We start from the raw sequence: 57,022 nt of genomic DNA, 5'->3' as shown, positions 1-57,022 counted from the left end.
GTCCCGATGCTGCGAAGGACCCTGATGAGGTCGGATTGACGAAACTGGATTCGATTTATCGGTCGGAGTGGCAAGCGAATGGTTTTCCACGTTCGCGGACGGAGCTAGAGGAGCTTGAAAAATAACAGCAATTAGCTATTAGGTATTTAAACGGCTTGAGTCCAGGATTTGAACGGGCTCTAGCCGTTTTAATTGTAGTTGCAATAACATAGCTGTATATTTAGAAAAAGTTTTTTAGAATATGAAAGTTTTTTTAATAAGTTAGTAGCTCTTTAAACAAAGAAAATCAATTCATCTAACTTCTCTTGTAAGGATTTTGGGGTATACATCGGATCATTAGACATCAAGCGGAATGTGCCATATACGTCTTCCGAAATAAGAACTGTAACACATTCCCTTTCGCTGTTCTCAGTCATAAAAAATCTACCATCTGTTATAAGGGCTTCACCACTCGGAATCTCTAAATTATCGCCTACCGAAAATAAAGTGATATCTCCCATGCGTTCAGTGATTATATTGATTAAGAAAAAACATTTTTTAAATTTTTGAATGCTATCAACGTCTATTTTAGCGAATTTATAGCTATCTCCTTCACCTAGCCAGTGGATAGATAAATTCTGATCTTGGCAGTATTCTGTGACATTTTCCTCGATAAAATAATGAAATCTCATGTAGAAATACAACATATTGATTTGCATTTTTTTCGAAATGAACCGTAGCGATGTTTCATCCATGTTTCCTAAAAGATCCGCGTAATAATCTTCAGGAAAAGAACTATTAGATTTAATCGGTATGTATTGATTGGTTTCGATATCATTTAATGTTTGCAACTTAATTTTCATTCATTTCTCCTTGCGTATATTTAGTTGAAATGGTGATGTGTTATATCAGGTTGAGGCTTTTTTGTTCGAAAATAATAAAGCTTACGTATAGAAACTATAATGTATAGTATGGAAAAGGAAATAATCATGCTGATCCGTGAGGTGGATATGTGAATAAAGGACTATTAATACGATGTTATATTGCTTGTTTTATACTGTTTATCACGACAATGCTAATTGGTCGCTATGAACTCAACACAAATATTTTTATGATTTTAACATTTGGAGTTATTCTGCTCGTACTTAATTTACCTATCCGGGAGTTGGATCGGTATAACAGACAATCGTTATCATACTGGGCATTTGTTTTCAAAATGATAACAGGTGCTATTTTAGCGGCTGTTGTATGTTTTTCCGTTATGGTGATGATTACTCCGTAAATCATTTTACGTATCTATCCATTACAATGATGTTTGAAAAGCTAATCATGTACTGTACATATTGAATTCGTTCTTTACTCGAAACATTCATCTCAATAGCGTTAAAATGACCTGATTGCTACATCAGGTCATTTTAACGCTATTGTTTTACTCTAATAAAAGCCCGGAGATGAGTACAGTCGCACATACTAGGAAAGACCAGATTAATATGTTTCTAAGTCGATTAGTTGCGAGGTCATAGGTTACAAATAATATCATATAGATACTAATCGAGAGTGTTTTTACAAACGTGCCATATGTGGCACTATCTTTAAGTATAAAAAGCACAATACTTACTATAACAATAGATAGATTGACACCAATTACTAGGACTCGAAAATTTGGTTGCTCTACTTTTTTTGTAAAGAAAAGAAGGATCGTGAGACCTGCAATAGCAAGATTGGTATACATTAATATTTCGCTCATACTGCCTCCCTTAGTTAGATTTCATTGATATTAATAAAATGGAGTGTTAGAGAACATTTTAGGTACAACGATATAAGATGCAGTCTTTAATTAATATATCATTTTCATCCCGTGGACATCTAAGGATTCTAGTTTATTGAACGACACATTAGAAGTGTGTCATTTAATAGACGTACAAAGGAAGAGTCTTGACCACGATTTAAAAGAGAACTATCTTACTATAAATATTAAAAAAAGTGAAAAACAGCACTTAAAATCTCTTTTCCTAAAGCATGGTCTGGTAAGATGTGGATTGTATCAATCATGATTCAAGGAAAAACATTGTTTTCGAAAGGAGATTCATTGAATGAAAACCTTTTTAAACATCAACATAGCTAGCTTTTTATATGCCATCGCTTTATTCGTTCCATTACAATTCATGCTAAATATCAATCGAATCATAAGACTTACTGATATATCTTCAAGTATGTTTTGGACTCTGAATATCATGATCGGATGCCTCACTCTAATCAGTATTCCTTTTTTAATTAGACGGATCACCTTCACGTCCACTCTACATAAGTCGTTTGAACGAATCATCTGTCTTTCCTGGTTCGTCTACTTTGTTTTATTCACATATCTCATAAGTAGGATTATTCCAGTCACGAATGAAGGAGACATGCCAAGCCCTGGTTTAGGCTTCATTTTAATCACCATTGTATTAACGTACCCACTTTTTGTAATGGTTTCTAAATTTCTTATCGTGGATCAAAAGTCGATGAAAGATTGAAAAAGTAGCAATTTGAAAGAAATGAATGATGTTATGAGGAATCTACTGCTCCCGAACATTTTTTACAGATCTTAATAGAGGGATGTAAGATACATAAAATTTCATAGCATTAAGGAGAGGGTATTTTGAAAAAACGATATTTATATTTCTATTCGACAGTCATTGAATTAATCGGGGGAAGCTTGTATTCGTATCAAGCAGGATATATCCCTTATACAACACCTTATATAGATAAAGAGCATGAGGAGTTGATGGATGCTAAGACCGTCAATTCAGTCAATCGAAAAGACTACATCGATAGATCGATGCGAGATATGGCTAACTTTGCACCTTATTCGACGGGTGACTCCATTACAAAGAATGTGACCATGAATGAACTAAGGTCGAAGATTGATACGATGTACCACATCGAAAAATCTTTCCAATTCAAGTCGAATGATCCAGAATCAAAATCCTTACAAAAAGTAGAGAAGAACTATACTGCTTATATTGAGGCGCTTGAATATGTTGCGAGCAATATGCACGGTAAGGAATCGATGAACGTCGATCAAGCAAACTATCTGAAGAGTGCTTGGAATGAGGTCGTTACACCTGCACAATATATAAAAGATGAGGTCGATCGTTCTCAAGAAGGAGAGGCCGTCATGTTTGAAAAAGAAATTACTTCAGTTTGGAACTAATATGGATGGGGTTTAGGATGGATAAATTTGAACGTTTCGAATGACACAGTTAGATTACGACCTTATAAAGCTAGAATCTATAATATGGATTAAATGATATATAATCTAAACAGCCCTGAATCCTAATGATCCAGGGCTGTTTTCATGTGTTTTAATATGTAAGCGATCCTGCAATGATCAAACCGATCGAAATCGATAAGAAAAGGAGCAGCAAGCCGACTGCTTCGTTGTTCGCATCAATCTCTTTCGTCATGCTCAAGCGTGGGATTAGTAAATCCGCGAGATAGAATAAGACGATTTGTAAGACGATCGCGAGTGCGCCCCATAACACCATATCGAGAATGCTGACAGAGTTCGAGATACTCGAATAGAGGACGATGGCGAGACCAAGAATACGTCCACCGAAGGCGTAGACGGCTGCTTTCTTCCCGTTACGGATTAGTTCGAGCTCCTTTGATTTCGTCGTCACCTCGAACAGGACGACACCGATTGCAAGGAGTACGGTCGCGACACCGATATACGAGAGCGTTGAAAGGAATAGATCACTGAATGTCATGCTGGTACCTCCATCATGATTTTTTATTTTTTTTGCGTTGTTCGTATGCAACATACAATTCAAGCAGTGCTCCGACGAGAATACCTGCTGATACATACAAATAGAAGTTGTCACCAATGAATCCGAACAAGAGACCTAAAATGAGGCCGATCAGGATATAGGGACCTTTTGCTAACTTCATGCCAATCACCTACCTCTTCTTTAAAGGTAGCGGATTTCAGAGGTGGCGTCCATCGTTATTCTTGAAAGCTGACGGCAGATTCTGCATTAGGAGAAAACAGGACGACTTGATTCCGTCCTTGTTGCTTTGCCTGATAGAGGGCAGCATCCGCATCCAGTAGAAGATCGTCGATTTGCAGTGTCGTCTCATCGTACGCGGATAAACCAAACGATGCCGTGAGCGATAGCTCTGTCGTCGCTAGTCGGAACGGACTAGAAGCGATCCGTTCACGTAATTGTTCTGCTAAAGGCAGGACTTCAGCAAGCGGAACACCCTCGAACAGGACCGAAAATTCCTCGCCGCCGTTACGGGATAAATATCCGCTTTCTGCCACTCCATCGCGCAGTCGATTGGCGAACTGCCGTAGCACCTCGTCGCCCGCCTCATGTCCATACGTATCGTTGACCTGTTTAAAATGATCAATATCGATCGTCAACAACACGACCGACTGTTTGTTTAGGATCAATCGCTGTTTGACATCCGTATAGTATTCGTTGAAGGCGCGTGAATTATTTAATCCTGTCAAAAAGTCGAGTTGCGCTTTTTGCCGAAGCATCCGTAATGATTGTTTGGTCAACCGAATATCGCGAATGATCAGTAGGGCGAGCCAGCTACTGACGAACGATGCAGGAATGACGACTGCCATCACTTCAAGTAGAAGAATCTGTTTCGGTAAGACAATCCATAAGACAAGAGCGTGTAAAGCCGTCGCGTAGAGCGTCACGAGTGTGAATGTTCGTTTTGCATAAGGTGGCATTTCGCGAACGATTAAGCTCGTTCCTAAAGCAATGGCGACAATGAAGCCGAATGCGGTGAAGGCTGCTAGATTCGTTCCTAAACTGAAACGATAGATGATGATCGCGATCGTCACGATCGTTGTCGGGATGGCGCCACCAAAGTAGGCAGCGACGACGACCGGAATATGACGCAAATCAACCATGACGCCAGGTGCTGCTTCAATCGTCATCTGCATGAGTAGTAACGAGATGACACTTAGAGCAAGACCGTACAATACGCGTGTCAGCCATGGGGATTCACGGGTGATCGGGAGCGGTGATAATTTTCCGAGCAGATAGAAACCAGCCATTAATAGCGTCACGTTATGCAAGACGTCAAAAAGGATGCTTTTCATGAAATGTCCATCCCTTCAAATAAAGTACGTTACTTAAAAGACATACGCCATAAAAGGACTAACTCCTGTTCCTTGAAAAAATAATCTATCTGATGCAATTGTGTCTATAATGTGAACTTATGATTTCTATAAGCTGTACTTATAGTTTGACGGAATTTAATTGACCTCTTCGACACTACGTTGTTAAATGATGAAGAAGCGATATGAAAGCGCTTACTAAAATCGAAGGAGATCTACTTATGGAACTTGTCATCATTCTTCTTGCCTTATCCTTATTGATGTTCGTTGCCTATCGTGGTTTTTCGGTCATCCTATTTGCGCCAATCTGTGCCTTGTTCGCCGTCTTACTGACGAACCCGGATTGGGTGTTACCCTTCTTCTCGAATATCTTCATGGAAAAGATGGTCGGTTTCATCAAGGCGTACTTCCCGGTCTTCCTCCTCGGAGCGATTTTCGGAAAAGTCGTTGAGATGTCTGGTATCGCGGAGTCGATCGCGAAGACGATCATCCGCATGATCGGTGCGAAACGCGCCATTCTTGCCATCGTCTTACTCGGCGCCATTCTTACATATAGCGGTGTCAGCCTGTTCGTCGTCGTCTTCGCTGTTTATCCGTTCGCAGCGAACTTGTTCCGCGAAGCAAACATCCCGAAACGACTCATTCCGGGAACGATTGCACTTGGTGCATTCACGTTCACGATGGATGCCTTACCAGGAACACCACAGATTCAAAACGTCATCCCAACGACGTTCTTCAAAACGGATATCTATGCTGCACCAATCATGGGAACAGTCGGTGGATTGTTCATCCTAGTCGTCGGCATGTGGTATCTCGAGTCACGCAAGAAAAAAGCCCATCAAGCAGGGGAGGGCTACGCTGGATTTGAAGCAACGGCGGCAAGTGCCGCACCGCAGATGGAGTTGAAGAATGAACCGGAAATGGCACTCGAGACGGATCGTCAACCAGTCTATCGTCAAGTCCTTGCCTTCGTTCCACTCGTCCTCGTTGCCGTCATGAACAAAGTCTTCACACTCTCGATTCCGAAATGGTATCCGGAAGGATTTGATTTTTCAGCAATTGGTCTAGAAGCATTCGGAAAGATCGAGACACCGGCCGTTCTTGCGATCTGGTCCGTCCAAATGGCGTTATTGATCGGAATTCTCGCAGCGATGCTGTATGACTTCCCGAAGATCAAGACGAATTTCCAAGCTGGTCTGAACGTCAGTATCGGTGGCGCGCTCCTAGCGGTCATGAATACAGGTGCTGAGTATGGTTTCGGAGGCGTCATCGCGGCACTCCCAGGATTCAAGTCCGTCTCAAGCGGAATCTCAGAGACCTTTACGAATCCGCTCGTCAACGGAGCCGTCACGACGACGACACTTGCCGGCGTCACCGGTTCCGCATCTGGTGGAATGGGGATTGCGTTAAGTGCGATGTCGGATAAATATACGCAAGCCATCACATCAGGCGGCGTTCCACCGGAAGTCATGCACCGCGTCATCTCGATGGCGTCCGGCGGGATGGATACGTTACCGCATAACGGTGCCGTCATCACGTTACTTGCCGTTACGGGGCTGACGCATCGTCAGTCGTATAAGGACATCTTCATGATTACGATTCTCAAGACAGTGACGGTCTTCTTGATGATCGGATTGTATAGCTTGACTGGTTTGTATTAAGAGTTTAGAAGGGGGCATCATCAGATGAAACAGGGGAAAGTATACGGATCATTCGCGGAAGCAACAGCAGACATCTTTGACGGGGCGACGCTAGTCGTAGGGGGCTTCGGACTCTGCGGAATCCCGGAAAAATCAATTACCGCGTTGCAAGAGAAGGGCGTCAAGGATTTGACGGTCGTCAGTAATAACTGTGGCGTCGATGACTTCGGACTCGGTCTCCTCTTGCAGACGCGACAAATCAAGAAGATGATTTCGTCGTATGTCGGGGAAAACAAGACGTTCGAGCAACAATACCTCAGTGGCGAGATTGAAGTCGATCTCGTCCCACAAGGTACGCTTGCCGAACGTATCCGTGCCGGTGGAGCTGGCATTCCCGGTTTCTATACACCAACAGGCGTCGGGACACCGATTGCTGAAGGGAAGGAACAAAAAGAGTTCGATGGAAAAACGTATCTGCTGGAAGAAGGAATCGTCGGCGATTTTGCGATCGTCAAGGCATGGAAAGCAGATCGACTCGGAAATCTCATCTTCCGAAAGACATCACGCAACTTTAACCCGATCGTCGCAACAGCCGGAAAAGTAACGATCGTTGAAGTCGAAGAACTCGTCGAAGTCGGTGAACTCGACCCGAATGAGATTCATACACCTGCTGTCTACGTCCAGCGCATCGTCGTCGGAACGGATTATGAAAAACGCATCGAACGCCGGACTGTCCGGGAAGCTTGAGGAGGAGACGGATATGAAAACGACACGAGAGATCATCATTGAACGCGCACTTCAGGAAGTTGAAGATGGGATGTACGTCAACCTCGGGATCGGAATTCCGACATTGATCGCCAATGCGATTCCGGACGATATGCATGTCATGCTGCAATCCGAAAATGGACTGCTTGGCATCGGACCGTATCCGCTTGATCATGAAGTCGATGCCGATGAAATCAATGCCGGCAAAGAAACGGTCACGGCACAATCCGGAGCTTCTTACTTCGACAGTGCCGAATCGTTCGCGATGATTCGCGGTGGGCACATCGACCTCGCGATCCTCGGTGGGATGGAGGTCGATCAAAACGGTGACCTCGCGAACTGGATGATTCCGGGCAAAATGGTCAAAGGCATGGGTGGGGCGATGGACCTCGTCAACGGAGCGAAACGCGTCGTCATCATCATGGAGCATGTCAACAAACACGGCGAATCGAAAGTCAAACAGGCGTGTACCTTGCCGTTGACAGGACGCGCCGTCGTCAACCGTTTGATTACGGACCGGGCCGTCTTTGATTTCACACCGCACGGAATGGTCTTGATCGAGACGCTGAATGGTCATACGGTCGAAGATGTCAAACAAGTCACGGAAGCACGATTCACGGTCAGTCCGGAACTCGAGCGCGTGACGGTAGGGGAGTGAAGCAGATGGTTCAAGGAGATATCGTACTCGTCACAGGTGCAGGAAGCGGAATTGGTCTTGAAATCTCAAAGGCGTTCGCTGTGGCAGGAGCGAAGGTCGTCGTAACGGACGTTCGCGCGGAAGCAGCAGAAGAGGCGGCGGCGGCGATTCGGGCAGACGGTCATGAAGCGGTCGGCATGTCGCTCAACGTCACCGATGAAGCACAGGTCGAAGCCGTCTTGAAGCAGACGGTCGAACAATTTGGTCGACTCGACGTCTTGATCAATAACGCGGGTCTTCAACACGTCTCACCAATTGAAGAGTTTCCGACTGAGAAATTCGAATTGATGATCAAGATCATGTTGACGGCGCCGTTCATCGCTATCAAACATGCCTTTCCGATCATGAAGGAACAAGGCTACGGACGGATTCTTAACATGGCATCGATCAATGGTTTGATCGGTTTTGCCGGGAAAGCGGCATACAACTCGGCGAAGCATGGGTTGCTCGGCTTGACGAAAGTCGCAGCCCTTGAAGGAGCGGAACACGGAATCACCGTCAACGCGATTTGCCCGGGGTACGTCGATACCCCTCTTGTCCGCAATCAGATGGAAGACTTAGCAAAGACGCGTCACGTCGAGCTTGAGAAGGTACTCGAGGAAGTCATCTATCCGCTCGTTCCACAAAAACGGTTGCTCGCCGTCGAGGAGATTGCGGATTATGCATTGTTCCTCGCGAGCCGCAAAGCAAAAGGCATCACCGGACAAGCGAACGTACTCGATGGAGGATATACGATTCAATAAGGAGATGGAGCAGATGAGTGAAGCAGTCGTCATCGTCAGTGCGACGCGCACGGCGATCGGGAATTTCAATGGGAGTTTGAAGGACGTCAAAGCAACCGAACTTGGAGCGACAGTCATCCGTGCAGCACTTGATAAAGCAGGTGTCGCTGGGAATCACGTCGATGAAGTCTTTTTCGGTAACGTCCTCTCAGCAGGACTTGGTCAAAATCCAGCACGGCAAGCGGCACTCGCTGCCGGATTACCGGAGACATGTCCAGCGATGACCGTTAACAAGGTCTGCGGATCCGGTCTCTCAGCCGTCCATCTCGCGTATCAGGCGATCAAGTCGGGTGAAGCCGATGTCATCGTTGCCGGTGGGATGGAGAACATGAGCCAAGCGCCGTATGTCCTATCGGGCGCGCGGTCTGGGCTGAAGATGGGTGACCAACCGCTCGTCGATACGATCATCCATGATGGACTTGAGTGCGCGTTTAATGACTATCACATGGGAATCACGGCAGAGAATTTAGCCGACATCTACGAACTCTCCCGCGAAGCCCAGGACCAGTTCGCGGCGACGAGTCAGCAAAAAGCGCAGACGGCATTAGCAGAAGAACGGTTCGTCTCGGAAATCACGCCAGTGTTGATTCCACAACGAAAAGGCGACCCGATCCGTTTTGATCAAGATGAGTTTCCACGTGCCGGAACATCTGTCGAAACACTCAGTCGTTTGCGCCCGGCATTCAAGAAGGACGGAACGGTCACGGCAGGCAATGCATCTGGCATCAATGACGGAGCTGCAGCGCTCGTCATCATGTCCGTGACAAAGGCACAAGAACTCGGCGTGACACCACTCGTTGAGATCGTCGCGAACGGAACGTCCGGTGTCGACCCGAGCATCATGGGAATCGGTCCCGTCCAAGCGGTCCAAAAGGCACTCGATAAAGCGGGACTGACGCTTGAGGAGATCGATGTCATCGAAGCGAACGAAGCGTTCGCGGCACAATCTCTCGCGGTCGATGCGGAGCTACAGTTCCCGCATGAGAAGCTCAACCGAAATGGCGGTGCAATCGCGCTCGGTCATCCGATCGGTGCGAGTGGGGCGCGGATTCTCGTTACGTTGATCCATGAACTCGAGCGGACGGGTGAGACACATGGTCTTGCGACGTTATGCGTCGGGGGCGGTCAAGGGGTAGCGACGATCGTCAAAAAATACGAAGGTTAACTAATAAAGCACGAGACGAAGGAGATGTTTGCTCCCGTTGTCTCGTGCTTTATTGATTTTAGCGAATCGTTAACATGTCTTTGTAACTGCTTTTTTCGAGAATTTGCACGGAGGACATCCGTGACCATTCCTTCAAGGAAATCTCGGGATGTTGCTTCACGAAGTCGGAGACGATCATGTAACCGAGTCTGTATTTTACGAACGATGGAATTTGTTTTTCGTAATTTCCTAAGAACAGATCATCCGTCGTCAATCGTTCCGCATTCAGCTCCGAAATCACATGCTCTAAAGTATGGTCAAGTAGAGTGGCGATCGCTTCCGATGATTCCACAGGATAAAGCTTGTGGGCAAAGAATTCCGCTTTTCCTTCGAGGATGATGTAATCGAGCATCGTCGCACGATTCGGTTCATCGAGGGCTACGGTATGATGGTACTCATGCGCCGTCGTGTTGCGTAATGATGTTTCCGAAAAATCCTTCAAGAAGAACAGACTCATTGAATTGTTTCCTTGCGCGACACCGCTGACACCACCATAACGTTTGGCATCATCATGCTCGATTGGTGTCGTCGGGGAGACGAAGACGACGAGCTTCTCATCCCGTGGAAGTTGTTTCATCGAAGTCAGGAGACTGGACTTGATCTGTTTCATGATGCGCTGATGGTGTTTTTTCAAATATGTATTCATCTGCTTTAAGTCCTTGATGTTTTCCGATGGCTGTTCGTAAAGGCTAGGAACGGGCATCGCTTGGAGCTGTTCTTTTTTGATGACGCTATTTTTAGCGCCCAATACATATTTTTTAAATAGTGCCTCATTGTCCTCTGGATGTTTCGAAGCCGCTTGAATGTAATCGTCATACGCCTTGTACAAAGGAACGATTTGAATCTCTTGTTTCTCATGCGTAAATGAGATGTCATACGTCTTCGGTTTTTCGGCAGCGGGGGAACAACTGGCAAGTAAAAGGGTGGCGCTAAGAAGATAGATCGATTTCATAGAAAAACCTCCTGTTTGATTATCCATATATTTACTTTCTTCATGAAGCCTTTTAATCCTACTACGTCATATGAACTTATGAATCCGGTTTCATGCTTCGACGCACAGACGTAACAAATTCTATAGACCATAGCTCCACCAAACTTTCTGCGCAATTTTCAGAATATTCTCCAGATAAACTCCTAGCACGAGCTCTTAAACGTATGGTATCCTTTCGAACGAAGTACTTCATCTGCTTAGGGAGCGAGATGAAGTCGATCATCATCAGTGGGGGTTTATTATGTCTAAAACTGTTCCAACATCATTTATCATCGTCATCGGCATGATGCTCTTCGCCTTATTCTTCGGGGCAGGAAATCTCATCTTTCCGCCGATGCTCGGACAGCTCGCAGGGGAGCATGTCTGGGTCGCCAATGCCGGATTCCTCGTCACCGGTGTCGGTCTACCATTGCTTGCGATTCTCGCATTCGCGTTTTCAGGGGAACGCGATTTACAAGCGATGGCGTCACGCGTTCATCCTGCGTTTGGAATCGGCTTCTCGGTCATTCTGTATCTTGCGATCGGTCCCTTTTTCGCGATTCCTCGTGCCGGAACGGTCTCGTATGAGATTGGAATCAAGCCGTTCTTCAGTGAATCGACGAGCCACTGGCCGCTACTCATCTTTACGGTCTTGTTCTACACGGTTGCGTGTCTCTTATCATTGAATCCGACGAAAATCGTCGATGTCGTCGGGAAAGTACTGACACCGATTAAAATCACGTTCATCGGTCTGTTGATCGTCGTCGCTGTCCTGCATCCAATCGGAAGTTTTCAGAATCCTTTGAAGACATATCAGTCGAATGCCTTCTTTAACGGTTTCCAGGAAGGATATATGACACTCGATGCACTCGGTGCCTTCGTCTTCGGGATTATCATCATCGCAGCGATCAAGGAAAAAGGTGTCACATCGAAGCGACAGTTGCTGTTGATTTGTACGAAAGCGTCATTGATCGCAGCGGCCTTGCTAGCAATCACGTATTCGGCACTTGCCTTCATGGGTGCTTCAAGTGTCTCGGAAATCGGACAACTGGCGAACGGCGCAGAGATTTTGTCAGCTGTGTCGGATTATTACTTCGGTGAATACGGTGCGATTTTACTCGGTCTGATGATCACGGTCGCCTGTATGACGACAAGCGTCGGCTTGATCACGGCCTGTGCGTCGTTCTTCTCGGCACTCGTACCAAAAATCTCGTACGTCAAATGGACGATTGGTCTATCGGTCTTCAGCGCACTCGTCGCGAACATCGGTCTGAATCAATTGCTCGCCGTCTCAAAACCAGTCTTGATGACACTTTATCCACTGGCAATCTGTCTCATCTTCCTGACATTCTTGCATCCACTCTTTAAAGGTAAACCAGCCGTCTATCAAGGGGCGCTTTGGATGACATTCGTCGTCAGTTTGTTTGATGGATTGAAGACAGCAGGGATTAACGTCTCAGCTGTCACGAACGTCTTCTACGCGGTATTACCGTTTGCTTCCGTCAGTCTCGGATGGGTCGTACCAGCCATCATTGGTGGAGTGATCGGAGCAGTCGTCGGTAAGAAAACAGCGGAGACACAATCGTCGTCGCGTGTGGCTTAAATTAAATCCCTTCACTCAGATTACACTGGGTGAAGGGATTTTTTTGTAACGATGAAACGTATTCTAACAACAGTTGTTGACAAAAACCGGAGGAATAATGCTATAGTGTTAATGCAAATGATATTCATTATCAATTAGAAGGAGTGATAGGTGATGTTCATCCAATTAAAAACATTTAAAGTCAAAAAAGGAAGTGCTGTTGAAATGATCGAGCGTTTTTCAGGAAAGGGAATCATCGAGCAACAACCAGGGTTCCTCGATTTAAGTGTCTTACATAAGAAGCGTACAAAAGAGGAAGAAGAAGTTCTTGTCCTGATCCGCTGGGATTCGGAACAAGACTGGAAAGCGTGGGAAACGAGTGAGGTACACCTTGCCGGTCACCGAGAAAGAAGGGGGCAACCAGGTCCCTCCTTCATTCTTGACGGTCAGCAACATTACTATGATGTGATTGGATTTAAGACAGCAGATACATGATCGACACAACAATAAACAATCACGTAGGCAAGTGAAAGAAAAGCATCTCGAAGATTCCCTTTCATATTGATCAAGATTGAACGGATACGGAAAAGCGTCAGATGGTATATGTTTTTTTAGGAGTGAGTTGAAGATGACAGAAGCACTGCATGCATTTCGAGTGAGGAAACACGCTTTACAGACAGGAGGACAATTAGCGATACGTCCGGGTTTGATTGTCGTCATACAAGGCGTTGGCATTACCTACACGGAAAGGAAACGTCTAGAATCGGGCGAAGCCTGTTTCATCATGAAATCAGGTGAACGATTCATCGTCCAGGAGGGACATTGTCTCTTGTATCAGTTAGAGGTTGAACTGACGCCATTTCTAGTCTACCGTCAACCAACGAATGAACTAGTGGAGTGTTTAGAACGAATGCGCGGATGTCCAAACACAATGACCGGTTCTCTTAGACAGCATCGCTATCTGTATCAACTACTGGAGCAATTAAGTGAACGTCGTCATGAGCAGACGTTTGAGGAAGTGACGTCCCAGTGGTTAAAAGAACTCGGAAAATCAAGAACAGTCAGTGACTTGGCAAGTGAGTTAAACATGTCACTGCCGACGTTTTCTCGTCAATTCAAAAAGCACTACGATCAATCACCAAAGGAACTGCTTCATCAATTGCGGATGCAACGGGCGAAGGAGTGGATGATTGCACATCCAGATTGGACGATTGCCGAGATCGCAGAACGTGTATCAATCAATGATGAATTTTATTTCAGCCGTCTCTTTAAAAAGCGTGAGGGACTATCACCAAGTAAGTACCGGAAACGGCTGTTTCCACGGGTCGGAATCTGGAGTCAAGCGTTGTTACAAGATCACTTATTGGCACTTGGGATTCAACCTGTCATCGCACCGTCTTTTCCGACACAATATCGTTCGAACGGTGTGCCAGACTATTTAAGTGAACTCGAAGGTACGCGACTATACGACGCGTCAGTAACGATTTTACCGGAATGGTTTGAGACATCAAATCTCGATCTCGTTTTACGGACACCGATACGAGGTGAATCACCACCTATGTTGACGTCTTGTCCGGTCATCGATATTTCGAAACAAACTTGTTGGAAGGATTACTTGTATGCTGTTGCTACGGCAACCGATACGCTTGAGCGAACGACTGACATCATCAACGAAGTCGAGACGCTTGAAACAATTGTGAAGCAACAGTCCGAATTCAATCGGAATGTGACATGGGCAGTTATTTGGATCAGAGACTCAGAAATCCGACTGTACGGACGAACAGGGCATACGATGTTAGATTTTCTGTTCAGTGAAATCGGTTTACAGCCCGTGGAAGGACTCCCGCACACCGTCTACATGACAATCAGCCTAGAAACATTACAGCAGTTGGATCCGGATGGTTTGTTCATACTGTGGAGTCAACCTGCAGATGTGGAACGAATTCGAGGAACGAGGGTGTGGCAAACGCTTCGTGCCGTTAGGTCGGAGCGTATATTTTACCCAGACAGTGTCGATTGGGATTCGTGGGGACCACTTGTGAGAATGCATATGTTACGTCAATTGCATACATATATCAGCGATAGTAACTGTTTTGTTTGTCCATGAAGAATGAAAAGAAAATCCATGTCACTCATCATTGATAATGATTATCATTACAGATGGAGTTCACGATGAGGCAGAGAAGACTGACAAATGAACCTAAAAAGTCGTCGCCTTGTCGTACGAATATTAGGGAGGATCGTTTGTTTGATTGGTGTTAAATCTCACGACGATATGTGACTTCTGCATTTAATCGATTGTGAAAACGGATTGAAGGAACTTGAAAACGTTTTACTTAAAATAAGTGTGTATACGCACCATCAAAAACGGGGAAACCCGTTTTTCTATTGATGTGGAATGAGAATGATTTTCAATAAGGGGAGGAACAGAGCGTGCGAACATGCGAAGAACAAATCGAGCGATTAGCGACCGAGGTGACGCTTCAATCGTTCATGAACAGCTACATCAGAGAAGTGAACCCGGGCGAATGGGTCAACGAGAGACCGTTTGATGCATCCGAGACATCCTCTTTTTATTGGATGAAGCCGTATCTCATCGAAATCAAACGTCGTTCCATCATCGGACGCCACGAGATTGGAATGATTCGTGAAGAGACAAAAAGCGGATGGCGGGAAGTTTCAGCCATGTCCTGTATCATCACCTGTTGCATCAAGCTTCAACAAAAAGACCCGAATCAAACGGACTTACTCTTTCGCGTTCTTGACAGTCACCGGACAGTGCAATTGATTTTAGAGGAACAGCTGAACGCACAAGAGCAAGAGACGTTCATCGATTATGAACAACGCTTGTGGTGTGGTCATTGGTTCCATCCGACCCCGAAAAGTAGAGTCGGTATGACCGACTGGCAACAAAAAGCGTATGCGCCTGAATTCCGTCAGCCGTTTCAACTTCACTATTTTACAGTACATGAGACATTGCTCGAAGAACGTTCAGGTAGCAACGAGACGATTAGTCAGCTGATGAAAAATCAACTGGGTAACTTGATTCAAGCGACAGAGCAAGAGCGAGTCATTCCAATTCATCCGCTTCAAGCCGAGTATTTGTTACGTCAGCCGACAGTCGAGCAATGGTTTGAGCAAGATATTCTCCGTTATCATGGCGCATCTGGACCACTCTATAACGCAACTTCGTCGATCCGGACCGTCGAATCACTCGACCGAAGTCATATGTTGAAGTTATCCATCCCTGTCCAAGTGACGAACTCAAGACGCGTCAACAAGCGGCACGAATTAGAGGCCGGTTATTTGATGCATCGCTTGTTTTGTCATCTGTCTCTTCCTGATACGTTTGACCTCATTCACGATCCTGCGTATTTAGCGATCCGGACTAAAGAAGATACCGGATTCGAAGTCATCCTGCGAGAACCTGCACCCCACGCGGTAAATGTTGCAGCACTCGTCCAACCGGCATTACCGAATTCGGAATCTCTCCTGCTGCGGCTCATTCGGCAGTCGGGATCAATCGCATCGAAACATGTCACTCGGTGGTGGAAACAGTACCTGGAGTTGACGTTAGGAGCAATCGTTACACTGTATGAGGAACAAGGAATCGGACTCGAGGCGCATCAGCAAAATAGTCTCATCACATTCGAAGACGGATGGCCGGTTCGATATCACGTCCGGGATAATCAAGGCTATTACTTAGCAGACACGAATCGAGATTCCTTTACCCTGCTGGAACCGGAACTGAAGCATACGACGTTGTTCTACCCAGAAGAAGTCATTGCTGAGCGTTTGACGTACTACATGATTTGGAACCATCTAGCGAGTATCATCGACCGATTGGCAGCAGACACATTATTAAAGGAAGAAGTTGCTATCGCGTTACTGCACGAATGGTGTCAAGTACGAGTTAAAAGTCTAGAAGGGCGAGGCAGAGCTTGGCTTTTGATGTTGTTAGAATCGCCGACACTTCCATACAAGGCGAATTTACTAACACGCCTACAAGGACTCGATGAACTTGAAGTCGAGGGGGAACGGGTTTGTTTCATCGACTTGGATAATCCGTTACGGGAGGGCAACTATGCTTTACGACAGCAAAACACGCATCTGCAAACAACTTCTTGAGAGTTTGTTATTCGAGCGGATTCTTCCTTTTACTGAAATGATTGTCGGAATGAAGAATCGTTTTACATTCCACATAAAAGATAGTGAAGTGACAGTCGAAGGAAAACGCGGTCCTTTCGACCGAATCCGGCTCGACATCACGACGTTACGCTCATCGAAGTCATCTGGCGTCAACGACTGGTTTGAGCATCTCTTGACGCAGTTGCCGATCCCGTACGACTTTCAGGAAGAGTTGCGACGTACACATGATTTCGATGACTCGTCGCAACGACATCGTCTACGAATCCATCGAGCAGGCTTAGATTATGAAGAGTTGGAGCAGACCATCATCGAAGGGCATCCCTATCATCCTTGTTATAAATCAAGGATTGGTTTTTCGCGAGCTGATCACGAGGCATACGGACCTGAAGCGGGCAATCGCTTCCAGTTACATTGGATTGCCTTACCTTCTACGCTCGTTCAAGGGAGTGGAATCCTACCTATTCCACTGATTCTTGGAGAACCTCTTCTACATATGTTTTTAGTCAAACTGGAAGATTTCAACCAAATCGATTATCAGATTCTTCCTGTCCACCCATGGCAATGGTTACGTATCAAGCAGGAGGTGGCACAAGTCGGAGGTGTCGACTTAGGCGAAGGCGGGGTATTCGTGCAAGCGACGCAGTCGATTCGAACCGTTTTTTGCCCAGGTCAGCCCGAACTACCGCATATCAAATTGCCGCTCGACTTGAAGCAAACGTCAGCCGTTCGGACTTTTTCCGTGCCGAATGTCGTGGCAGCTCCTGCAGTATCGGATTGGTTGAAAAAACAGGCGAGTGAATTGCCGATGACGTTGTTATCTGAATTTGCTTCATGCGTCGGCTCGAGCGGTCCACTTGCGGGTCGGGTCGGCTGTGTCTTTCGTGAAAACGTCTTGACGTATGTTCACAAGGGGGAACAGGTCATTCCCTTGACAGCACTTGCTCAAATCGAGGTGGATGGACGACATTTTTTAGGACCGTGGTTGGAACGATATGGTCATGAACGGTGGCTTCGTCGATTCTTCGTCGTCTATCTCGAACCAGTCATTCGACTCGTGACCGAGAAAGGCATCGGTGTGGAAGCTCACGCCCAAAATACGTTACTTGTCTTACGGGACGGATGGCCGGAACGGATCATTCTCCGCGATTTTCATGATAGCGTCGAGTTCGTCACCGAGTTACTCGACGATCCATCGGATGTACCCGATTTTAAGAGGCTACATCCTGATTTTGATGCACCGCTCAATACCTATTATGAAATGTCACACCCGCTTGCCTTACGCGAGCTGCTGTACGATACATTATTCGTCTATCATTTGACGGAACTAGCGTATCAACTTGAACTGACGGAGAACTTGAATGAAGCGACGTTCTTTAATTGGATGCATCAGACGATCGAGGGGTTGCCGATTGATCGTGACCGACTAGAACGAATCGGATGGTACGAACAAAGAGTAACGGCAGAAGCCTTACTGGCACCACGGTTTGGTTTGACGAATCAAATCGATGTAAAAAATTCACTCGTTCAACGAGGAGAGGAAGACGATCATGCTATGGATTGAGAAAGAATGGGTGACAGCAGAAGAATTGACGACACACGAACTGGTGAAGCAATCGTTCATAACGGAAGGGAAGACCGTAGCCATCTGTACGTCAGATACAAAAGCATGGTTAGCCCTCTGTCTTACGATGCGACGTATGAATGGAACAATCCTTCCCATTCATCCGGAGACGCCTGTTTCTGGTGCTGAGCGTCTAGCGATACAAGCCGGATGTGGCTATTTGATTTATCAAGAGACCATCATTCCGCTTCCGGAAGCGGAAAAACGTGCGGGTGGATTGATTCAATTCAGTTCCGGTACGACGGGGCAACCCAAAATCATTCACCGGACATGGGAGTCGATCGAGACGGAACTGAATGCTTATACGAACAGTTTTCCGCTGACGACGAAAGCGACGATCGTTGCTTGTCCGACGACACACTCATTCGGATTACTGTGTGGAGTGTTCGCGACTTTAAGACGCGGAGCAACACCAGTCATCCTACAAGACTTCTCACCACGTCATGTGCTAGCAATCCATCGTTTGCATCCGGACGCGATCATCTATATGGCACCGGGACTAGCGTATGCGATGAGTTTGTTCCCGGAATCCGTTCACGCAGTGATGATTTCCGGGATGACATTACCAGAAAAGTGGTTCCGTTCGATCGAACGGAAGACACGTCATTTGCTTCAACAGTATGGCTGTTCAGAAATCGGTTGTATCGCACTTCATCCGAATCCGCCGAGTCCGCAAGCGATCGGCTTTCCACTAGAGCATCTTGAGATTGAAACTGGAACGAAGGGAAAACCAGCAGAATTAGTCGTTTCGCAACAAGGTGTACGGATTGGTACGAAGGATTTAATGTACGTTGAAGACGGGCTGCATTTTCTTAGCCGACTCGATGAGATGATCAATGTGTCTGGCTTATCCGTCTATCCCGGAGAAGTCGAAGATGTCTTGTATCAGCTGCCGACCGTCGAGGCTGTCGTCGTCTTTAAACGAATGGATGCGTTCCAAGGAGAGCGCGTCTGCGCTCAACTCGTGACGACGGCATCGGAGGAAGAACTAAACCAACATTGCAAGAAGCATCTCGCACCTCATCAACGACCGACGGAGTGGCAACTCGTTGAGCAAATTGAGCTGTCTGCGAATGGGAAAGTGAGTAGAAAACGATTGGGGGAACAAACATGTCCCGTTTAACGATTGCGCAATTCGAAGATATACTGACCGAACAGCTCGAATGGTCATCATCTGTCGCTATTTCGACAACAGACTCTCTACGAGATGATCTAGGACTGGATTCGATGCGCTTGATTCATCTGTTGCTTCACCTTGAATTGGAACATGGGTTAGTGATTCCAGATGAGCACATGTCAGCTCTTCCCAAAATGCGAGTAGAAGAGTTAATGTCTGTTTTACAGGAGGTCATACATGATTAAAGTACACTGTCTCGTCAGTTGCGTCTGCGAGACGATCAAACGATCGGCCGCTGACCATCGTCCCTATTACTTTGGCGTGTGGGATTCTTCGTTTTCCTTGTCAGCCGATTATGTCCTCTCGCATCATGATGAGAAGATCAACCATCAGGAGATGCTTGTTTGGTATGAACGTCTTTACGGAATCCCAGTCGAAGAATGGTATGATCACAAACAATCAAAAGAAGAAAACATCACTCAGCTGATTCAACGGATTGAACAGAAAAATATGGACGAGTCAGTGATTGTCATGTTGGATTTAGCTAGTCTACCTGAGCGCGAAAATAAATTTCACCATGATGTGTTTCCCCACTACGTCATGTTAGAGGCGACAGAAGATCCGGAAATATGGCATATGCTTGATCCTGATTTCCGGTATGAAGGTGAACTAGAAAGAGAACATATTCTTGCAGCAGTACGCCATCGTGCTGTCGCTGGTGGGTTTGCGTTTCGAAGTACGGATGTTCGAATACCGAATGCGACGACGGTAAGTGCGTATTTCATGAGTTGTATAAACGTACAACATCCATTGACTGAGGCAGTCAAACGTGTTGTGCATCACTATCGTGAACAACCTGAGGGATTACCGAATGCCTTAAAGCAGTTACCTGTCATTGCCATTCGAAAATATGCCTATGAGCATGCATTTGCTTATTTATATGAGGCGATCGGACGCGACTTGCAGACATCTGATTTTGAAGAATGGACGGATGAGGTTGAAACATTAGTCAATCAATACTCTGTCATCCAGCATCGGGCTGTCAAATACGCTGTAACGCGCCAACCGGAAGTGTACTTAGAAATCGAACGATTGATCGAAGAACAATGGGCACGGGAGAGTGCAATCAAACGGCAACTCGTCGACACGTTCCATGCGTATCAACGACAGGAGGGAATTGAACATGAAACTCGCACTCTGTACGATCAGCTATCGGCATCATCTGCGTTCATTTAATGATTTGATCGATTTTGCTTCAGAAGAACACTTTGACGCCATTGATATTTGGGGAGTTCATGCTGAACATTTAAGAACGGAAGAAGTCGATCGGCTGAAGTCGTCCCATCTGAACGTCAGTATGTTGAGTCATTATTTAAATTTAAACGCACCGATGTCAAAACTACTTGCGGAGACGAAACGACTCTCGCGATTAGCGACACGAATCGGAACGCAGCGCATCCGCATCTTTGCGGGGAATGAGGCGAGCCATACCTTATCCGATGCCAAATGGGATCAACTCGTTTATCGGTTGAAGGGGATTTGCCGTGTCCTTGATTCTGCAGGACAGCGATTATTACTTGAATTTCATCCGAATACTGCAACAGATACGGTAGAGGCAACGATACGTTTACTACAAGCGATCAACCACCCGGCATGTCGGATCAACTTTGACGTCTTACACGTCATCGAATCAAAGGCAGATCCCGTCGAAGCATACTTCAGACTCGCATCGTATGTGGATCACCTACATTTAAAAACAGTGGCGAATGTTGATCAATTTTCAGTCTTTGAACCAACAAATGTCTATGCGGCAAGCGGATCGCGGGAAGGGATGGTTCCATTGTTCGAAGGCATCGTCGATTATCACCAGTTCTTTGAAGACGTTTCAGGTCATCTCGATCACTTGACAGCAAGTCTCGAATGGTTCGGTCCTGATCCAGACAAGCGTTTAAAAAGTGATCGACTTCTTATTGTTCAAGCACTTGAAAGAGTACCCGTTTTGTCAAAATGATTCGAATCGATGGGGTTTAAACGTCAGCAGAAAAGGCAATTCCTCTACTGTATGTCATTGACTATCGTGTCCCTTACAGAAAGGATGTTGAAACATGTCAGAACGTGTCTTCATTAGTCCCTCAAAGTATGTCCAAGGAAAGGATGTCATTGACCGGCTCGGTACATATGTGAGCCCGTTCGGTGAAAAAGCGCTTGTCATCGCGGATGATGTCGTCTGGAAAATCGTCAAGGAACGTGTTGAGCATTCGTTGTCCGGCGAAAACGTCGGCATCGAGAAAGCGGACTTCAGTGGTGAAGCCTCACGGCATGAAGTGAAACGAATCGCTGAGCAAGCACAAGCGGCAGATGTCCAGTTCGTCATGGGTGTGGGAGGCGGAAAGACGCTCGATACGGCAAAAGCCGTCTCGGATGAGCTGAACGTGTCCGTCGTCATCGTTCCGACGCTTGCTTCGACCGATGCCCCGACGAGTGCCCTCTCGGTCATCTATTCTGACGAAGGGATTTTTGAAAGTTATCGCTTCTATAAGAAGAATCCCGATCTCGTTCTCGTCGATACGAAATTGATCGCCCAAGCACCAGCCCGTTTCTTCGCGTCCGGAATCGCCGATGCGCTCGCGACGTGGGTCGAGGTCCGGAGTGTCGTCGCTTTTGGTGGACAAACGATGGCAGGGGGACGTCCGACGATTGCGGCACAAGCGATCGCCAAACGGTGTGAGGAAGTCTTGTTCGAGCATGGTCGCTTGGCGTATGAATCCGTTCAGGCGCAAGTCGTCACGCCGGCACTTGAAGCCGTCGTCGAGGCAAATACGCTCTTAAGTGGACTCGGCTTTGAGAGTGGTGGATTAGCTGCAGCGCATGCGATCCATAACGGGTTTACAGCGCTGGATGGTGAGATTCACCACTTAACGCATGGTGAGAAAGTTGCCTTTGGTACACTCGTTCAACTGGCGCTCGAAGAACATCCACAAGAAGAAATCGAGCGGTACATCGCGCTCTACACGGATCTTGGCTTACCGGTGACGCTCGAAGACGTCAAGCTAAAAGATGCGTCGCGTGAAGACATCGTCAAGGTCGGCGAGGCAGCGACTGCTGAAGGCGAGACGATCCACAGCGGTTTTAATGTCACGGCGGATGAAGTCGCGGATGCGATCATCGCAGCTGACCGCTATTCGAAAGCGTATCTAGCGAAACATGCTTCTTCCTGATTGATGCGTTTAAATCCGCTTCCTCTACCGAGAGGAAGCGGATTTTTTATGGGCTTTCGTCGAATGACGCTTGAATTCTTCTTAAAAACACGCTATCGTTATAAAACGTAATGATTACGATTTAATTAAGGTGAAGGAGTTTTTGTGATGACGGATCGATATGAATGGGTGATTGTTGGCGGAGGAATTCATGGAATGACGGTATTCAATGCCTTACGTGAAAAAGGAATCGATCGGGAGATGATACGGATCATCGACCGTCATCGGCAACCATTGATGAACTGGCGGAAACAAACCGAACGGATCGGCATGCCTTACCTACGTTCAACTCGAGTGCACCACACTTCGACGAATCCGACGAGTCTCAGGCATCATGCGGAAGAACAGGATTATACACATCAAGCCTTCAAGGATACATACGGACGGCCATCCTTGGAATTATTCAACGACCATGCTCTTCAATTGGCGAAGCAAAATGAAGTGGAGGCGAGCTGGGTCCAAGGGGAAGTCGCACGGCTAAGACGAGAAAGCGGAACGTGGATTGTCTCGACAGACGAAGGCGAGTTACGAACAAACCATGTCGTTCTCGCTCTCGGACAATCGGAACATCACGTCATGCCAGAATGGGCGAAATCGGCGCGTCACGTTTTCTTATCGAAGCACGATACACCACCGGTCGTCATCATCGGAGGTGGGATTAGTGCTCTGCATCATACGATTCAATGTGCCGAGCGCTATCCCGGGCAGGTGACTCTTCTTTCACGACGTCCGCTCGAAAAAAGTGCATTCGATGCCGATCGAAAATTCATGGGACAAAAAGGATTGACACCATTCAAGTCCTTGTCGGCTAGCGAGAAACGAGCGCTGATCGTACAGGAGCGTCGCCCGGGAACGGCAACACAGGATTTGATTCAACGTGTCCGTCATCTGATTCGAGAAGGAATCATCAGTCATGTGATTGGTGAAGTCGAGCAGGAAGTCGAAAGCGGAGTAAAGCTGATGGATGGTCGTATTCTCACCGCTGAATCGATTATTTGCGCAACGGGTATCCGTCCGATGGTCGTTGAAGGATCTTGGCTTGAAGCCGTCCAGCAAGAGTTGAAGCTGCCATTATCTCCTTGCCGGACACCATTACTAGATGAAGAAACCTTTGAATGGGGAGAGAATCTATTTGCGACAGGTAGCCTCGCTGACTTAACGGTTGGTCCGTTCGCTCGCTCGATTTACGGAGGACAAGCCGCAGCGCGTGCGATCGCCTCGACGATTGAAGCGAAACAGACAGAAATGCTCGTCTAACACTATATCGCTATCCCCGTAAACATTACGAGAAGTCATGTTTACAGGGATTTTAATGAAAGAAAGACAATCTTATCAATTCAACGAATTAGTCTTGTAAGATTTAACGCTAGTCGCTTGCTATCATCATGAAAGTAAGTTGACTCATTTGGGTGTAATTGGATAAAATGTAAAATTAGATGGAATTCAAAAAAAAGGTACCCCGGACGGAGTACCTTAAACGTATTTATAGGAAAGCGAGTGGGTTGACACTGCTTGCTGCAGACGAACCGCTGTAGGTGTAGTTTCCACGGTGGATCTCGAAGTGCAGGTGAGATCCGAATGAGTTACCAGTGCTACCGACAGCTCCGATGTTCGCGCCTTTCGGGATTGATTGACCGACAAAGACAGAACGTTTGCTAAGGTGAGCATACACTGTTGTGTACGAAATACCGTTCACTTTATGTTCGACCATGACATGGTTACCATAAGCTCCCTGATATGATGATTTGATGACTTTTCCGGCAGCAGCTGCTTTAACGGGTGCTCCAGTCGGTGCTCCGAAATCGATGCCGTTATGGAACGTGTAGCCGTACTTACCGCTAGCATTCCCGTAGCCTTGCGTGATTGGTCCGCTTGTCGGACGCATGAATCCAGTCGATGAAGAGAACGATGCTTTTTTCGCTGATTTATTAGAAGTATTGTACTTCTTGACGTAACCAGAATAGACGTAGCGTTTTTCACCTTTATGCATGATTTTCGTCCAGTTCCCTGTCTGACCGAGGTATTTGAATGTTTGACCCGCATTGACGCCGTCGACGATACGGTGTTTTAACGATGGACCAGTCCGGACGCGAAGTCCATCTGCTTTAATCTTTACTTTATACGATGAGCCAGAAGAGGCTTCAACTTTACCTGTACCCGTAGCTGCAAAACCTGAAACAACGAGGGCGCTCATTGCTAACGTCGTGATTGTTCGTTTCATGAATGTTCCTCCTAAGTTGAATATCTAGTGTTGTCGTCGGAATGACATCTATAGAAGTGGATGCGTTTAGTGTGTGTTGAAGTGAGTGATGCGGTCATTTGACTAACGAGAGTATAGCATTCAAACATCAGACCTTTGTGTTTCAATTCGATTGCTAAAATATATTCTAATAACATTTGTTGTAATATTGAGTATCCATTCAATTCGAAAATCCTTTAAAATCAAGATGAATTCGTGTTACAACGAGATGAATTTGATGACAAAACGCAATCGTGGGAAATGATGAGAAAGTATGGGAATCTAATAAGAAGAGAGTAGGTAATGGGATGGATTTGACGTTTACAGTAAATCAAAAAAAGCTTAACATTCGCGCAGTGGCGCTGTTGATTCAAGATGGACATCTTTTGATTCATCGTCAAGGAGAAGATGATTTTTGGTCATTACCGGGAGGGCGTGTCCAGTTCGGTGAAAGTGGTGCCAAAGCGATCGAACGTGAGATATTAGAAGAACTCGGTCAGTCGATTGAGCCACCGGTCTTCCGTTTCCTCCATGAAAATTTCTTTGAGTACGCCGATCACCAGTTTCATGAACTAGGAATGTTTTATGAAGTCGTTTGCAGAGAGCCAATGCCACTTTCGACGGAAGACTTTTACGGTCCAGAAGGCGACGGATTGACGTATCGCTTCGTTCCGTTCGACAAACTGGATCAGTATACATTGTATCCAAGTGAACTCGCGCATATGTTGCAGACGAATTTCTTCCCAACTTTACTGACGAATGACATCTGACTTTTCCGGAAAAACGTTTATAGATGTATCGCAAGGGAATCGTTGAATATGTAGTTCATTACGTTAGCTAAGGGAGCTGACCGTTCATGAGAGAAGAGCAGTTCGAAGCGATGCATCAGGAGGCGCGAGGGCAGACGCAGGAGCGACAGCCGGGAATCGAGTACGTTATGAAACCGGAACCGATCTACGATGATCCAGATTATGTCGGTTCGGGGAAATTAGCAGGGAAAGTTGCCCTGATCACCGGTGGGGATAGTGGGATCGGGCGTGCTGTTGCAGTCGCTTTCGCCAAAGAAGGGGCGAATGTCGCGATCGTTTACTTAAATGAGGGGAAAGACGCTGAAAAAACGGTGGCAACCATCGAATCATACGGCGTCAAGGCGTTAAAGATTGCGAAGGATATTAGTCGACCGGAACACGCACAACCAATTATCGATACCGTCCTCGCAGAATTCGGTCAATTGAATATTCTCGTCAATAATGCCGGCAAGCAGTTTCCGCAAGATGACTTTCTAGCCATCACACCGGAGCAACTCCGAGAAACGTTCGAGACGAATGTATTCTCGATTGTCTATCTGACGCAAGCCGCATTACCTCATTTGAAAAAAGAAGACACGATCATCAATACCTCGTCCGTTACAGCATATGCCGGCGCACCGACGTTGATCGATTATTCGGCGACGAAGGGAGCAATTGCGACACTGACACGTTCGCTTGCATCAAACTTGATCAAACAGGGGATTCGGGTTAATGCCGTCGCGCCCGGTCCGATCTGGACGCCGCTCATTCCAGCGACGTTCACGAAGGAAAAAGTGGAGGCACACGGGGAAAACACGTTAATGAAACGCCGGGGACAACCGTCGGAGAATGCAGCGGCTTATGTCTATCTCGCCTCCCGCGATTCAAGTTACGTTACAGGTCAGACGATTCATATCAACGGCGGCGATTACATCACGTCTTAAGGGGGAAAACATGATGAAGAAAAATCCGAATGAAGTGCCTGAACGTGAACCGGATCATCAACCGAATGAAGTTCCACAGACACCACCGAGCGAGGTGCCAGACACACCACAGGAAGATCCTGTCCGTCAACCGGAACCGGATACGTTCCCAGAACCAACCGAGATTCCCGATACACCTCAGGAAGATCCAAATCCCTATTAATGAGTTGACCATAGTCACCGTCCAAGAATCGGATGGTGACTTTTTCATGATTAAGAAGACAAACCAGCTTGACAGACAAACTGTATGGTGAGTATGATACAGAAGAGAAGTGTATTAATGTTTTAATACATTACACAGGAAAGGGAGGTCTACCGATGCAGTTCGACCAAAGAAGCCCGGTGTACCTGCAGGTCGTCCGTTGGTTCAAACAACGAATCGCGACCGAGGAATTGCAAAGCGGGCAAGAGATCCCGTCCCGCCGCGAAATCGCCGCACAGCTCGGAATCAATCCGAATACCGCACAAAAAGCATACAAAGAGATGGAGGAGCAGCAATTGATTACGACAGAACGAAATGTCCCGAGTAAGATTACACGCGATCCACAAGTCGTCCAAAAAGTACGTGCCGAGATGCTGGAAGAAGCCGTCTCTGAATTCATCGATGCCGTCAAAGCGATTCAAATCCCACTCGATGAGGTCGTCTCGAAGGTCGAGACCGTCTATCAGGAATCGGAACGGAGGAAGATCGATGCTTGAAGTCCATGGCTTACAAAAGAAGTACGGGAAAAAACCAGTCCTTCAAGGCGTATCGTTCTCGGTCCCGATGGATCAACTGACGTGTCTGATCGGTTTAAACGGTGAGGGGAAATCGACGATCCTGAAGGCAATCGCAGGTCTCGTCCCGGTTAACGCGGGAACAGTTCTCGTCGATGGCGAGGTCAACCGAAACAAGGTTGCCTTCGTTCCGGATATCCAGACGATGCCCGGCTATATGACGGTCGGTGACGCGCTGACGTATATGGCGGATTATTATTCCGACTGGAACCAAGCGACTGCGGATGAATTGATGCGGATCTTCCAGCTACTCTCGACAGATAAGATTACGGACTTATCAAAAGGGAACCAGGCGAAGGTCAGCTTGATTCTCGGATTTGCGCTCGATCGTCCGTACTTACTACTCGACGAACCGTTCGCTGGGATTGATCTGTTTACGAAGGAACAGATTGCAGGACTATTTTCGAGTCACTTCATGGAAGGACGCGGCATCCTGATGACGACACACGAAATTCAGGAAATCGAGCACTTGATCGACCGGGTCGTCTTCTTACAGGACGGTCGGATCATCGATGAACATGAGACGGAAGAGATGCGGGAACTTTACGGGAAATCGGTTCAGGACCGGATGCGGGAGGTCTATTTGCGATGAAACAATACATACAATTGACGAACGAAGAGATTAAACGGAGTTTTAAGCTTTATGTAATCGCCGTGCTTGTGATGGCAGCGATTGAGTTAGTGTCGGTCGTTGTAAACGTCAAACTACATGAGCGCAGAATTGAAGATTACTTGAAGTCAAATACAGCTACATTGTATGAAGCATTCAATGACATCGGAAAAATTTCATTCATTGATACAACTTCCTTTTTCAGTTACATGACATTGCTTGGTGTAGCATTAGTCGTTATTTATTCTATTCAGATTTGGTACCGCGATTGGATAGGTGAAACGAAGTATATCTATCGTTTATTGATGCTTCCAGGGAATCGTGCAAGTATTTTCTTCTCGAAATTGACAACAGTTTTTTTAATCATCATGAGTTTTCTTGGTATCCAATGGTGTTTGATTCAAATTGGTAACCGTCTCTTCCGGTTGGTTGTTCGAGAGGATTATATAGATAAAGATATCTTAAGAACTGTCGGAAGTACGCTAGGCGAACTATTTTCGCTGAATTTGACGAATTTATTTGTAATTCTTGCATTATCATTGTTCATTGTAAGTTTTATGTTCTTGCTTGTATTAATTGAACGCTCCTACCGTAAATGGAGTGGCTTCATTCGAGTAGGAGTCGAGATTTTCATCATGGTCATCTGTTCAGTATCGAGTATATATTTTCTAGAGCAGACTAAGCTGTTATTGAACTCGGAAAAGGCATATGTATTGATGGGCTTGTTTGTTGTCTATTTTGTTTATGTGATTTGGAGAAGCCTTCGTTTATTAAAATGGAAAATTGCTGTTTAAGGAGGACACTATGCGTTCAATCAAATATGTATTAATTTTAGGTGTCATCTGTATCGTGTCTTTAGGATTTTACGTTGGGCAGGTACTCTCATTTGATAAAATAAAATTTGTAGTCGAAACGAAAAAAGGCAATCCAAATGAAGAAGTTGTTCAGAAGATGGAGGTTCGTCTCAGTGAATGGGGACTAAATCCGAATGAATATGGTATTTCGATGAACGGGAATGTTACGCAACGTAACAAATCAAAATTTTCATTTATTTTCAGCGATGAATCTGGCTGGAGTGATGCTCCCCGATCGTTCCAACAATTCATTTGGAAGAATGACACACATGTATTTACACAAGATTCGATTACATATGGGATCAATAGGGTGAACGATGACAAACTTGAGCTTCAATATTGGAATGCACAGACTAAGAAATTAGTGAGTGCAAAAATTAAAGTGCCTAAAACTCAAATGAACAAACAGTTACGTTATTCTCCGTTTCAACGAACAGCGGATATGTTATTGATTGATTCGTCTACTCTTAGTAAAGAAATAGAAAAAGAGCACATCTATCAAATCGATTTAACAAAGAAATCGATGACAAAAATCAAATTACCTGACCGTCTAGGAAAAGGGGATACAATTCGTTCATTTTATGACGGAAAAATGATCGTTGATCAAGAAAGAGAATTAGAATATCCTGATGATTTTCTTACCGAGACTGTCGTAAAGGATGGCAAACAGTCAAAAATATTAAAAGAATTCGATGATATCTACGCATCATATGTCATAAACGATGGAAAATACATCATAGGTCTTGAAGATTCTATTGAAGAACCATCGGATGAGAAAAAACTAGAATGGCAAATCTATAATTTAGAATCAAATCAATCATCTGCCAAATCGATTCAGTTTGATTCGATAGCATCAGATGAGGATTTTGGGTATACAAACATCAGTGTAGATCATGATCACATCTATTTCGCTTATAAGACGAAAAAAGATGAAGTCAAATCATTGGTGATCGATCCACTGACATCTGAGATTGTTTATGAAGCAAATATTTATAAAAAAGATTCAAAAAATAACATCTACCTTAATGAAGTCACAATAAATTAATAAAAGTAACCAATTTCCACTCCTAATTTGAAACCTCCCGTTTTCTTCCAACGTATAAAGACTATACAAAGGGGGAACTGACATGCAATTCTTGATTTTTGTCGTCTTCGCAGGTGTTATGTACTGGTTCTACTACAATTTCTTACTCGGGTACCGTAAGAAAAACATCACAATGACGTTCGACGATCGGTTTTATTCACTCGACGAACATGTCTCAGCAATCGAACAAAAGCTTGCAACGGATGGGCATTCGGCACGTTATCTCGGTGACCGTCGCTTTGAAGTCGATGGCAAACCTTATCTGTTCCTCGAGCGGACAGTCCCAGTCGGCGGGGTTCCGACACAGCAGACGATTCTCGAGCAACAAAAAAAATAACTCTCCCGCGTTTGGGAGAGTTTTTGCGTTAGACCGGAATCCGGTCGAGGGGATGTGGTTGTTGCGACGCACGATACCAGCGCATGATCCAGTGATCGATACCGATTTGATACGCAAAGCGGCCTGCAGCAAGTAAGACGATTGAGGTTGCTAAGAACAACGGGTTTAACGCAATCGTTCCAGCAAGTAAGTAATTGAGATTCATGATGCTTCCGACGACCAGTGCAGGAACCGTCAACAGACTGAGGATCAACAAGATCCCGATGACGAGTTCTGCGAACGGAATCAAGACGTTGATCAGCCCGACGTTTGGTAAGGCAAGTTGCTCGATCCACGTCGCGTACCACGAACTGACGAGTGCGTCTTCGCCTATCGCTTTCGTTAGCGCCCCTTCAAGAAACGGTTTTGCATCAAAGCCATTGATGTACTTGCCGATCCCGGCGATGAACCACTGAATTCCGAGCCAGAGCCGGATGATCGTCAATAAACTGATGCCGATGATGTGTAATGCTTTCACTTTCAGACACTCCTCTACTACAACATAGTCCCCATCATACTGAAAAATCATCAGTAAGATGGGGACTATCATCATAACGTCATCGAACCGTCATCGACCTGTTACAAAAAAGGATAAGGTAGCCGTTCATGACCGCTGATCGAGACGATGACTGATTGCAGTTAATAAAGCAGCGACAAGCGCAACAAGCCCACCGACCAGTGCCGTGTTCATCATCGGACCGTTCGCATAAACGATGCCACCGAGTGCCGAACCGAAGGCAATCCCGACGTTACTCGCAACCGGCATCAAGGAAGCGGCGAGTCCTTTTGCTTCCGGATTGAACTTTTCAGCAAGGTCGATCAAGTAGATCTGTGTCGAAGTCGTCAATAAAATCGACATCAACGACATCAAGGCGATGTTGAACAGACCAAGCGGAAGGGATACTGTCGTGAAGTATAACGCAGCAAGGACGATTGCTTGCACGACGAAGACGAACCGTAAGCGTCCCATCGGATTTTTACTAGCAATCTTGCCGGCAAGGATGTTACTGAAGATCGAGACGACACCGTAAGCGAGCAGGATCGGACTAATCCACGTTTTCGCAATCCCAAGTTCTGTTTGCAGAATTGGTACGAGGTACGTGTAGACGACGTAAGTTGCTCCGAAGCCGAACGACGGAATGAAGAAGGCGATCAGGATCCGTGGATTAGCGAGCAATCCAAGCTGCTCCTTGATTGAACCGGAGCCCATCGATTGCTGGACGGGAACGATCTGCCACACAGCGAGGAACGCAATCATTCCCATGACTGTCGTCAGCCAGAACGTGGCTTCGAAGCCAGCGTGTTGCCCGATGAACGTACCAATCGGAACACCAAGGACGTTCGCGAGTGTAAAACCACCGAAAATGAACGAAACGGCGACACCGCGCTTCGCGACAGGTACGCCATCGCTTGCGACGACCATTGCGAGCGAGATCAAGACACCGGTCAGGATGGCTGTCAGGATGCGGGTGGCGAGCAATACTTCGTAACTTGGAGCAAAACTACTGGCAAGGTTCAGTAAGACCCAAACGAGTAACAGACGTAGAATCAGGCGACGCCGTTCCAAGTGACCGGTCAGCGACATGACAATCGGTGTACCAATCGCAAAGGAGATGGCAAATGCCGAGACGAGCGTACCGGCTGTTGCGATCGTGATATCAAGGGCTGAGGAAATTTCAGCGAGGATCCCGACGATGACGAATTCGCTTGTTCCGAGAACGAACGTCAGGAGCGACAACGTGGCGATCAACAGCCAATCGCGTCGACTTAAACGAGTAGTAGGTGACATGGATGATTCCTCAATTCTGGCGCTTGCGCGCGAAACTATGAGTAACAGGATAGCATGAAACGATTTCGTCGGGTATCGCAAAGCGAGAATTCGGGAAAAGAACCATTATTCGAAATAGCGTGTGAATTTCCAGGCTTGCTGTTTTTTGCGTATACTACAGAAGAAGACTACTGACAAAGGAGTGGAAACGATGCAAGCGACAGTGACATGGAACAAACAGATGGGGTTTAGTGGACAGACGGAATCAGGGCATCATCTTGCGATGGATGCAGCACCGGAGAACGGTGGCGAAAATCAAGCACCAAGACCGACTGAACTGCTGCTACATGCCGTTGCCGGCTGTACTGGAATCGACATCGTCTCGATTTTAGAGAAGATGCGCTTGACGATTACTCATTTCGAAATGGATATCGAAGGGGAACGGGCAGAGGATCATCCGCGGCGCTTTACGTCGATCTCGATTCATTACCGGCTCGAAGGTGATCTCCCGGAAGATAAGGTCCGTCGCGCCATCTCGTTATCAAAAGATAAATATTGTTCGGTTTCGCAATCCTTGAACGCTGAGATTTCCGTCTATTATTCCATCAATGGTGTCCGGAGCGAGGATCCTTTGTGAAGAAAGTAGCACTGATCGGTTGCCTGTTGCTTGCAGGGTGTGCGCAGGAGACGACGGAACCAACGAAACCATCACAACCGGAAACGAAGCAACCGACAGAAGAAAAGAAACCGAAACCTGAACCAACGAAAGAGGAACGACAACAAGCACGATTAAAGCAGCAACTTGAAGCGATGTCGACGTCAGAAAAGATCGATCAACTGCTCTACATCGGAGTCGCCGGCACGGAACTTTCAGCAGCTGACCGGAAATTGTTGCAGACGCATGCGATCGGTGGGGTCTTACTGCTTGGTGGGAATATTACGTCAGAAGATCAACTCTTGACGTTCACGCGTGCCATTCAAGAAACGAACCAAAAACCGTATGCCTTCGTCGGGGTTGATGAAGAGGGCGGACGGGTCAGCCGGGTACCGGATCAACGATTACGTCTCCCGACGAGTCAACGGATGGCGCAAGGTGCAGATGCTGCAAAAATGGAAGATGTCGGACGTACGCTCGGTCACCTGTCACGATTTTATGGGTTCAACATGGACTTCGCACCGGTCCTTGACGTCAATAGCAATCCGAACAATCCAATCATCGGCGACCGTGCGTTAAGTGCTGATCCGAAGACCGTCGCGACTCTCGGTACGGCCCTGATGCATGGGATGCAAGAGACGGGAACGATTCCGGTCGTCAAACATTTTCCCGGTCACGGCAATACGAGTGTCGATTCCCATGTCGGTTTGCCGAAAGTGACAGCATCAAAGGAAGAACTGAAGCGAACGGAACTGTTACCGTTCCAAGAAGCGATTCAAGAGGGCGCCGAGATGGTGATGGTCGCCCATATTCTCTATCCCGCATATGACGATCAAAATCCATCTTCGCTCTCGAAGCCGATCTTGACTGACCTCTTGCGTCAACAACTCGGATTCAAGGGTGTCATCATCACGGATGACCTTGTCATGGGGGCGATCACGAAACGATATGGTCTTGCGGAAGCGGCACGCCAGGCACTTGTCAATGGAGCAGATATGGCGATGTTTTCGGAAGCAGGTGCCTATCCGAAGGTCCACACCGAAGTAATGCAAGCCGTTAAAGACAAAACGCTGACGCCTGCGATGCTCGATGCTAAAGTGATGCGGATCTTAAAGCTGAAGCAGACCTATGCCGACAGCCAGAAGCAACAGCGACCGACGAAATCGGAGCTTGTTCAGCAAGTGGAAGCGCTCAACTAGGACTAGCGAAGCAAAGCGACTCATGCTAGACTAATGGGGCAAGCCAATTAAACACGAAAAGACACTAGGGGAGTCTCGCAGCAGACTGAGACGGAAGTATCCGGACCCTTTGAACCTGATCTAGTTCGTACTAGCGGAGGGAAGTGGCTCGAAACCTTAGATATCCTTAGCGCTTCAGCGCATTTTCGGACCACTCCCTTCAACATCGGGAGTGGTCCTTTTTCGTATGGAAAGGAAGAACATGATGCGTCTACATCTGATTTCGACGGGATCCATCAATCCACGCGATGGAGTGGAAACCTTTCAATCGCTTCAACCATATACGGATCAGCTTCATCTTCGAGAACCAAATTTGTCGGCAACAGAATTGGTAGAACTGATTGACGCGCTCCTTGCGAAAGGGTATTCGCCTGAACAGTTAACGGTTCATGACCGGGTCGACGTCGCCCATGTCGCTGGTATCGGTGTGCAGTTGACCCGACGATCCTTACGCGTCGGCGATGTAAGGCGACACTTTCCGGATCTCATCATCGGGAAATCCGTCCACTCTCTGGCAGAAGCACTTGCAGCGGAAGCGGAAGGAGCCGACCGACTGCTGTACGGTCATATTTATCCGACAGCGTCAAAGCCGGATCTACCACCGCGAGGGATCGATGCCTTGAAGCAAGTTGTCACTTTCACGACGAAACCAGTCATCGCAATCGGCGGGATCACTCCTGATCGCATTCCTGAAATCGCAGCGACCGGTGCAAGCGGAATCGCTGTCTTATCCGGTATTCTCGGTCAAGCGGATCCGCTTGCTGCCATTCAGCGTTATCAGGGGGTACGGGTATGACGGATCACATCATAATCGGTGGTGGAGTCATCGGTTTGACGCTTGCTTACAGTCTCGCTTGTCAGAACGAATCCGTTCTTGTCCTTGATCGCGGAACATGCGGACAAGGGACGAGTCGGGCGGCTGCCGGGATGCTTGCGACGGACATCGAGCTGAGAAAAGAATTGCATACGCTTGCCGCGAGAAGTCGCCGTCTGTATCCGTTACTTGCGCGACGCCTCACGCGCGAGACCGGGATCGATTGTGGCTACCGGGAACAACCATTTTTATTGAAACGAAATGGGCAAGAATACTTATTTCCATCGGTCGGTCAAATCGATCCGCGACGACTAACGACTGCATTGATGTATGCCTTACACGCACGTGGCATATCGATTGAAGAACAGGTAGATGTCACACGCATCGAAGAGAACGATGACTTCATCAGGATCGAATCGAACGCAGGAACGTGGACCGGACGAACAGTGACGGTCGCTGCCGGACGCGGGTCGCAAGCCTTGCTCGATACAGTCGGAAATTCGATCGCGACATATGGGGTCAAAGGGGAGTGTCTCGCCGTCCGTCTCGCGGGTCAGCCGTTACGCTCGATTCTGTTTGATGAAGCCGTCTACCTCGTGCCAAAAGCTGACGGACGGATTTTGATCGGTGCGACCGAACTGCCGCACGACGAGACAGTCGGCGTCAGTGTCGCTGGGATCATGTCACTGCTTCAAGCAGCAGAACGACTGTATCCACCGATTCATGACGCGGTCATCGAAGAAGTCTGGTCCGGTGTACGACCGCAAACGGTGTCCGGCTTGCCATATATCGGAGGCACCGATTCATCCCGTCGGATCTTCCTAGCGACAGGGCATCATCGGCATGGCATATTACTCGCACCAGCGACAGCGGAAGTCTTGGTAAATACATTACGGTTGATTCAGAAGGAGGAAGTCCGATGAACATTACGATTAACGGCAATGACCACACGATCGAACAGATTAAAACAATTGAGGACATGCTAACGCAACTCGGCTTAGGGGAAAAGCTCGTCATCGTCGAACAGAATCGACAAATCATCGATCGCGCGGTGTATGGTCAGACGGTCGTTCGGGACAATGACACATTTGAAATTGTTCATTTCGTAGGAGGAGGATAAACATGCTGAAAATTGGAGAAAAGACATTTGAATCACGATTATTACTCGGAACAGGGAAATATACGGATGCTACGGTACAGCAGAAAGCGATCGATGCGTCCGCTTCACAAATCTTGACGTTCGCCGTCCGTCGGCTCGATATCTTCGACAAACAACAAGCGAATTTCTTGGAGTCGCTTGATTTAGCGAAGTACGATCTACTTCCAAACACGGCTGGTGCGAAGACGGCGGAGGAAGCTGTTCGGTTAGCGAAGCTTGCGCGGGCATCCGGTATGTGTGACATGGTCAAGGTCGAAGTGATTGGTTGCGATAAGACGTTACTACCTGATCCGATCGAGACGTTACGGGCTTCTGAAGAATTACTCAAAGAAGGCTTTATCGTCTTACCGTATACGTCAGACGATGTCATCCTTGCACGGCGACTCGAGGAACTCGGTTGTCACGCCATCATGCCGGCTGCATCACCAATCGGTTCCGGGCAAGGCATTCTCAACCCACTTCATCTACGATTCATCATCGAGCAGACGACGGTCCCGGTCATCGTCGACGCCGGGATCGGTTCACCGACCGACGTCGCCTATGCGATGGAACTGGGAGCGGATGGTGTCTTATTAAACTCCGCTGTTGCCCATGCTCAAGATCCGGTCAAGATGGCGCACGCCATGCGACTAGCTGTCGAAGCAGGTCGCTTCGGATACGAAGCGGGACGTATCGAGAAGAAACAGTATGCGGTCGCGAGTAGTCCAACGAGTGGATTGATTCGATGAACCGTTACTCACGGCAAACTCGATTTCAACCGATCGGGGAAGCGGGACAAGCACGCTTGGCATCAGCGAAGGTGCTGATCATCGGCATGGGAGCGCTCGGAACGGCGTCGGCAGAGCAACTCGTCCGCGCCGGTGTCGGCGTCGTCCGAATCGTCGACCGTGATTATGTCGAGTGGAGTAATCTACAACGACAACAGCTGTATACCGAAGACGATGCGCGTCAAATCGTACCAAAAGCGATTGCCGCAAAAGCACGGCTTGAAGCGATTAATTCGACGGTGACGATCGAAGCTCATGTAGTGGACGTCGACCGGGCAGCGCTGACGTGGCTTCTCGATGATATCGATCTGATCATCGACGCGACGGACAATTTCGATATTCGTTTGCTGATGAACGACATGGCGTTGATGCGTTCGATTCCGTGGATTTACGGTGGCTGCGTCGGCAGTTATGGGATCACGTTTACCGTCCGTCCCGGGGAGACGCCGTGTCTGCATTGTCTGCTCGATCGATTACCGCGGGATCAGGAGACGTGTGATACGGCGGGGATCATCGGACCAGCAGTACAGATGGTCGCTTCCTTGCAGGTGACGGAAGCGTTGAAGTGGTTGAGCGGAAAGACGGACGCCATGCGGACGCGCTTGCTTGCGTTTGATGTCTGGTCGAATATGTTCCAACAAATCAACGTCCAGTCACTGAAGCAAACGGAGTGCCCGTCGTGCGGCATCGAACCGTCCTACCCTTACTTATCGGATCAAACGGTTCATTTCACGGCACTGTGCGGTCGGGATGCCGTTCAAATCCGGGGAGACGGACAGCGGGATCTGGAACAGTTGAAACAACGTCTCCAGCCGGTCGCTGCGATTTCCGCTCATAATCCATATTTGCTGGCGTTTACGACGGACGAACATCGGATGGTCGCTTTCCGAGATGGACGCGTTCTAATTCATGGCGAGGCGGATCTCGTCAAAGCGAAGCGGCTCTATCATGCCTATTTCGGCTAACGTTCACAAAACATTAAAAACTAATTTAAAATATATATGTTTTAAATGTTTGAAAAACAGGTAAATAAGACTTCAGACATAAATCGGTCTACAAGTTTTGAACGTGAAGAGGAGTGATTCAGATGAAACAAGAATTCGATCCAATCAAGGATCAAGCACAGACGGAAGACGCCCAAGCAGTTGTTCAGCAAGCCAACTGGAATCCGGATCGGTACCGGACGAACTTGAACCCATTCTATCTGTCACCTTGTAGTGTCGAACGTAGAGAAGACGTGCATCAGGATGCATCGAAAATTCTCGAAGTCGAGACGTCGTCGCCCCTCCAACAACTTTTTGAACACAATCAAGCAACGCATAAATCAGAACAATCGGGCAAAAAATTTAAAACAGGTATCGTCGTAGGCGTCGGCGCGATCATCGGCGGATCAGTTTCTGTGATTCGTTCCGTCCAACGTTTTAGAAAACAACGGACGAAATAAAACGTTCGTTGTTCGAACACAAAAAGCAGGAGGCAATCGCCTTCTGCTTTTTGTGTTCCAAACGGATGTTCGTCGCAGAACGAACGCTTGCATGCTACACTTAAGCTACTATATTCAAAAAGTGAGTGTGATGAAAATGAAATGGATACATACTGCCGATTGGCATCTCGGCAAAATCGTTCACGGCGAGTCGATGCTCGAGAACCAGCGGGCGGTCTTAGCGGATTTTTTGACACTCGTCGACCGGGAGAAACCGGATGCGATCGTCATTGCAGGTGACTTATACGACCGCGCCGTACCACCAACGGAAGCCGTTGAACTGCTTGACGAGACGCTCGCTGCCTTGATCCTTGACCGAGACATTCCGGTCGTTGCGATCAGTGGAAATCACGATTCGGCCGAACGGTTAAGTTTCGGAACGACGTTACTCCAACGGGCCGGTCTGCATCTCGTCGGAAAATTAACGCCGGTCATTACTCCGGTCACGATCAAAGGAGTGTCGTTTTACCCTGTGCCATTTGCCGATCCGGCGACCGTTCGGTACGTGCATCAGGATGAAACGATCAAAACACATGATGACGCGATGCGGACTATCCTTGCCGGATGTATTCCGGATGGACCGAGTGTCCTCGTCGGTCATGCTTTTGTAATCGGTGGACTCGAGACGGATTCGGAGCGGCAATTGTCCGTTGGAACAGCAGGACAGGTCAGTGCGAGCCAATTTGCACCGTTTACGTATGCGGCACTCGGTCATTTACACAATCCGCTTGCGATTCAATCCGAGACGGTTCGCTACAGCGGATCGCTCTTGAAATATTCATTCTCGGAAGCACATCATGTCAAAGGGGTCGATGTGTTGACGTTGAACGAAGTGGGTACGTTCGATCGCCGATTCGAACCACTTGCACCGAAACGTGACTTGCGGGAATTGACTGGAAGTCTCGCGGAGCTGACAGACCCGGCGTTCGTCACGACACAAGACACGGACGATTACTTAAAGATCAACCTAACGGACGGCGAAGCCTTGATGGATCCGATGGGCAAGCTGAAGAAGATCTATCCGAACATCCTGCACCTAGAGCGAATCGGATTCGTCCGCGAGAGTACACGGGCGGTCAAGGCGTCGCGTGAACAAGTCAAGGATGCATCCGTTGCGGACCTGTTCAGTGAGTTTTATGAAGCAGTTCGTGAGAAGAAACCGACGGAAGCGATGCAAGCCGTCCTGAAGGAGGAAGCGACATGCGCCCAGAACGACTGACATTACGCGCCTTTGGACCATTTGCTGGTGAAGAGACGATTGATTTCACGGCACTTGCCGGACGGACGATGTTCGTCATCTCAGGGAATACCGGGGCAGGAAAAACGACGATCTTTGACGCATTGACGTTCGCCCTGTATGGCGAAACGTCAGGCGGCGAACGGGAAATGAGCGAACTGCGAAGTCATTTTGCCGTGCCCGAGCAAAAGACGGAAGTTGAACTGGAGTTTACGCTGAAAGGGGAAAGGTACCGGATCATCCGCCAACCGAGTCAACCGCATCCGGTCAATAAAACCGGCTACTCGCATGAAGCGGAGCTCGCTCGGTTCGACGGAACGACGTGGAAACCGCTCGCGGTCAAGATTCCGGAAATCAAGCAACGGGTTCAAGAGCTGATTCAGCTCGACCATAAACAGTTTTCGCAAATTCTCCTGTTGCCGCAAAATAAGTTCCGCGAACTGTTGATGGCAGAGTCAAAAGACAAACTCCAGATTCTCAAACAGCTGTTTAAGACGGAACACTATGGTGAGTTCCAGCAACGTTTGCACCGACAAGCGCTCGATCTTGCGGCACGCATCAAGGAAACGAAGACGAAGCAATGGGCCAAGCTTGAGGAACTACCTGTGCAAGCGAACTGGAGTGAACTGACGGAAGGCGACATCCGGTTACGGATGGAGGCATTGACGACAGAACGGGACGAATGGTTAACGGCTGCTCGTCAAGCTGAAATAGAGACCCGTGCGATCGTCGAGAAGAAAACGACACAATTGCAACAAGGCGAGCAACTCGAAGCGGTTTTCCAAGAGCAGGAGCGACTTCAACAGACGGAACAGTTGCTAGTGGATCGCTTACCGGAAATCAAACAGATGCAAGAAGAAGCAATGGCGGCTGAGCGCGCTCAAATCATCGGACCGATCTATGACCAGTGGCAGCAGGATCAAGAACAATTGACGCAACTCACGCGTCGAAAACAGGAAACCGAGCAGCACATCGCTCGCTTGAAAGAGCAACAAGATGTCGTGCAAGCAAAAGTGGATCGATTGCTAGCGGAGGAACCACAGATCGAGCAACTCAGTCGTCGCCTCGAAAAGATTCAAGAAGAACGCGAACGGTTGGAAGCAGAAACGGCTTTACGACAACAACAGCAACAACTAATCGAACGTTCGAAGCTTCTGGACCCAGAGCCATTACGGAAGCAACTCGAACAAGCACGGAAGGAGCGTAAGACTGTTCAAGAACAACTGCATCCATTGCAAAACATCGGAGCAGAGCGCTTAAAGGTGCAAGAACGGCGCTTCATCCTGCAACAGCTGGCGACGAAGATGACGGAACATGACAAATTGGAAGCAGAACGGCAACAGCTGATTGTCCGCGGCAAAAGCGTTCGGGATCAAAAAGAGGCAGCAGCGCGCCAATACGAAGAAGCGCGCAGATACGAACGGGAACAACTGGCTGCTGAACTTGCCAAAGGATTGACAGACGGGACGGCTTGCCCAGTCTGCGGCAGTACGTCGCATCCACAGCATGCTGTCGCCGTCGTAAAGGAACTATCCGTCGATGTAGCGCAACAGCGGTTCCTAGAAGCCCAACAAGCGCATCAAGAGTTACAAGCCTCGTACCGAACGGTTGCCGAACGTCTCGGACAACTGACGACCGAGATTCAAAAGACGAGTGAAAACGAGTCATCTCATGCAGATGTTTCTGCACAGCTTAGGGAAGTCGAACAGACGGAAGCCCGATTAGCGTCAGCACAGACGGAAAAAGCGCGTCTTGAGACTCGCCTGCAACAACTCGAGCAATCCATGGATCAGCTACAACTGAAAATCGATGCAATGATCAAAGACCGGACCGTTATCGAATCGGAATTGGCACACTTGTCTGGTCGCCTAAGTCAATCAGGAGCGTCAGAGAAATCGCTATCAGCACTCCGTGAGGAACAACAACAGGCAGAAATACGTATCGAGCAGTTCAAACAAGACAAACAACGCCAGCTACGCGAGAAGGAACAGCTCGATCGTGACTTCGCGGAACACCAAGGTCGATTCCGTCAATTGACTGAGGCATCTGCTGAACAAAGCGACCGATTAACGAACCGCGAAAACGAATTGCAAGCTGTCTTGGCAGATGAAGCCTTTATGACGATTGAAGCCTTCCGCGAAGCGAGACGGTCTCGTGAAGAACTACGTCACCTCCAAGAACGTTTGGAACAAGATCGCCTCGAACGGCAGGAATTGAAGCTGAAACAGGAACAAGCCCGTTTGAAGACTGAAGGTCAAGTGCGTCCGGATCTTGAACAGTTGCGGATGGATGTGAAGACGTCGTCGGTCGAACTGACGGAGCAGACCGACCGACGTGTCGGGCTTGAGAAGGAACGCGCACACATCGATCAATTGATCGCGGCTTGGGAGAACTTGCAACGCCAGATTGAAGGCGAGGATGCGAGATACGGGGTCATCGGCGAACTCGCTCGCGTTGGTGTCGGGGAGAATGCGCAACGGATGACGTTCGAGACGTATGTCCAGACGGCATACTTCGATGAAATATTGTTCGCCGCAAACCGGCATCTGCACGAGATGACCTCTGGTCGTTTCCAGCTCGAACGGAAAACGGAGGCGGGAAAAGGACTCAAGAAGTATGGACTAGATTTAAATGTCTTTGACGCGTACACGTCGCAAACTCGTCACGTCAAGACGTTATCCGGTGGAGAGAGTTTCAAAGCATCCCTTGCGCTTGCGCTCGGACTGTCGGAAGTCGTGCAAGAAGCCAGCGGTGGGGTATCACTTGAGACGATGTTCATCGATGAAGGATTCGGAACACTTGACCCGGAATCACTCGAACAAGCGATCGAGACGTTGCTCTCGATTCAAGCGAGCGGTCGCATGGTCGGAATCATCAGTCACGTCCAGGAACTGAAGTCACGAGTTGACGCAAAAATCGAGGTCAAACAAGGAAAAACGGGGTCGACGATTGCACTAGTCGTCGAGTAAGGAGATAAGATCGATGGAAACACGAAACATGGTCACGAAATCACAAATCAAAGAGGCGTTACGCGAATTAGGTGTGACGCCCGGCATGAAATTGTTCGTCCATACGTCACTTAAACAAATCGGCTGGATTCCCGGCGGCGTACAAGCGTTGATCGAGGCCTTACAGGAAGTCGTCACGACAGAAGGCTTGATTATGATGCCGGCGCAAAGTACCGATAATTCGGATCCGAAGAACTGGAGCCAACCGGCTGTGCCTGAAGAATGGTGGGAAACGATTCGTCGGGAGATGCCGGCATATGATCCGGCAAAAACGGTCACGCGCGGCATCGGTCGTGTTCCGGAAGTTTTCCGGACATATCCCGGCGTCGTTCGAAGCAATCATCCGATGTGGTCCGTGACTGCTTGGGGGAAAGATGCGACGACGTTCGTTGCTGATCATACATTAGAAAATGGCTTCGGTCCCGGTTCACCGATCGAACGCTTCATCGAGGCGGACGGTCAAATTCTGCATATTGGTTCTCCTTGGGATACGACGACCGTCTGGCATTATGCGGAATACGGGTTAAATCGTCCGGACGTCGAGGATGGTTGTAAAGTCAAAGAAGGATCGACGGAACGATTCATTCATTACCGACATCGCCAAATCGATAGTGATGCGTTCGGTCCGATCGGTGAAGGGTTAGAAAGTGCCGATTTCGTCACGTCCGGTCTGATCGGACAAGCGAAATCTTACCGCATCGATGCCAAAGCCTCGATCCCAGTCGTCATGTTGCAATTAAAAGCGCTTGATCAATGGTTATTTTGAAACTTTTTCGGGAAACCTTCGTAGTAGAAAACAGAATCACAAAAAGGAGTGAAAGCAATGGCTTCACGTTTTAAAGTAAACCCGGCATTGCGTCGCGGATTCGATACGGCACGTGTCGGAGAACGACCAATGACAAAAAGCGGGACGATGAGCAAGATTTTCTTGATGCTCGCTCTCGTCACAGCAGCAGCAGGGGGCAGTTGGTTCTTCCTCGCAGAAAACCAAGGATTTTTGTTTCCAGCCTTAATCGGTGGACTGGTCATCGGTCTAATCCTTGCTTTGATCATCACGTTCAAACCAGCAACAGCTCCGGTCCTCTCTCCGGTTTATGCAATCGTTGAAGGTGTGGCAGTAGGAGCGTTATCGTTGATGTTCGAAAGTATGTACCCAGGAATCGTCGGGAAGGCAGTCGTTGCGACATTCGTCGTTGCGTTTGCGATGTGGTTCGTCTACTCGACCGGGATGATTAAAGTGACGCAACGTTTCCGTTCTGCGGTCACAGCAGCGATTCTCTCGATTTTCGTCTTGTATGCGGTCAACTTGATTCTAGCGTTATTCAGTGTCGACCTCCCATTCATGACAGGTAGCTCACCGGTTGCGATCGGCGTTCAGTTCGTCATCGTCATCGTGGCATCCTTGTCACTCGTAATGGACTTCGATTTCATCTCGCAACAAGTTCGCGCTGGTGCTCCGAAGTCGATGGAGTGGGTCGCGGCATTCGGATTGATCGTGACGATCATCTGGCTCTATATCGAATTACTTGATCTCTTGTATCGCCTCGCGGCGCGGGATTAACAGCAATAGACGACGGAGAATCCGTCGTCTATTTTTTTATCGAAAGCAGGGATGGTCGCGGAAAACAAGAAATGCTAAAACGTAACTGAAAGGAGAGAAGATACATGAAAGAATGTATCGTCATTGGAGTAGGACCGTATCACAACAATCCCGGTTGGTATCATTCACAAGAAGATGAGTTGAATTTGCTCAATCGTTCCGATTGGGAACGATTGTGTTCGAACGACACGTTGCAAGCGATTCTTGCGGAACATGTCTGGGAGCATTTGACATTCGAAGAAGGGATTGACGCGGCACGTCATTGTTATGCATACCTTGCACCAGGAGGATACGTTCGTTGTGCAGTGCCGGACGGTTATTTTCGGGATGAGGCATACCAAGCAATCGTCCAAGTCGGTGGTCCTGGTCCAGTTGACCATCCGGCAGCGAGTCACAAAATCGTCTATACGTACGAAACGTTACGGAACGTATTCGAAGAAGCTGGGTTTCAGGTACGTTTTCTCGAATATTTTGATGAGAATGGGGTGTTCCATCAAGCGGATTGGGACGGCGCAGACGGTATCATTTTCCGTTCGAAACGATATGATCCCCGTAATGCAGAATAGATAAGATTTCCTTCGTTGATACTTGATGCATATAAATGAATACATAGTTGAAAAAGACCATCTGAACTTCGCTGTCAGATGGTCTTTTTGATCATAGTCCGTGCTCATTTTTTAGTTGATCGACGTATTGTTTTGCTTCGAGCAAAGACGATCCGAGCGTCTCTCGAACGCGTTTGACAGCTTCAACCGTCTTTCCTTCATGAAGCAACTGAACCAGTTCGACTTGTAACGCTGCTTCTTCTAGTGACACCTCATTCAGACCGAGGTGCTCTTCGATCCGTTGTAACTTCTTCAGAATCGTTTGTTGGCGGCGTTTCGCTTCGTCTGCTTTTTGTGATAAGGACATCCAGATGAAGAATAAGACGATTAGTGGTGCGAACGTGACGACAGAATCCATGGAGAACACCTTCCTTTGTTTCACCGTACCATAGGATAGTCACTATAACAAATAGTGGAAAATGGTGCAGAAATTGATTATGCTGATATAGTGGAAAATAAAGGGTTAATATGGAAAGGAGATGAATCTAGTGGATAATGTGTTAGTGACATTTTTACCGCTCTTGATTCAAATCGGACTGATCATGGTACTGTTCTTCTTCGGAACGTTTGGTCTGTTTTTCTTCGTAAAACGCAGTTCGTATCAAAGTAGTCGTTATTATCGTTTAACGCGCGAACCGTTTTTACGAATCGTTCGTGATAAAGGGAAATGGGGCGAATACTTGACGACACGTCAACTCGATCAAGTTTCCGGATACGGCACTTATGTTTTTAATACATACTTACCACGTGCGCGTGGAGAAGGAACGACGGAGATCGATGTGACGTTCATTCATGAAAGTGGCATCTATGTACTCGAATCGAAAAACTACAGCGGGTGGATTTTCGGACGCGAGCAGGACCGTCAGTGGACGCAGCAGTTCCAGAATCGCTTCAAACAACGGTTTTATAATCCGATCAAACAAAATGAAGGACATCTTAAAAGCATGCAACGCTTCTTAGAAGAAACGGATCCCGCGCTCTTTCATTCCTTGATCGTCTTCAGCGAACGCTGTGAACTGAAAAAGATCACCGTCGATTCAGCTCATGTCCATGTCTTGAAACGAAATGTCCTTCGCAAGACGATCGAGCAACTCGCGACAGAAAAGGCGTTGACACCGAGTCAAGTCGATACGATCGCGGGAAAACTCGGGGTTCATTCACAAGTCGATCGTGCCACGCAACAAGCGCATATCGATGGGATTCGTCAACGCCAGGCAAAATGAGACCGTTGACGGACTTGTTCTTCTTCAGGTATAGTGAATAAATAATAAGTAGTGCAACTATATGGAGATGATGGGATGAAAGAATCGGAATGGTCGCTTGGCATGCAATTATCCCGTAGTTATTATGCGTTCAAACGTGCTGCTGCTAAACGGATGGAAGCGTTCGGACTGACACCAGAGCAGTTTTCTGTCCTGAGCGAACTCGCTAAACAAGATGGTGTTTCGCAAAAGCAACTGGCACTCGTGACAGAACGTGATCAAACGACGATTGGTAAGATTCTCGATAAGCTCGGTAAAAAAGAATTGATTGTTCGAACGCCGGATCCCCGGGATCGACGAGCGGTTCTGCTCTTGATGACACGAGAAGGACGCGATATCGTCGATCGCCTCGGACCAGAGCTCGATCAGCTACAACTCGAAGCGTTCCGTGGACTCTCGCGAGAGCAAATCGAGCAATTAAAGGAAACACTTGAGACCATTCACCGGAATGTGACGTGAATGGTTTTCCTTCGGACATATAGTTGCACGTGATATTATAAGTAATGCATATAAAAGGAGATCGTAATATGAAAGCATGGAAAGATGTCTGGTCAATGACACAAACGAAAGTGGGACTCGTCTTCGCGATTGTCGTCCCGCTCTTGTTCCTCGTCGTCTGGATGACTGGTTACGAAGGAACGACGGAACGACTCGATCAATTGAACGTCGGTGTCGTTGGCGAAGTGAACGACCCGTTCGTCACATCACTAAAAGAAGCACCGTTCACGGTCCAAGCAGTTCCGAACGAAGCGAAAGGGTTGGAAGCACTCGATGCCAATGAAGTCGATCTCGTTCTACAAAAGGATGATACAACGCGTCAACTGACGGCACACGTCAGCCAGACGAATGCCGAATTCGCGAATGCGATTCTCGAGCGGGCAACGGAAACGATCGGCAAACAGTTGAATGGTGAGCCAACGTTCACGACGTCGGTCGTCACGGAGCATGCCGTCTCAGATTTTGCCTTGTCGATGCTGCCACTCGTCCTCGGGTTCGTCATCTATATCGCGACGATGACGATGGGAATTCAATTCAATCTCGTCAGCACGATCTTAAGTAAGCGTCATTCGATCTGGTCCCTATTTTGGAGTCGCCAACTATTACACGGGATCGTTCTTCTGGTTGTTCCATTGCTACTCGTTTCCGTGGCGCATGTATTAACGGATATTACGACACCATTCATCAAACTATGGGCGTTTGAACTCCTTGTCGTCGCGACCTGTATCGCCGTCACGCAGATGAACTTTGCGATATTTGGACCGATTGCTCCACTCGTCAATGTTGCGTTGATTCCGTTCCAGTTGATGACTGCCGGAAACATCGTGCCGGCGAAGATGCTGGCACCGTTTTATCAATCCCTCGGAACGTTCTTACCTGTTCCGAATGCCGTGGCTGGATTCAGTCGATTGTTATTCATGAATGGATCCATCGGTACGCAAGTGTTGCATTTATCCCTGCTTTGTTTCGGTAGTTTTATCATAACGTGCTTAGTGCTGAGTTGGAGGGAGCAACGACAAGCACGACGTGTTGTTGCATGAAGAATATAAGAAGAATCGTCATCGAATGGGATGGCGATTTTTTTATTTGAGATAGATTTATGAAAAAATCATTGCATAACAAAAAGGTTATATAATAATATGGTTATGTGAAAAGCGAAAAAGATAACTTCGCTCCTGTATCAGGCATGGATTATACGTTTAAGAGAAAGGAGGACTCTCCAGTGATCGAGACAGCAAAACGGGTAGAAGAGATGAGTCAGTTCTTAAAGCTACTGAGCGATGGAACACGTCTTGAAATTTTGCGAAGACTACACGTTCGGGAACATTGTGTCTGTGATTTCGTCGAAATGTTTGATATTTCGCAACCTGCAGTCAGTCGTCATCTAAAATTATTGCGTCAGTCCCATCTCATCTTGGAACGACGTGAACGACAATGGATTTATTTTCGAATCAATCCAGATCACCCGCAATACAAGTTGTTATTGACGATTTTAGCAGAAATGGACACGCCGAACATCCCGGATAGAAGTTGCTAACACCATGGATGAAATGGATTAGCCCGAGTAAGGCAGGGGAATTAAAATGATATTCCATTCTGAATGACACGTTCAAGGATGACGAATCGTTAACAAAACCACTTGAAATTTAATACAGAAATGAAGTGAACGCATTGACCGGTACACATTTACTAGCGATCGGAATTTTTCTGATCACCTTATTCTTAATCATCAAACAACCGAAAGGACTCGGCATCGGTTACTCCGCGATGGGAATGGCGCTCGTTGCGCTATTGACGGGAGTCGTCAACCTCGATGATGTCTCGACGGTCTGGGGCATCATCTGGAATGCGACCTTTACGTTCATCGCCCTGATCATCATCTCATTGATTCTTGATGAGATTGGGTTCTTCGAATGGGCGGCACTCCACATGGCACGCATCGCACAAGGTGGTGGTGTCAAACTATTCGTGTACATGACATTGCTCGGTGCTGTCGTTGCGGCTTTATTTGCGAACGATGGGGCAGCCTTGATTCTGACACCGATCGTCCTCGCGATGGTTCGTCACTTGAAACTTCCGGATTATGTCGTTCTAGCTTACGTCTTCGCTTCCGGATTCATTGCCGATACAGCCAGTTTACCGTTCGTCGTCTCGAACCTCGTCAACATCGTCTCAGCAGACTTCTTTAACATCGGGTTTACGGAGTATGCGTCACGAATGGTATTCGTCAATCTCTTTTCTGTCGTAGGCAGTCTGATCGTCTTGTATCTCTATTTCCGAAAAAGTATTCCGAAGAATTATGATGTCGCGCAACTCGTCGCACCCGCGACAGCGATCAAGGATCAACGGATGTTCAAGTTATCTTGGTTCGTGCTCCTCTTGCTTGTCGTCGGATACTTCACGAGTGACGTCATCGGCATTCCCGTCAGTCTTGTCGCTGGAATCATCGCCTTGTTCTTCTTATTGATGGCACGCCGTTCACCGAGCGTACCGACGAAAAAGGTCATCGGTGGTGCACCGTGGGCGATCGTCTTCTTCTCTCTTGGCATGTACATCGTCGTCTACGGACTGCAAAATGCCGGATTGACGCAAGTGCTCGCTGACATCATTGATGGCTTTGCGACGAATTTAGCAGCTGCAACATTTGGTATGGGCTTTTTGGCTGCTATCTTGTCGTCGATCATGAATAACATGCCGACCGTCATGATCGATGCCCTTGCGATCGACTTGAGCCAGGCAACTGGAACGATTCGAGAAGCGCTCATCTATGCGAACGTCATCGGATCTGATCTTGGACCGAAGATCACGCCAATCGGTAGTCTAGCGACATTACTTTGGTTACACGTGCTTCGGACGAAAGGCGTGAAGATTGGTTGGGGGCAATACGTTAAGATTGGAACGATTCTGACGATCCCGACACTTGCCATCACATTACTTGGCTTGTATATCAGCTTGGTACTTTATTGAGTTTTAAGGAGGAACGAAAGATGAAATTGATGATTATTGGTTCAGTGGCCGCGGGAACATCCGTAGGAGCAAAAGCACGTCGTAACAGTGAAGAGTTGCAAATCACGATTTATGATCGGGATCAGGACATTTCGTATTCAGGTTGTGGGATTCCCTACTTCGTCGGTGGGGAGATCGCTGACATCGATGAATTGACACCACGCGATGCTGCTTTCTTTAAAAAACGGTATAACATCGATATTCACACACAACACGAAGTCGAGTCGATTGATCATGCTACAAAAACAGCTACCATTGTCAATCTCCTGACAGGGGATCGATTCACGGACACGTATGATACGTTAGTGTTGGCAACCGGTGCTTCTAGTATCGTTCCACCGCTTCCAGGCGTTGAGCATGAGAATGTCTTTACGGTTCGAAATGTCCGCAATGCCGACGCGATCCGGTCCTACATTGATGCCCATGATCCGAAGACGGCAACGATCGTTGGCGGAGGATTCATCGGACTCGAGATGGCAGAGCAATTGACGTATCGGGGCATTCAAGTCACGCTCGTCGAACGTTTGCCGCAAGTCATGCCGCCACTTGATCGCGATATGGCAGAACGTGTAGCGGATCATTTGAAAGATAAAGGAGTATCCCTTTTGCTTGGCGAATCCGTGACAGCATTCAACGGAGAAGCACGTGTTTCTGAGGTCGCCCTTGAGAGCGGAAAAACGATCGAGACCGATCTCGTCATTTTATCGGTTGGCGTCAAGCCGAACACGGGTCTTGCGAAGCAGATCGGTGTAGAGCTTGGTAAAACAGGGGCGATTGCAGTCAACCGTCACATGCAGACGAATGTAGCTGATGTCTACGCAGTCGGTGACGTCGCGGAGAGTTTCTCCGTCATCACGGGTGAAGCACTTTATCGTCCGCTTGGGTCAACAGCGAACAAGATGGGACGGATTGCTGGCATGGTCATTACCGGAGAAGAAGCGGAGCACCGTGGGATCTTAGGGACGGGTATCTTCAAGGCATTCGATTTGACGGTCGCTCAAACAGGTTTGACGGAAAAAGAAGCGCGTGAGTCAGGCTATGACATCGAAGTCTTGCATAACATCAAACCAGATCGTCCGGAATACATGGGCGGGAAAGAGATGACGATCAAAGCGATTGCTGATCGGGCAACAGGACGAGTTCTCGGAGCCCAGATCGTAGGTCCGCAAGGTGTCGATAAACGGATTGATGTCCTAGCGACGGCAATCACCTTTAAGGCGAAGGCAGAGGATTTATTCCATCTCGATTTAGCCTACGCACCACCGTTTGCGACGACGAAGGATCCCGTTCTCTATACGGGAATGGCACTCGATAATGCCATCAAAAAAACAGCGCGTTTGATGACGCCGAATGAATTGATCGACCAAGTTGCGGGTGGGAAGTCGTTCCAAATCATCGATACACGCTCGAAAGCCCAATTCGAAAAAAATCATGTTGATGGAGCGATCCATATCCCGCTCGGTGAATTACGGACACGCGCGAAGGAATTGGATCCGACGTTACCAACGATCGTCTACTGCAACAAAGGGGTAACCGGAAATGCTGCGCAAAACGTCTTGAAAAATCTTGGATTTACGGATGTATGCAACTTATCAGGTGGCAATAAGAACTATCAACATATCAAAAAATGTTTGTCATAATGTTGTTCCATGTAGCGTGATGATCCTATTCATTTAGGAATCATCACGTTTTTTTGTTGTCAAATCGTTAAAAATAGGATATTTTTAGTATATCGGGAGACGATATAACGGAAGACGGAATAAGGAAGTGGGAAAATGGCAAGAACAGTCCATGAGACAGCATTAACAGAAGCCGTCTATTATATTTTACTTTCACTTCAACAACCCCGTCATGGTTATGGCATCATGCAATTCGTCCAGGAGTTGAGCAACAACCGGGTCAAGTTAGCTGCCGGTACGTTGTACGGCGCACTCAGCAGTCTGGTCGATAAAGGGTGGATTGAAGCGATCGAGCAAGAAGCAGGGCGAAAGAAAGAATACATCATGACGAATCAGGGGCGGGAGAGATTACAGGTAGAACTAGATCGATTAAAAGAACTCGTGCGACATGGACAAGAAACGATGGGAGTGGATCAAGGTGAGCAGTAAAACGGTCTATCGCTTTTACGCTGATTATGCGAAAGAAGAAGTGTGGTTAAACGAGATGGCTAACAACGGCTGGTACTTACAGCAGTTTCGACTCGGACGTTATGTATTCATCAAAGGTGAACCTGGTATGTACACGTATCGAATTGAGTTATTAGAAAACATGCCAAAGCATCCGAAGTCGCAGGATTACTTTGCGTTTTTGGAAGAGATGGGCATCGAAGTCGTGGATACATCGTTCCGCTGGGTCTTCTTAAGAAAACGGACATCGGATGAACCATTTCATTTGTACTCGGACTTTGATTCACAAATCCATCACGAACATCGGATTTTGCAACTCTACAAAGTCGTTTTTTTGGTTAATATCATTGCAGTGCTCATTAATTTGTTTAATCCGATTACCGACACGATGATCTGGTTCAATCTCGCGATCGTGACGGGTCTCTCATTCGTAATGCAACGCCACGAACGTAAAATTCAAACGTTACGTGGATTGCGTGCCATCGCGGAGCAGGATTAAACATCGGAATCCGAGCTAGCGAGGAAACTACTAGTTTTTTTCATTACCGATGATTGTTGAAACGATGTGGACGACGTATCTGCAACTTCACCAATGGGTGATTTCATCAAAAAAGCTCACGACTCGAAAATGGAGACGTGAGCTTTTGTATTAGAATAACTCGTTGATTGGTGTGTCACCTTCGAGCAGTGTGACGACTTGCTTCGACGCCTTGTCGTGACCGATTGCAGCTAGAATGACGCGTGCGACATCTTCACGTGGAATTTTTTTAGTTGCTTGCTCGGACGGATCCGTCGTGACGTTTCCTGTGCCAGCTTCATCGGATAGTCCGCCTGGGCGAAGAATCGTGTAGTTAAGTGACGATTCCTTCAGGACACGATCCGCGTAGCGCTTTGCAATGTAATACGGCTTCATGCTGTCAGACCATGTTTCCGGCGAATCGGCATTCAAGGCACTGACCATGATGAACTGTTTTGCATGGATTGCTTCCGCTGCTTCAATCGCTTTGACAGCACCGTCGAAATCGATCAGCATCGTCTTGTCCGCTCCTGTGTGACCGCCGGATCCTGCCGTAAAGATGACGACATCTGATCCTTGTAATGCATCAGTGATCGTCGCGACGTTCGCTTCCAGATCGAGATGGACCGGGGTATGACCTAATTTCTCAAAATCACTGAACTGGTCCTTGGAACGTAATCCTACTTTGACATCGTGCTCCGAATCCTGCAGTAAGCGAGCAGCGTGACGACCTACTTTACCATTTGCACCAATGATGAAAATCTGACTCATGTTCCATTCCTCCATTTCACGATTTGATGATTCTGTTTCAGTATGGAAAAGACGAAGGGATTCTGTAAAGAGAGACGACTTGTAGAACTGTAACCGTCATCAAAATATCTTTTTAATGCTTTTATGCATAAAATCATCAAATTATCTTGAAATCACGTGTAAGTGTGGTAGGATATTGACTATTACCCACACCGAAAATCATTTGGGTTAAATTGTAGCAATATTCGGTGAATGGGCAACGACGAAACAGAAAGGAGAGATACGATGAGAAAGAAACCATGGCTACTGGCAGGACTTGTTTTGACAGGCGTTGCCTCTTGGACGATTTGGAATCAACAGACGGATGCCAAAGCACATGACATCTTCGAAGACCACAAGCTGGTCGTCGGGACGACGGGGGATTATAAGCCCTTTACATACTGGAACGAGGAACGGAATCGTTATCAAGGCTTTGATATCGATGTCATCCAAGCGTTTGCCAAAGCAGCAAATCTTGATGTGACGTTCGTCAGGACGACATGGCCGACATTATCGGAGGATACGAAATCAGGCAAGTTTGATATCGCTGTCGGTGGCATCACGAAGAAAGTCGAGCGCGAGGTCGTCGGAGACTTTACATCGTCGTATTTCTCCTTTCAAAAAGCACCGCTTGTAAAGAAGAAAGATGTCGAACGCTTGAATTCGCTCGCTGCAATCAATGATCCAGCAGTCAAAATCGGTGTCAATCCGGGTGGCACGAACGAAGCGTTCGTGAAGAAGCATTTTTCGAAGGCAGATGTGACCGTCTTTGAGAACAACTTGGACATTCCAAAAGCCGTCCAAAGTGGACAAGTCGATGTCATGGTGACGGACGACATCGAGGCGTTGCATTACGCGACAGAACTCGATCTTGCGGTGCCGAAACTGACAGAGGCGTGGGAACCAGCCGAGATGGCGTATTTGATGAAACCGGATCAAAAACAGCTTGGAGATGTCTTCCGGGTCTGGATTGAAAGTGCAGAGGGGCAAGAACAAGTTCAAAAATTGAAGAAAAAATGGAACATCGTCTCGACACGTGAGACGGTCGGAGCGAAAGGAGCGGGAGCACATGAGTAAATGGGGATGGATCGTCGTCGGAGGTGGCGTCTTATTTGCGAGCTTACTGACGCTATGGCAAACGGAGCAACCACAACGTGTACAAGCGAAGAACGTCTTTGCGACGAAAAAAATCGTCGTCGGAACGACCGGGGACTACAAACCATTCACCTACTTGAATCAAAAGACGAACGAGTACGAAGGATTCGATATCGAAGTGATCCGTTCTTTCGCGAAGACGACCGGCATCGACGTCGAATTCGTCCCGACGACATGGCCCACGCTGTCTGCTGATCTTGCTAGCGGGAAATTCGATATGGTCGTCGGGGGTGTGACGAAAAACATCGAGCGCGAGATCATCGGCGACTTCACGTCGAGTTATCTGTCATTCCAAAAGACACCGCTCGTCCGTAAAGAAGATGCTAAACGGCTTGCTTCGATCGAACAAATCAATCGTCCAGACGTGACGATTGGTCTAAATCCAGGGGGAACGAATGAACAGTTCGTCCGTAAAACGTTCACGAAGGCGAACATCGTCATGTATGAACAAAATCTCGAAATCCCGCATGCAGTCGCATCGGGCGAAGTCGATGTCATGATCACCGATACGGTCGAGGCGATTCATTATGAAGCGCTCGACAAACGACTTGCGGCACCAAGAATTCAAGAAAAATGGATTCCGGCGGAGAAGAGTTACCTCGTCCGAGAGTCGGAAGGGGACGTCGTTGATGTCTTCAATCTGTGGATGCAATCGCACGAAGGTCAAGAAGAGATGGAGCAATTAAAAGAGAAATGGCAAGTAGCGTCATAAGTGAATCGTGTCTCCTGACAGCAGGAGGCACGATTTTTTAGTAACAGGAATCTAATGGGAAAGGGCGAACAAGTATGTAGAAGTAAATTAGGAGGAAACCAATATGTTGAAAAACGTGTCAGCAAGGCGATGGCTCATTATGACCGTTCTTTTTGTTTGTATCACTTATGGATGGATCGTCATCGGAGATGCATGGATCAATCCTACATTGTCATTCGCAGGGGCGATTGTACTTGCGAGTGGTACAGTGCTTTCGTTTAGTCTCGCGTTAGCACGAGCCGTTCGATTAAAAGGAATCGGATTAACGGTGATGCTGGTGTCGCTCGTCACGACTCTCATGGTATCCGCCAGCGTCTTGTATGGTGTGTATCAGATTGTAGCATAATCGTTAAAGCTTGAATCAAGGCACCGAATCAGGTGTCTTTTTTTTGATTCGAGAACAGAAAAAACGGGAAAATCTTGGACATGACTTTGAAATCAAGGAAAGAAGGAATGAAGATGATTCATGTCGAGAATTTGACGAAGACGTACGATGGGAAGGATGTCGTCAAAGGCATCTCATTCGATGTCGAGGCAGGAGAAATCTTTGCTTTTTTAGGACCGAACGGGGCTGGAAAGTCGACGACCGTCCAGATGCTGACGACGTTGATTCCGATTTCCGGTGGTCGGGCGATGATTCAAGAATTTGATGTCGTCAAACAGGAAAAACAAGTCCGTTTGCAAATCGGGGTCGCCTTGCAAGATACCGGCATCGATGAGGATTTAACCGGGCTTGAATTACTCGTCCTACAAGGAAAATTATTCGGATTAAGTCAGACGGAAGCAAAAATACGGGCAGAAGAATTACTACGACTCGTCGGACTCGATCAAGACGGCAAGCGTCGGTCAGGCACTTACTCCGGCGGGATGAAACGACGGCTTGATCTAGCGTTGACGCTCGTCCATCAACCGACCGTCTTGTTTCTCGACGAACCAACGACCGGACTTGACCCGGCGAGTCGTCTGCAAATCTGGAACGAGGTCCGGCGACTGAACGAAGAGTTCGGAACGACGATCTTTTTGACGACACAGTACTTGGAAGAAGCCGATCAGCTAGCCGACCGGATCGCGATCATCAATGAAGGGCAACTGATTGCCGAAGGGACGGCAGCTGAGCTGAAAGCAGCAAACGGAGAAGAGCGGATCGAATTGACACTTGCGGAAAAAGAGAACGAACGAATCGTCTTAGAGACGTTTGCCGGTCGTCAGGAAAAAGACCGTCTCGTCATTCCTTCGCGGGGAACGGAGACACTGCGCGCGGTCGTCCGTTTTCTCGATGAACGGAAGATGGTTGCGACGTCACTGGTCGTCAAACAACCGTCACTTGATGATGTCTTCATTCGTTTGACCGGACAAGCTTATAAGGAGGAATCGTGACATGATTCGAGAAACGTGGTTTTTGATGCGGCGGAGTCTACTCGTCACGTTGCGTAATCCGTTTTCTTTCATTCCGAACTTAATCATCAGTGTCTTCTTCCTGCTCGTCTAAACGAGTGGTCTCTCCGGAATCTCAAATTTACCGCAGTTCGACGGCGTCGATTATTTGAACTTCATTTTGCCTGTTTCGATCGTCTCAGGTGCTGTTGATGGAGCAGGGGGAGCGGGTCAAGCGCTCGTCAAGGATATCGAGAGTGGTTATTTCGCTCGACTCTTATTGACACCGGTCTCCCGGACCGCCATCGTCCTCGGACCGATGCTTGCCGGGATGCTGCAATTATTCGTTCAAACGTTACTGATCTTCGGGATGGCCTTTTTGCTTGGTCTATCGATTCCAGTCGGTGTCAGCGGCTTTTTCTTGACAATCTTACTCGCTCTTGGCTTTGGTCTCGCCTTTGCCGGTTACTCGGTCGGTGTCGCTTTGAAGACACGGAACGCACAATCTGCTCAAGCTGGAACGCTCTTATTCTTCCCGCTGATTTTCCTGTCGACGACGTTTGTCCCGAAAGACTTGATTGAAGCCGAATGGCTCAAGATTGCTGCGACGATCA

The 57,022-nt window shown here is 47.5% G+C and carries 62 protein-coding genes and 1 riboswitch (2 of these 63 only partly in view); of the genes, 52 read left to right on the top strand and 10 right to left on the bottom strand.

The features are described 5' to 3' along the window. On the top strand, positions 1 to 125 hold the 3' portion of the coding sequence (locus KNQ14_RS08725) for a hypothetical protein (protein ID WP_035398072.1). The gene continues 136 nt to the left of window position 1, outside the view; the window shows 125 of its 261 coding nt (coding positions 137-261); the start codon falls outside the window, past its left edge; its stop codon occupies positions 123 to 125. 147 nt (positions 126 to 272) lie between these two features. Here the strand turns inward: KNQ14_RS08725 and KNQ14_RS08720 are convergent, their stop codons facing one another. Continuing rightward, positions 273 to 842: a hypothetical protein gene (locus KNQ14_RS08720; protein WP_214860717.1), complete on the bottom strand. Its 570-nt coding sequence runs from the start codon at positions 840 to 842 to the stop codon at positions 273 to 275. A 1,778-nt stretch (positions 843 to 2,620) separates the two neighbouring features. Here KNQ14_RS08720 and KNQ14_RS08715 point away from each other — a divergent pair. After that, positions 2,621 to 3,175: a hypothetical protein gene (locus tag KNQ14_RS08715; protein ID WP_214860715.1), complete on the top strand. Its 555-nt coding sequence runs from the start codon at positions 2,621 to 2,623 to the stop codon at positions 3,173 to 3,175. Between the two features lie 151 nt (positions 3,176 to 3,326). On the opposite strand, the gene KNQ14_RS08710 is transcribed toward KNQ14_RS08715, so the two are convergent. The 3 genes from KNQ14_RS08710 to KNQ14_RS08700 are packed head-to-tail and all read right to left on the bottom strand — an operon-like array spanning position 3,327 to position 5,083. Beyond that, a complete protein-coding gene (locus KNQ14_RS08710) occupies positions 3,327 to 3,731 on the bottom strand; it encodes a DUF350 domain-containing protein (RefSeq protein ID WP_023467822.1) in 405 nt (134 codons plus the stop codon). A 13-nt stretch (positions 3,732 to 3,744) separates the two neighbouring features. Continuing rightward, positions 3,745 to 3,912: a hypothetical protein gene (locus KNQ14_RS08705; protein ID WP_023467823.1), complete on the bottom strand. Its 168-nt coding sequence runs from the start codon at positions 3,910 to 3,912 to the stop codon at positions 3,745 to 3,747. Positions 3,913 to 3,967: 55 nt separating this feature from the next. Further along, complete coding sequence (locus KNQ14_RS08700; protein ID WP_214860713.1) at positions 3,968 to 5,083, bottom strand: GGDEF domain-containing protein; 1,116 nt, start codon at positions 5,081 to 5,083, stop codon at positions 3,968 to 3,970. 239 nt (positions 5,084 to 5,322) lie between these two features. Between KNQ14_RS08700 and KNQ14_RS08695 the strand changes: the two genes are divergently transcribed. Genes KNQ14_RS08695 through KNQ14_RS08675 form a run of 5 tightly spaced genes read left to right on the top strand, consistent with a single transcriptional unit; the run spans position 5,323 to position 10,150 of the window. Beyond that, positions 5,323 to 6,762, top strand: a complete 1,440-nt coding sequence (locus KNQ14_RS08695; protein ID WP_214860864.1) for a GntP family permease — start codon at positions 5,323 to 5,325, stop codon at positions 6,760 to 6,762. A 24-nt stretch (positions 6,763 to 6,786) separates the two neighbouring features. Beyond that, positions 6,787 to 7,488, top strand: a complete 702-nt coding sequence (locus KNQ14_RS08690) for a CoA transferase subunit A (protein WP_214860712.1) — start codon at positions 6,787 to 6,789, stop codon at positions 7,486 to 7,488. 13 nt (positions 7,489 to 7,501) lie between these two features. Beyond that, positions 7,502 to 8,164, top strand: coding sequence for a 3-oxoacid CoA-transferase subunit B (locus KNQ14_RS08685; protein ID WP_214860711.1), 663 nt, complete (start codon positions 7,502 to 7,504; stop codon positions 8,162 to 8,164). 5 nt (positions 8,165 to 8,169) lie between these two features. Continuing rightward, on the top strand, positions 8,170 to 8,946 hold the full coding sequence (locus KNQ14_RS08680) for a 3-hydroxybutyrate dehydrogenase (protein ID WP_214860710.1): 777 nt from the start codon (positions 8,170 to 8,172) through the stop codon (positions 8,944 to 8,946). Between the two features lie 13 nt (positions 8,947 to 8,959). Further along, positions 8,960 to 10,150: an acetyl-CoA C-acetyltransferase gene (locus KNQ14_RS08675; RefSeq protein WP_214860709.1), complete on the top strand. Its 1,191-nt coding sequence runs from the start codon at positions 8,960 to 8,962 to the stop codon at positions 10,148 to 10,150. Positions 10,151 to 10,208: 58 nt separating this feature from the next. Here the strand turns inward: KNQ14_RS08675 and KNQ14_RS08670 are convergent, their stop codons facing one another. After that, positions 10,209 to 11,141, bottom strand: coding sequence for a DUF2268 domain-containing putative Zn-dependent protease (locus KNQ14_RS08670; RefSeq protein WP_214860708.1), 933 nt, complete (start codon positions 11,139 to 11,141; stop codon positions 10,209 to 10,211). Between the two features lie 280 nt (positions 11,142 to 11,421). Between KNQ14_RS08670 and brnQ the strand changes: the two genes are divergently transcribed. The 11 genes from brnQ (at position 11,422) to KNQ14_RS08615 (ending at position 24,142) form a co-directional block, all read left to right on the top strand. Beyond that, on the top strand, positions 11,422 to 12,762 hold the full coding sequence (gene brnQ / locus KNQ14_RS08665) for a branched-chain amino acid transport system II carrier protein (protein ID WP_214860707.1): 1,341 nt from the start codon (positions 11,422 to 11,424) through the stop codon (positions 12,760 to 12,762). A 153-nt stretch (positions 12,763 to 12,915) separates the two neighbouring features. After that, a complete protein-coding gene (locus tag KNQ14_RS08660) occupies positions 12,916 to 13,236 on the top strand; it encodes an antibiotic biosynthesis monooxygenase (protein ID WP_023467832.1) in 321 nt (106 codons plus the stop codon). 133 nt (positions 13,237 to 13,369) lie between these two features. Next, complete coding sequence (locus tag KNQ14_RS08655) at positions 13,370 to 14,848, top strand: AraC family transcriptional regulator (RefSeq protein WP_214860704.1); 1,479 nt, start codon at positions 13,370 to 13,372, stop codon at positions 14,846 to 14,848. Between the two features lie 326 nt (positions 14,849 to 15,174). Further along, complete coding sequence (locus KNQ14_RS08650) at positions 15,175 to 16,869, top strand: IucA/IucC family protein (RefSeq protein WP_214860701.1); 1,695 nt, start codon at positions 15,175 to 15,177, stop codon at positions 16,867 to 16,869. After that, positions 16,826 to 18,451 (top strand): IucA/IucC family protein, encoded by a 1,626-nt coding sequence (locus KNQ14_RS08645; protein WP_214860699.1) that lies wholly within the window; start codon positions 16,826 to 16,828, stop codon positions 18,449 to 18,451. Before KNQ14_RS08650 ends, KNQ14_RS08645 begins: the two co-directional genes overlap by 44 nt. After that, on the top strand, positions 18,438 to 19,634 hold the full coding sequence (locus KNQ14_RS08640; protein ID WP_174316120.1) for an AMP-binding protein: 1,197 nt from the start codon (positions 18,438 to 18,440) through the stop codon (positions 19,632 to 19,634). Before KNQ14_RS08645 ends, KNQ14_RS08640 begins: the two co-directional genes overlap by 14 nt. Further along, complete coding sequence (locus tag KNQ14_RS08635) at positions 19,622 to 19,873, top strand: phosphopantetheine-binding protein (RefSeq protein WP_023467837.1); 252 nt, start codon at positions 19,622 to 19,624, stop codon at positions 19,871 to 19,873. The genes KNQ14_RS08640 and KNQ14_RS08635 overlap by 13 nt, the downstream gene beginning before the upstream one ends. After that, positions 19,866 to 20,864 (top strand): DUF6005 family protein, encoded by a 999-nt coding sequence (locus KNQ14_RS08630; RefSeq protein ID WP_214860697.1) that lies wholly within the window; start codon positions 19,866 to 19,868, stop codon positions 20,862 to 20,864. Before KNQ14_RS08635 ends, KNQ14_RS08630 begins: the two co-directional genes overlap by 8 nt. Beyond that, positions 20,812 to 21,639, top strand: a complete 828-nt coding sequence (locus tag KNQ14_RS08625) for a sugar phosphate isomerase/epimerase family protein (protein ID WP_055967256.1) — start codon at positions 20,812 to 20,814, stop codon at positions 21,637 to 21,639. The genes KNQ14_RS08630 and KNQ14_RS08625 overlap by 53 nt, the downstream gene beginning before the upstream one ends. Before the next feature lie 94 nt (positions 21,640 to 21,733). Further along, entirely contained in the window at positions 21,734 to 22,846 is a 1,113-nt protein-coding gene (locus KNQ14_RS08620; protein WP_214860695.1) for a glycerol dehydrogenase, read from the top strand. Positions 22,847 to 22,993: 147 nt separating this feature from the next. Continuing rightward, on the top strand, positions 22,994 to 24,142 hold the full coding sequence (locus KNQ14_RS08615; protein WP_214860693.1) for an FAD/NAD(P)-binding protein: 1,149 nt from the start codon (positions 22,994 to 22,996) through the stop codon (positions 24,140 to 24,142). A 226-nt stretch (positions 24,143 to 24,368) separates the two neighbouring features. On the opposite strand, the gene KNQ14_RS08610 is transcribed toward KNQ14_RS08615, so the two are convergent. Then, a complete protein-coding gene (locus KNQ14_RS08610; RefSeq protein ID WP_058265243.1) occupies positions 24,369 to 25,106 on the bottom strand; it encodes a peptidoglycan DD-metalloendopeptidase family protein in 738 nt (245 codons plus the stop codon). Positions 25,107 to 25,432: 326 nt separating this feature from the next. Between KNQ14_RS08610 and KNQ14_RS08605 the strand changes: the two genes are divergently transcribed. The 8 genes from KNQ14_RS08605 (at position 25,433) to KNQ14_RS08570 (ending at position 30,557) form a co-directional block, all read left to right on the top strand. Further along, positions 25,433 to 25,894 (top strand): NUDIX hydrolase, encoded by a 462-nt coding sequence (locus KNQ14_RS08605; protein ID WP_214860691.1) that lies wholly within the window; start codon positions 25,433 to 25,435, stop codon positions 25,892 to 25,894. Positions 25,895 to 25,980: 86 nt separating this feature from the next. Next, on the top strand, positions 25,981 to 26,856 hold the full coding sequence (locus KNQ14_RS08600) for an SDR family oxidoreductase (RefSeq protein WP_214860690.1): 876 nt from the start codon (positions 25,981 to 25,983) through the stop codon (positions 26,854 to 26,856). A gap of 10 nt (positions 26,857 to 26,866) precedes the next feature. Further along, positions 26,867 to 27,058 (top strand): hypothetical protein, encoded by a 192-nt coding sequence (locus KNQ14_RS08595; protein WP_251138347.1) that lies wholly within the window; start codon positions 26,867 to 26,869, stop codon positions 27,056 to 27,058. A 155-nt stretch (positions 27,059 to 27,213) separates the two neighbouring features. Then, positions 27,214 to 27,594 (top strand): GntR family transcriptional regulator, encoded by a 381-nt coding sequence (locus KNQ14_RS08590; protein WP_214860689.1) that lies wholly within the window; start codon positions 27,214 to 27,216, stop codon positions 27,592 to 27,594. After that, on the top strand, positions 27,587 to 28,264 hold the full coding sequence (locus KNQ14_RS08585) for an ATP-binding cassette domain-containing protein (protein WP_214860687.1): 678 nt from the start codon (positions 27,587 to 27,589) through the stop codon (positions 28,262 to 28,264). Before KNQ14_RS08590 ends, KNQ14_RS08585 begins: the two co-directional genes overlap by 8 nt. Further along, positions 28,261 to 29,076, top strand: coding sequence for a hypothetical protein (locus tag KNQ14_RS08580; RefSeq protein WP_214860686.1), 816 nt, complete (start codon positions 28,261 to 28,263; stop codon positions 29,074 to 29,076). The genes KNQ14_RS08585 and KNQ14_RS08580 overlap by 4 nt, the downstream gene beginning before the upstream one ends. A 10-nt stretch (positions 29,077 to 29,086) precedes the next feature. After that, a complete protein-coding gene (locus tag KNQ14_RS08575) occupies positions 29,087 to 30,181 on the top strand; it encodes a hypothetical protein (RefSeq protein WP_214860685.1) in 1,095 nt (364 codons plus the stop codon). Positions 30,182 to 30,263: 82 nt separating this feature from the next. Further along, entirely contained in the window at positions 30,264 to 30,557 is a 294-nt protein-coding gene (locus KNQ14_RS08570; protein WP_214860684.1) for a hypothetical protein, read from the top strand. Between the two features lie 28 nt (positions 30,558 to 30,585). Here the strand turns inward: KNQ14_RS08570 and KNQ14_RS08565 are convergent, their stop codons facing one another. Further along, positions 30,586 to 31,074 carry a DoxX family membrane protein gene (locus KNQ14_RS08565; protein WP_214860683.1) on the bottom strand — a complete coding sequence of 163 codons (489 nt, stop codon included), beginning with the start codon at positions 31,072 to 31,074 and terminating at the stop codon, positions 30,586 to 30,588. Between the two features lie 126 nt (positions 31,075 to 31,200). Further along, positions 31,201 to 32,385: an MFS transporter gene (locus KNQ14_RS08560; protein ID WP_214860682.1), complete on the bottom strand. Its 1,185-nt coding sequence runs from the start codon at positions 32,383 to 32,385 to the stop codon at positions 31,201 to 31,203. Between the two features lie 190 nt (positions 32,386 to 32,575). On the opposite strand from KNQ14_RS08560, the gene KNQ14_RS08555 reads away from it, so the two are divergent. The 13 genes from KNQ14_RS08555 (at position 32,576) to KNQ14_RS08495 (ending at position 44,891) form a co-directional block, all read left to right on the top strand. After that, entirely contained in the window at positions 32,576 to 33,001 is a 426-nt protein-coding gene (locus KNQ14_RS08555; RefSeq protein WP_023467853.1) for an OsmC family protein, read from the top strand. Next, a complete protein-coding gene (gene nagZ / locus KNQ14_RS08550; protein ID WP_214860680.1) occupies positions 32,998 to 34,218 on the top strand; it encodes a beta-N-acetylhexosaminidase in 1,221 nt (406 codons plus the stop codon). The genes KNQ14_RS08555 and nagZ overlap by 4 nt, the downstream gene beginning before the upstream one ends. Before the next feature lie 56 nt (positions 34,219 to 34,274). Next, positions 34,275 to 34,377, top strand: a riboswitch (TPP riboswitch). Positions 34,378 to 34,459: 82 nt separating this feature from the next. Continuing rightward, positions 34,460 to 35,053, top strand: coding sequence for a thiamine phosphate synthase (locus tag KNQ14_RS08545; RefSeq protein WP_214860678.1), 594 nt, complete (start codon positions 34,460 to 34,462; stop codon positions 35,051 to 35,053). Further along, a complete protein-coding gene (locus KNQ14_RS08540) occupies positions 35,050 to 35,994 on the top strand; it encodes an FAD-dependent oxidoreductase (protein ID WP_214860676.1) in 945 nt (314 codons plus the stop codon). The genes KNQ14_RS08545 and KNQ14_RS08540 overlap by 4 nt, the downstream gene beginning before the upstream one ends. Further along, complete coding sequence (gene thiS, locus KNQ14_RS08535) at positions 35,991 to 36,191, top strand: sulfur carrier protein ThiS (RefSeq protein ID WP_055967304.1); 201 nt, start codon at positions 35,991 to 35,993, stop codon at positions 36,189 to 36,191. The genes KNQ14_RS08540 and thiS overlap by 4 nt, the downstream gene beginning before the upstream one ends. Positions 36,192 to 36,193: 2 nt before the next feature. Next, on the top strand, positions 36,194 to 36,958 hold the full coding sequence (locus KNQ14_RS08530; RefSeq protein ID WP_214860673.1) for a thiazole synthase: 765 nt from the start codon (positions 36,194 to 36,196) through the stop codon (positions 36,956 to 36,958). Further along, positions 36,955 to 37,962 carry a ThiF family adenylyltransferase gene (locus KNQ14_RS08525; protein ID WP_214860672.1) on the top strand — a complete coding sequence of 336 codons (1,008 nt, stop codon included), beginning with the start codon at positions 36,955 to 36,957 and terminating at the stop codon, positions 37,960 to 37,962. The genes KNQ14_RS08530 and KNQ14_RS08525 overlap by 4 nt, the downstream gene beginning before the upstream one ends. A 122-nt stretch (positions 37,963 to 38,084) precedes the next feature. Beyond that, the gene (locus KNQ14_RS08520; protein WP_023467859.1) at positions 38,085 to 38,441 is read left to right on the top strand and encodes a hypothetical protein; all 357 of its coding nucleotides are present in this window, start codon (positions 38,085 to 38,087) and stop codon (positions 38,439 to 38,441) included. 136 nt (positions 38,442 to 38,577) lie between these two features. Next, positions 38,578 to 39,699 (top strand): exonuclease SbcCD subunit D, encoded by a 1,122-nt coding sequence (locus KNQ14_RS08515; RefSeq protein WP_214860670.1) that lies wholly within the window; start codon positions 38,578 to 38,580, stop codon positions 39,697 to 39,699. Further along, positions 39,681 to 42,686, top strand: a complete 3,006-nt coding sequence (locus KNQ14_RS08510) for an AAA family ATPase (protein WP_214860668.1) — start codon at positions 39,681 to 39,683, stop codon at positions 42,684 to 42,686. The genes KNQ14_RS08515 and KNQ14_RS08510 overlap by 19 nt, the downstream gene beginning before the upstream one ends. A 13-nt stretch (positions 42,687 to 42,699) precedes the next feature. Continuing rightward, the gene (locus KNQ14_RS08505; protein ID WP_214860666.1) at positions 42,700 to 43,491 is read left to right on the top strand and encodes an AAC(3) family N-acetyltransferase; all 792 of its coding nucleotides are present in this window, start codon (positions 42,700 to 42,702) and stop codon (positions 43,489 to 43,491) included. A gap of 57 nt (positions 43,492 to 43,548) precedes the next feature. Continuing rightward, complete coding sequence (locus tag KNQ14_RS08500) at positions 43,549 to 44,286, top strand: Bax inhibitor-1/YccA family protein (protein ID WP_214860664.1); 738 nt, start codon at positions 43,549 to 43,551, stop codon at positions 44,284 to 44,286. Between the two features lie 104 nt (positions 44,287 to 44,390). Then, entirely contained in the window at positions 44,391 to 44,891 is a 501-nt protein-coding gene (locus KNQ14_RS08495) for a class I SAM-dependent methyltransferase (RefSeq protein ID WP_214860662.1), read from the top strand. A gap of 91 nt (positions 44,892 to 44,982) precedes the next feature. Here the strand turns inward: KNQ14_RS08495 and KNQ14_RS08490 are convergent, their stop codons facing one another. Further along, positions 44,983 to 45,288 (bottom strand): hypothetical protein, encoded by a 306-nt coding sequence (locus KNQ14_RS08490; protein WP_214860875.1) that lies wholly within the window; start codon positions 45,286 to 45,288, stop codon positions 44,983 to 44,985. 130 nt (positions 45,289 to 45,418) lie between these two features. Here KNQ14_RS08490 and KNQ14_RS08485 point away from each other — a divergent pair, with 130 nt between their 5' ends. The 8 genes from KNQ14_RS08485 (at position 45,419) to KNQ14_RS08450 (ending at position 52,321) form a co-directional block, all read left to right on the top strand. Beyond that, the gene (locus KNQ14_RS08485) at positions 45,419 to 46,153 is read left to right on the top strand and encodes a nuclease-related domain-containing protein (protein ID WP_214860661.1); all 735 of its coding nucleotides are present in this window, start codon (positions 45,419 to 45,421) and stop codon (positions 46,151 to 46,153) included. Between the two features lie 75 nt (positions 46,154 to 46,228). Then, on the top strand, positions 46,229 to 46,651 hold the full coding sequence (locus KNQ14_RS08480) for a MarR family winged helix-turn-helix transcriptional regulator (RefSeq protein ID WP_023467873.1): 423 nt from the start codon (positions 46,229 to 46,231) through the stop codon (positions 46,649 to 46,651). A 68-nt stretch (positions 46,652 to 46,719) separates the two neighbouring features. After that, on the top strand, positions 46,720 to 47,730 hold the full coding sequence (locus KNQ14_RS08475; RefSeq protein WP_214860659.1) for an ABC-2 transporter permease: 1,011 nt from the start codon (positions 46,720 to 46,722) through the stop codon (positions 47,728 to 47,730). A gap of 182 nt (positions 47,731 to 47,912) precedes the next feature. Continuing rightward, entirely contained in the window at positions 47,913 to 48,227 is a 315-nt protein-coding gene (locus KNQ14_RS08470; protein ID WP_371743342.1) for an ArsR/SmtB family transcription factor, read from the top strand. Positions 48,228 to 48,352: 125 nt separating this feature from the next. Then, positions 48,353 to 49,657, top strand: a complete 1,305-nt coding sequence (locus KNQ14_RS08465) for an arsenic transporter (protein ID WP_214860655.1) — start codon at positions 48,353 to 48,355, stop codon at positions 49,655 to 49,657. A gap of 20 nt (positions 49,658 to 49,677) precedes the next feature. Beyond that, positions 49,678 to 51,336, top strand: a complete 1,659-nt coding sequence (locus tag KNQ14_RS08460) for an FAD-dependent oxidoreductase (protein ID WP_214860653.1) — start codon at positions 49,678 to 49,680, stop codon at positions 51,334 to 51,336. Positions 51,337 to 51,471: 135 nt separating this feature from the next. Further along, positions 51,472 to 51,804 carry a PadR family transcriptional regulator gene (locus KNQ14_RS08455; protein ID WP_214860652.1) on the top strand — a complete coding sequence of 111 codons (333 nt, stop codon included), beginning with the start codon at positions 51,472 to 51,474 and terminating at the stop codon, positions 51,802 to 51,804. Further along, entirely contained in the window at positions 51,794 to 52,321 is a 528-nt protein-coding gene (locus tag KNQ14_RS08450; protein ID WP_214860650.1) for a DUF2812 domain-containing protein, read from the top strand. The genes KNQ14_RS08455 and KNQ14_RS08450 overlap by 11 nt, the downstream gene beginning before the upstream one ends. Before the next feature lie 150 nt (positions 52,322 to 52,471). Here KNQ14_RS08450 and KNQ14_RS08445 read toward each other — a convergent pair whose 3' ends face one another. Next, a complete protein-coding gene (locus KNQ14_RS08445; RefSeq protein ID WP_214860648.1) occupies positions 52,472 to 53,110 on the bottom strand; it encodes an SDR family oxidoreductase in 639 nt (212 codons plus the stop codon). Between the two features lie 264 nt (positions 53,111 to 53,374). On the opposite strand from KNQ14_RS08445, the gene KNQ14_RS08440 reads away from it, so the two are divergent. From KNQ14_RS08440 to KNQ14_RS08420, 5 genes are all read left to right on the top strand, one after another. Further along, on the top strand, positions 53,375 to 54,205 hold the full coding sequence (locus tag KNQ14_RS08440) for a transporter substrate-binding domain-containing protein (RefSeq protein ID WP_214860646.1): 831 nt from the start codon (positions 53,375 to 53,377) through the stop codon (positions 54,203 to 54,205). Continuing rightward, complete coding sequence (locus KNQ14_RS08435) at positions 54,198 to 54,995, top strand: transporter substrate-binding domain-containing protein (protein ID WP_214860644.1); 798 nt, start codon at positions 54,198 to 54,200, stop codon at positions 54,993 to 54,995. The genes KNQ14_RS08440 and KNQ14_RS08435 overlap by 8 nt, the downstream gene beginning before the upstream one ends. Positions 54,996 to 55,098: 103 nt before the next feature. Further along, positions 55,099 to 55,380 carry a hypothetical protein gene (locus KNQ14_RS08430; protein ID WP_214860642.1) on the top strand — a complete coding sequence of 94 codons (282 nt, stop codon included), beginning with the start codon at positions 55,099 to 55,101 and terminating at the stop codon, positions 55,378 to 55,380. A 113-nt stretch (positions 55,381 to 55,493) separates the two neighbouring features. After that, positions 55,494 to 56,411 carry an ATP-binding cassette domain-containing protein gene (locus tag KNQ14_RS08425; RefSeq protein ID WP_214860641.1) on the top strand — a complete coding sequence of 306 codons (918 nt, stop codon included), beginning with the start codon at positions 55,494 to 55,496 and terminating at the stop codon, positions 56,409 to 56,411. A gap of 166 nt (positions 56,412 to 56,577) precedes the next feature. Further along, positions 56,578 to 57,022: the 5' portion of an ABC transporter permease gene (locus tag KNQ14_RS08420; RefSeq protein ID WP_251138345.1), read on the top strand. The gene runs 158 nt beyond the window's last position; only the first 445 of its 603 coding nucleotides appear in the window; its start codon is at positions 56,578 to 56,580; its stop codon lies off the right edge, out of view.

Origin of the sequence: Exiguobacterium sp. s161, assembly GCF_018619045.1 — a bacterium.
GTDB lineage: Bacteria > Bacillota > Bacilli > Exiguobacteriales > Exiguobacteriaceae > Exiguobacterium_A > Exiguobacterium_A indicum.
Note: the sequence above shows the minus strand (reverse complement) of the source record. Positions and strands in the feature narration are given on the sequence as shown.

Bases quoted from the DNA above. Each gene is read 5' to 3' on its own strand.
- KNQ14_RS08720 (WP_214860717.1), bottom strand. From the start codon at position 842: ATGAAAATTAAGTTGCAAACATTAAATGATATCGAAACCAATCAATAC.
- KNQ14_RS08710 (WP_023467822.1), bottom strand. From the start codon at position 3,731: ATGACATTCAGTGATCTATTCCTTTCAACGCTCTCGTATATCGGTGTC.
- KNQ14_RS08705 (WP_023467823.1), bottom strand. From the start codon at position 3,912: ATGAAGTTAGCAAAAGGTCCCTATATCCTGATCGGCCTCATTTTAGGT.
- KNQ14_RS08700 (WP_214860713.1), bottom strand. From the start codon at position 5,083: ATGAAAAGCATCCTTTTTGACGTCTTGCATAACGTGACGCTATTAATG.
- KNQ14_RS08695 (WP_214860864.1), top strand. From the start codon at position 5,323: ATGGAACTTGTCATCATTCTTCTTGCCTTATCCTTATTGATGTTCGTT.
- KNQ14_RS08690 (WP_214860712.1), top strand. From the start codon at position 6,787: ATGAAACAGGGGAAAGTATACGGATCATTCGCGGAAGCAACAGCAGAC.
- KNQ14_RS08685 (WP_214860711.1), top strand. From the start codon at position 7,502: ATGAAAACGACACGAGAGATCATCATTGAACGCGCACTTCAGGAAGTT.
- KNQ14_RS08680 (WP_214860710.1), top strand. From the start codon at position 8,170: ATGGTTCAAGGAGATATCGTACTCGTCACAGGTGCAGGAAGCGGAATT.
- KNQ14_RS08675 (WP_214860709.1), top strand. From the start codon at position 8,960: ATGAGTGAAGCAGTCGTCATCGTCAGTGCGACGCGCACGGCGATCGGG.
- KNQ14_RS08670 (WP_214860708.1), bottom strand. From the start codon at position 11,141: ATGAAATCGATCTATCTTCTTAGCGCCACCCTTTTACTTGCCAGTTGT.
- brnQ (WP_214860707.1), top strand. From the start codon at position 11,422: ATGTCTAAAACTGTTCCAACATCATTTATCATCGTCATCGGCATGATG.
- KNQ14_RS08660 (WP_023467832.1), top strand. From the start codon at position 12,916: ATGTTCATCCAATTAAAAACATTTAAAGTCAAAAAAGGAAGTGCTGTT.
- KNQ14_RS08655 (WP_214860704.1), top strand. From the start codon at position 13,370: ATGACAGAAGCACTGCATGCATTTCGAGTGAGGAAACACGCTTTACAG.
- KNQ14_RS08645 (WP_214860699.1), top strand. From the start codon at position 16,826: ATGCTTTACGACAGCAAAACACGCATCTGCAAACAACTTCTTGAGAGT.
- KNQ14_RS08640 (WP_174316120.1), top strand. From the start codon at position 18,438: ATGCTATGGATTGAGAAAGAATGGGTGACAGCAGAAGAATTGACGACA.
- KNQ14_RS08635 (WP_023467837.1), top strand. From the start codon at position 19,622: ATGTCCCGTTTAACGATTGCGCAATTCGAAGATATACTGACCGAACAG.
- KNQ14_RS08630 (WP_214860697.1), top strand. From the start codon at position 19,866: ATGATTAAAGTACACTGTCTCGTCAGTTGCGTCTGCGAGACGATCAAA.
- KNQ14_RS08625 (WP_055967256.1), top strand. From the start codon at position 20,812: ATGAAACTCGCACTCTGTACGATCAGCTATCGGCATCATCTGCGTTCA.
- KNQ14_RS08620 (WP_214860695.1), top strand. From the start codon at position 21,734: ATGTCAGAACGTGTCTTCATTAGTCCCTCAAAGTATGTCCAAGGAAAG.
- KNQ14_RS08615 (WP_214860693.1), top strand. From the start codon at position 22,994: ATGACGGATCGATATGAATGGGTGATTGTTGGCGGAGGAATTCATGGA.
- KNQ14_RS08610 (WP_058265243.1), bottom strand. From the start codon at position 25,106: ATGAAACGAACAATCACGACGTTAGCAATGAGCGCCCTCGTTGTTTCA.
- KNQ14_RS08605 (WP_214860691.1), top strand. From the start codon at position 25,433: ATGGATTTGACGTTTACAGTAAATCAAAAAAAGCTTAACATTCGCGCA.
- KNQ14_RS08600 (WP_214860690.1), top strand. From the start codon at position 25,981: ATGAGAGAAGAGCAGTTCGAAGCGATGCATCAGGAGGCGCGAGGGCAG.
- KNQ14_RS08595 (WP_251138347.1), top strand. From the start codon at position 26,867: ATGATGAAGAAAAATCCGAATGAAGTGCCTGAACGTGAACCGGATCAT.
- KNQ14_RS08590 (WP_214860689.1), top strand. From the start codon at position 27,214: ATGCAGTTCGACCAAAGAAGCCCGGTGTACCTGCAGGTCGTCCGTTGG.
- KNQ14_RS08585 (WP_214860687.1), top strand. From the start codon at position 27,587: ATGCTTGAAGTCCATGGCTTACAAAAGAAGTACGGGAAAAAACCAGTC.
- KNQ14_RS08580 (WP_214860686.1), top strand. From the start codon at position 28,261: ATGAAACAATACATACAATTGACGAACGAAGAGATTAAACGGAGTTTT.
- KNQ14_RS08575 (WP_214860685.1), top strand. From the start codon at position 29,087: ATGCGTTCAATCAAATATGTATTAATTTTAGGTGTCATCTGTATCGTG.
- KNQ14_RS08570 (WP_214860684.1), top strand. From the start codon at position 30,264: ATGCAATTCTTGATTTTTGTCGTCTTCGCAGGTGTTATGTACTGGTTC.
- KNQ14_RS08560 (WP_214860682.1), bottom strand. From the start codon at position 32,385: ATGTCACCTACTACTCGTTTAAGTCGACGCGATTGGCTGTTGATCGCC.
- KNQ14_RS08555 (WP_023467853.1), top strand. From the start codon at position 32,576: ATGCAAGCGACAGTGACATGGAACAAACAGATGGGGTTTAGTGGACAG.
- KNQ14_RS08545 (WP_214860678.1), top strand. From the start codon at position 34,460: ATGATGCGTCTACATCTGATTTCGACGGGATCCATCAATCCACGCGAT.
- KNQ14_RS08540 (WP_214860676.1), top strand. From the start codon at position 35,050: ATGACGGATCACATCATAATCGGTGGTGGAGTCATCGGTTTGACGCTT.
- thiS (WP_055967304.1), top strand. From the start codon at position 35,991: ATGAACATTACGATTAACGGCAATGACCACACGATCGAACAGATTAAA.
- KNQ14_RS08530 (WP_214860673.1), top strand. From the start codon at position 36,194: ATGCTGAAAATTGGAGAAAAGACATTTGAATCACGATTATTACTCGGA.
- KNQ14_RS08525 (WP_214860672.1), top strand. From the start codon at position 36,955: ATGAACCGTTACTCACGGCAAACTCGATTTCAACCGATCGGGGAAGCG.
- KNQ14_RS08520 (WP_023467859.1), top strand. From the start codon at position 38,085: ATGAAACAAGAATTCGATCCAATCAAGGATCAAGCACAGACGGAAGAC.
- KNQ14_RS08515 (WP_214860670.1), top strand. From the start codon at position 38,578: ATGAAATGGATACATACTGCCGATTGGCATCTCGGCAAAATCGTTCAC.
- KNQ14_RS08510 (WP_214860668.1), top strand. From the start codon at position 39,681: ATGCGCCCAGAACGACTGACATTACGCGCCTTTGGACCATTTGCTGGT.
- KNQ14_RS08505 (WP_214860666.1), top strand. From the start codon at position 42,700: ATGGAAACACGAAACATGGTCACGAAATCACAAATCAAAGAGGCGTTA.
- KNQ14_RS08500 (WP_214860664.1), top strand. From the start codon at position 43,549: ATGGCTTCACGTTTTAAAGTAAACCCGGCATTGCGTCGCGGATTCGAT.
- KNQ14_RS08495 (WP_214860662.1), top strand. From the start codon at position 44,391: ATGAAAGAATGTATCGTCATTGGAGTAGGACCGTATCACAACAATCCC.
- KNQ14_RS08490 (WP_214860875.1), bottom strand. From the start codon at position 45,288: ATGGATTCTGTCGTCACGTTCGCACCACTAATCGTCTTATTCTTCATC.
- KNQ14_RS08480 (WP_023467873.1), top strand. From the start codon at position 46,229: ATGAAAGAATCGGAATGGTCGCTTGGCATGCAATTATCCCGTAGTTAT.
- KNQ14_RS08475 (WP_214860659.1), top strand. From the start codon at position 46,720: ATGAAAGCATGGAAAGATGTCTGGTCAATGACACAAACGAAAGTGGGA.
- KNQ14_RS08460 (WP_214860653.1), top strand. From the start codon at position 49,678: ATGAAATTGATGATTATTGGTTCAGTGGCCGCGGGAACATCCGTAGGA.
- KNQ14_RS08455 (WP_214860652.1), top strand. From the start codon at position 51,472: ATGGCAAGAACAGTCCATGAGACAGCATTAACAGAAGCCGTCTATTAT.
- KNQ14_RS08445 (WP_214860648.1), bottom strand. From the start codon at position 53,110: ATGAGTCAGATTTTCATCATTGGTGCAAATGGTAAAGTAGGTCGTCAC.
- KNQ14_RS08440 (WP_214860646.1), top strand. From the start codon at position 53,375: ATGAGAAAGAAACCATGGCTACTGGCAGGACTTGTTTTGACAGGCGTT.
- KNQ14_RS08435 (WP_214860644.1), top strand. From the start codon at position 54,198: ATGAGTAAATGGGGATGGATCGTCGTCGGAGGTGGCGTCTTATTTGCG.
- KNQ14_RS08430 (WP_214860642.1), top strand. From the start codon at position 55,099: ATGTTGAAAAACGTGTCAGCAAGGCGATGGCTCATTATGACCGTTCTT.
- KNQ14_RS08425 (WP_214860641.1), top strand. From the start codon at position 55,494: ATGATTCATGTCGAGAATTTGACGAAGACGTACGATGGGAAGGATGTC.